Here is a 56551-nt window from a genome sequence, read left to right on the forward strand (position 1 = left end):
CAAACCCACCTTCTAATTTTGATAATAATGCTTTAGGGGTGTTTAGTGCTTATACTTCAAGCTCAAGGAAGGCATTAGTTAAATAATTACTAGATGGCAATTCAGGAATGCAATAAATAATCATAAAACATACCGGTAAATGAAAGTTTACCGGTATGTTTTATGATTATTTATTGATACCGAAAGCCTCCCATCCCGAGATAGCTGCGCGGTTACAAGTCATGGCTTGAGTTCCGTTTTCGCTCGATATATATTTTCCGTTATTGCCTCTGAATGAAACAGTTCCATCTGCATTCGCTACCCATTCAAATTTTTCCCAGTCACTCACAGCAGCACGGCTGCAGGTAATTGCCTGAGTCCCGTTTTCTGATGAAACATATTTGCCCTTGCTTCTCAATGCAATTTTACCATCTCCAGCATCCACCACTGTAAATGTCTCAACCGGTGAGGCTGCAGGGTGAGTACAAGTCATTGCTTGTGTGCCATTCTCACCGCTGACATAATTGCCATTAATTCCTTTAAGTGTTACCGTGCTTCCAATTGGAATAGGGGTGCCAGTGCCAGGATCACCTGCTCTGGAAACAACTACCTGGTTAATTGCCGTTAATAAAGAGTTGCCTCCTGTAGCATCCTGTGATAATTCCCAGAACATGATACCGCCAGCCTGATCAAAAGCAAGATTCGTTTTCTTTTTAATCGTAGGTATGCCGTTGTACCCTATTCCATTGAAAGAATCAGAATTGGCGCTTCCACCTCTTGATAATATAGTTTTATAGTCAACATATTCGCTTGCAGAACGACCATAAAATGGAACGCCTAAATTAGCTTTACTTGCCGGAAGCCCCTCTGCCTTTCCAATAGTTTAAAGATTGAACAGCTAAATCATAAGTTGAATGGTTAGCTCCGCCTTCATCATAAGCCATGATATTTAAAAAGTCTACTGCTGCAAATACAGCTGTCTGAACACCCGGGCCATTATAAGAAACTACGGCTGCAGTAAGCAGTTTTCCTTTGTTATGCATAGCGGTGCTTAGCTGCTGCATTAGGGCAGTGTAATTATTGCCAGAATTTCCAGCGTCAGGATATTCCCAGTCAATGTCAATCCCATCGAGATTATATTGATTAACAAGGTTGACTACATTGTTGGTGAAAGTGGTACGTCCAGATGCACTTGCAGCAAATGATTCAAATGCGCTGTCATCTCCATTATTCCATCCTCCAACTGATACTAGTACTTTCACATTCTTAGCGTGCGCGGCAGAAACCAGGCTTTGAAGTTTTGATGGGTTCTCCAATGGTTGAAAGCCACCAGAAGAAGTAGGAATGATGAAGGCATAGTTAACACATGTGTTAATTTGCTGAACTGTACCTGGCTAACTTCTCCTGCCCACGAAGGTAGATAGCCAATCACTTTAAAGTTAGCAGCAGAAATTGCACTGACACCTGTTTTGTTAGCATTCATTTCAATGTCAGGAATTGCTGAATCCGCTTCTTGTTTTTTACATGAGGCCATACATAAAAGTAATAATGCAGGCATGAGAATTAATTTTTGTTTTTTGTTTTTTGTTTTCATGATAGTTGGTTTTTGTTATGGATTTAACATAAAACTAATATCATAAATTGTATAAAACAAAATATAATTTAATTAAAATTAAATTATTAAAACAGTAAGATAATGTGATGATACGCTTGAAATACAAGTAATTTTTCTTTAATTATAGGTTTTTTTTTATATATAAAGACAGCTTTTTTATATAAAATGACTGAAAATACTGATTCGCAATAAAACCAATAAAATTGTAATTTATGAAATAAGAAAAAATATACATGGAGCTGATAAAATAGATACTTTTTATATGTAAAAAATCAATTGTACACAGATGAAACACAAACTTCTAGTATTAACAGCTACAGTTATGTCGCTGGCATCATGTAGTCCGAACACCAGAACATCAAATAATATTAACGTAAAGGATGATTCTGGAACGAAAAAAGCAACAGAACAAGTGTCCCCAAAAATGCTTTTTGCTTCATTAAGAATTAAAAGCAGTATAAAAGCCGGGGATTCTGTAAAACTGAAATTTACTGTTTACAACCCTACAGACAGCGTAAAACAGTTTTGCAAATGGCATACTCCTTTTGAGCCTTTAATGAGTAAATATCTTGAAATTAAAGATACACATGGCGAAGAAGCTGCTTACAGGGGGGCGATGGCTAAAAGAATGATGCCACCACCGGCAAGCAGTTATCAAAAGATAAATCCTGGTGACAGTCTTTCCATAGATGTAGATTTGTTAAAAGGATATGCTATTCAAAAACCTGCTCAGTATAGTATTAGTTATACAGGTCAGGGGGAATGAGTGGCCTGGTAGTTAAAGATAGTGTCGTTTTCGTTTACGCTAAACCATAATAAGATGAATTTAAATCACATTAACCTCAGTATACCAGATGTGCCTGCTGCCCGTGACTTCTTTGAAACCAATCTTAATTTTCAATGTACTGATCTGAAGCTGAATGACACCTTATCTGTATTAAAAGGTGAGAATGGTTTTATATTGGTATTAATGAATGAGCGTCTTAATCAGGATGGTAATCATGCTTATCCGGACAGCTTTCATATTGGATTTTATTTAAAAGATGAAGAAGAGGTTCTTTCCATGTTCGAAAAACTTAAAGCCGCGGGGGTATTGCTGGAACAAGAGCCACAAAAGATCAGAAAGGTATTTGGTTTCTATTTCAAACATCAGAATATTCTTATAGAGATTGTTTGCGAGCTTCATAATTCAGAATAATCTGGACTATTTCATTTGTTGTTTTTGGACTATAACAGGAGTCCTGAAATGTAATAGTTTAGCATATAAATAAATATGCTAATGAACACAAAACCAGCTTTAGAAGTATTTGGAGTCTATCTTCGGGTAGCAATTGGGTTTAGTTATCTTTGGGAAGTCGCAGACAGATTAGGTGTGTTCGGTGCTCACGGACAACCGCATGTAGGTTGGGGTGACTGGTCTCATTTTATGAAATATGCGCATGAAACCCTATCTTTTTTACCACCCGACTGGATTCCGGTACTCGCGTTTACCGCCACAGTTGGTGAAGGCCTTTTCGGTTTCATGTTGCTGTTCGGTATATTCACCAGGATAGGGGCTATTGGTAGTGGCATACTGGGTTTATGTTTTGCACTAGCAATGGCACTTTCTTTCGGCATTGAATCACCACTGGGTTATTCCGTTTTTACATTGAGTGCGGCAAGTTTTTTACTGGCAGTTCAGGAGCGTTATAGCTGGAGTATTGATGCATGGCGATTAAGGAAATAAATCATATCTTACCTTAATTAAATTGATAACATTATAATGCTAAGATATGTATAAGAAATTTCTTGTTTTAAGTTTAGGTGGTCTGTTAATTATTGGATCAGTAAATACATTGTCCGCTGCAGCATCTGCTATGCCAGTTCCTGTTCAGTATCAGCTTACCGCAAACGATTTAATAGGTCGCTGGGATATTACCATGGATGAAGACGGGAAGTCTGTCCCTTCCTGGTTAGAAGTTAAACTTTCAGGTTACAGCACCTTAACAGGATATTTTGTAGGTGGGTCCGGGAGTGCACGTCCCATTGCAAAAGTGAATTTCAATGACGGAAAATTTAGTTTTACTATTCCTCCGCAGTGGGAGAAAGGAACTCAGGATTTGGTTATCGAAGGTGAATTAAACGGAACAGAAATTCAGGGAACACTTTTGACCAGTGAAGGTAAAAAACATAGTTGGAAAGGAGTAAAGGCTCCTTCTCTAAAAAGAACTGCTGCTGTAGCATGGGGTAAACCGGTTGAATTGTTCAATGGAAAAGACTTACCGGATGGAAAGCGTTAGGCGAAAATCAATGGATAGTTAAAAATGGTGTTTTAACAAGCCCGCATTCGGGTGCCAATTTAATTTCTGATCAGAAATTTACGGACTTTAAACTCCATGTAGAATTTAAATATCAAAAAGGAAGTAATAGCGGTGTGTATTTGAGAGGGCGTTATGAAGTACAAATTGAAGACAGCCCTAAAGAAGCACATCCTTCAAGTGTTTTGTTTAGTGGGATCTATGGATTCCTGACCCCAAGTGAAATCGCTGCCTTAGGACCAGATCAATGGCAGGTTTATGATATTACCCTGATTGGCAGAATGGTTACCGTCGTTGCAAATGGTAAAACTGTCATCAGTAATCAGGAAATTCCGGGAATTACCGGAGGTGCATTGAATAGTAACGAGGCAGAAGCAGGCCCAATTTATTTCCAGGGAGATCATGGGCCAATTGAGTTTAGAAAAATTGTGATTACACCAATAAAATAAAGCTTTGAATAGCCGGATGGGGATTAGGTTATCCGGCTGGTTTTTTTAAGGATCTGTATATTAGCCTTACTATCCATTGCAAAATAATAAAAAATAAAATTATGCTTATGGTGTCCGCTAGTAGCAGGAAATAAGAATTAACGATGATTTCCATAATTGCTTTTCTATTTCTTTGAGAGGTAATCTAATTTTCTGCTAAGATAAAATTAATATATATTTAAACCATTTTTAATTGTTTCTTATAATCAGAAGGGTTAACCTTCATGATTTTCTTGAAGATCTTAGAAAAATGATGCCGATCAGAAAAACCGCATTCATAAGAAATTTCATCAAGTGATATATTGCTGTGGTGCATTAAATTGCAGGCAGCCTCGACTCTTAATTTCAGAATATATTGCTGTGTGGCTATTTTTGTACTCATTTTAAACAGCCTGGCAAAAGAATTTATCGCCATGTTAGCCGCATCAGCAAGTTGTTCGTTCGTTATTTTCTTCTTGAAGTTACCCTCAATAAATTTGATGATTTTGATTTTAAAATACGGTGATCAATATTACCAGCCTCCCAAATATCATCCGGCAGATCCAGTAAACAAACCGCAATGAGTTGTTTTACACGAAGACTCTCTTTCATACAGGTAACCGTATCGGTTATACAAGAAATCTTGATCTCATCTAATAACTGGTTTACAGCCTCATTAAGCTTGATTTCATAAATGTGATTGTTAATGAAATCCAAAGGATAGCCCAATGAGAAGTGTATGAAAAAATGATCTACTTTGCCTTTTGATTTTAAAGTTGTCAGGTCATCAGTTTCAATAAATTTTCTACCCAGGATTGATTCATCTTCATGCTTGAAATTTCGTCTTAGTTGTGATGAAAAAGAAGTGTTAGGAGGAATGATCAGAATATTTTCATTACTCAACGGAATTGTATTGTCCTTAAATTTAATTGTTGAGCCACCCAGTGAATTATGATAGAACCTCCAAAAAGGCACTTTAAGGTCGTCGCATTCCCATTCTCTAAAATCCAGTAGCGGCAGCACAATAATTTTATACTGAGTTCTTTGAAGTTCTGATGTACAGCTGACGGGTCTATTTTAATCTCTTCACTTAACTTCCTTGCCATACAATGTTTGTTTCGTACATAATTTTGAGCAAATCATACAACAGGATTGGAAATAAGTTTCCCAACTTTAGAAACCGAATATAAACAAAAATAAAATTTAACACCCTTAAGGAATTGTTTAGCTGTTTGATTCTGAAAAGTTTTTTCACAATTCTTTCAGGAAAAAAGATGGTTGCCAGTCCGTTATTAAGAGGTCGTCCTTGTAATTATCAAGATTAAATTTAGAGCGTATGAAACCACAATTACTTAAAATTTCAAAGAGTCCTGCTCAGTCCTTCAGTGTACGTCATGACTTGAAACCAAGTATGAATAATAAGTTTCATTATCATCCTGAAGCCGAACTGATACATGTTATCAAAGGAAAAGGCACCCAGTTTATTGGTGATAGTATCAGTGAATTTCAATCAGGAGATCTGATCCTTGTAGGTGCTAATCTGCCGCATTACTGGCGTTTTGATGAAGACTTTACTGCAACCAATCCAGACAACTATGCTGATGTTAAAGTAGTTCATTTCTCTGAGAAATTTTTGGGGGAATACTTTCTGAATATGCCTGAAAATAAGCTGATCAAAGATATTCTGGATAAAGCTAAACGTGGAATCAGGATAGCGGGGAAAAACAAAGATAACGTAGCCGAAATGCTGAGTTACATGCTTAAAACAGAAGGAACAGACAGAATCATTTACATGATACAGGCTTTATTGGAAATAGCCAAGTGCGATAAGCTGGAATTTTTGTCTTCCATTGGATATGCTCCTGAGATAGAGGAAATCAATAACGACCGGATCAAAGATATTTATGATTATACATTCGCTAATTTCAGGAACAGGATTGAGCTCAAAGAAATAGCAGATGTTGCAAGAATTAGCCCCAATTCTTTCTGTAGATATTTAAGTCATTCACTCAAAAAACATATTCTCAGTTTTTAACGGAAATTAAGGTAGGCCAGGCTTGTAAACTGTTAATTGATAACAGACTTAATATCAAGCAGATTTGTTATGAAAGCGGGTTTAATAATTTTACCAGTTTTCATAAATGCTTTAAAGGGATTACCGGGAAAAGCCCGTTAAGTTATCAGAGAGAATTTATGGCATCTTAGAACCTGTTTGACCAGGAAATCTGGTTCTTGTCAAACATAAACGGTTCTTGCCAAAAAAGCTGAATCATATGCTAAACAGGAGAGCGAAAATAAAACGTTTTATGACTTACTTGCTGTTACAATCAATAGTCAAACAATGAAGCGTTTTTTATTAAATCTGGCATTTTTCTTTTCTATGCTCCTGTTAACTGTTAGTGCAAAATCACAAACAGCAGGCGATGAAGACAAGGATATGTTCAATAAAGCTCAGGCAAGAGATCAGCAAGTGATTGACAAAGCCATAAATGGGTGGTGGAAAACCTCAATGATAACTCATGACCAGAGAATTCAATGGTGGCGGGATGCAAAATTCGGCATGTTTGTGCACTGGGGAGTTTATTCGCTCGCAGGTGGTGAATGGCAGGGAAAGCATGTTGAAGGTTATTCAGAACACTTAATGCGGAAAGAAAAGGTTTCAAAAGCAGCTTATCTGAAACTGGCCAAAGATTTTAATCCTGAATTATTTAATGCTGATCAATGGATCTCAGCCGCTAAGAGTGCGGGTATGAACTATTTCATTATCACTGCTAAACATCATGATGGTTTTGCCATGTACCCATCGGCCGTGTCTGATTTTAACATTGTAAAACAAACCCTTTTTCAAAGAGACCCTCTTGCTGAACTGGCTGTTGCAGCTAAGAAACAAGGGTTGAAATTTGGCTTTTATTATTCTCATGCTTTTGATTGGGAAGATCCAAATGCCCCTGGTAACGACTGGGAGTATCAGAATCCTGGAGGAGATCAACAAATTGGAGGTTCAAACTGGTACGACCAGCATCCTGACTGGCTGCGAAAAGCAATTAAATACGTAGATGAAAAGGCAATCCCCCAAATTCTGGAACTTATAAAAAGATACCATCCTGATATCTTATGGTTTGATACCCCTCATAAACTTCCTTTTTCAGAAAACCTGCGCATATTGGAGGCGATACGAAAAGCAGATCCTAATGTAGTAGTCAATGGCAGATTAGCCAGAAATGGCATGATGAACTTTGGAGATTATATCAATACAGGAGACAGGCCCGCCGAATTTGCACCTGTTTCAGGAGCCTGGGAAGCTATTCCTACCACAAATGAATCTTATGGTTATTCTAAAAATGATCACAGCCATAAGTCCGTAAGCTTTTTTATACAATTACTTGCAAAAGCAGTATCCCGCGGCGGAAACCTTTTATTAAATATAGGCCCTAAAGGCGATGGTACTTTTGATGCTAAAGACGAGGAAATCCTCACCGGTATTTCAATCTGGACAAAGAAAAACGGAGAAAGTATTTACCAGGCAGGGAAAACTCCTTTACCCCTACAGAGCTGGGGAGTAACTACGCTGGGTAAAGATAAAATCTATTTACATGTTTTTAACTGGCCATCAAACGGGCATTTATCTTTAGGAGGTATACGCAATAAAACAGGTGATCCTTATTTTCTTAACGATCCTTCAAAGAAAGCAATTACAAGAAAACAGCGAGGGTCAGAAATTGTATTTAGCCTGCCAGATAAAATGCCTGATTCACTGAATACAGTCATCGTTTTACCAGTCAAAGGAAAGCTGGAAATAGATTCAACGAGGCTGGTTGCTTCAGGAGGTGGGTTAATAACCAGGCTGCTTGCTTTTGATGCAGATTATAAAGACCCAAATCTGAAATTTGGAGATGGTAAAACAGATAAGTATTATATAACCGGCTGGAAATCATCAGCTCAGAAGATTGGCTGGAAATTCCGCACAACAAAATCCAATATCTTTAAGATCTTAATCAAAATACATCTCCACGGGATACAACGGTGGCCAGTATACTTTAAAGATTGAAAACAACCTGTTTACAAAAAACACCTCTTCTTCCAATGATCCGGTAACAGAAGAAATAGGGTTGGTGAAACTTGATTCCGGACTACACAACCTGACATTAACACCTTTAACAGTTCCAAAATCTGAACTGATGAAATTGCTCGAAGTTCAGTTGATACCTATGAATTAATCCTATTGCCTAACCGAATATAATTATGAAAAAAATCTGTTCTTTATTATTTATCCTTCTCGCATGCAGCCAGCTAGTTTCTGCTCAGGCTCAGCAAAACTCCAAAGAAGAAAGAATGAAATGGTGGCGCGAAGCCCGTTTTGGTATGTTTATTCACTGGGGCGTGTATGCGCAGTGGGCAGGAGTCTACCATGGACATGAACAAGGCAGAGGAGGAGCTGAATGGATCATGAACCGTTCTAAAATTCCAGTAGCTGAATATCAGGCGAAAGCCAAAGAATTAAATCCTCAAAGTTATGATCCTGATTTATGGGTGAAAATGGCTAAAGATGCAGGGATGAAATACATCGTGATCACAGCTAAGCACCATGATGGATTTGCACTTTTTAAATCTAAAGCCAGTAAATGGAACATTGCTGATGCAACTCCTTATGGGAAAGATTTATTAAAGCCACTGGCTGATGCCTGTAAGAAATATGGCGTAAAACTGGGTTTCTATTATTCTCATGCTCAGGATTGGAATAATCCGGGAGGTGCTGCGGCAAGAAAGCCAATGAGAGAAGGTTGGGCGAATCCAGATTCAACTAAAATTGATGCCTATACACTGGCTCATAACGGACACTGGGACCCTGCACAGGAAACAGCAACATTTGATCAGTATATCGATCAGGTTTCTGTGCCTCAGGTCAAAGAGCTATTAACCAATTATGGTGATATTGCTGTTTTATGGTGGGATACACCAACTAATATGACAGATCAGGCCGCTTCAAAATTACAGGCGTTATTAAAATTACAACCAGGTATTATTACGAATGATCGTTTAAAAAGACCTGATTTTCCTGGAGACACAAAAACACCGGAACAAAAAATACCAGATAGAAAAGAGCTGGATGGTAAAGACTGGGAAACCTGTATGACCATGAATGGAACCTGGGGTTACAGAACTAAAGACACCAATTGGAAAAGTACGGCCGTATTGATTAAAAATCTGGTTGACATTGCTTCAAAAGGAGGTAATTATCTGCTTAATGTCGGGCCAAAACCTGATGGTACTTTCCCTCAGGAGAGCATTCAGAGATTAGATGAAATCGGGAAATGGATGAAAGTGAATGGCGAAGCTATTTATGCTACAAAAGGGAATCCTCTGGAAGACGTAAACTGGGGCAGGATAACCGCTAAGGAGAATGGGAATGAAACTATTTTATATCTTACTGTTCTTAACTGGCCGGCAGATGGTAAAATAGAGGTTACGGGGCTGAATAATAAGATAAAATCGGCAACTTTATTAGCTGACGGAAGCACGCTGAAATTTGCAAATTCTGTGATTACCCTTCCTGCTTCTGCCCCGGATTCAATTGCATCGGTTATTAAAGTTAAAATTAAAGGTAAAATTGATTTGAAGGAGTATAAAGGTGAGCACATGAAATCCGGAGCATTGGATTAAAAAAAAGGATTTTGTAAAAGATCCGTTAACAGAATATAAAACATGAAAAAGGAATATCTGATAAGTACAATAATCATTCTGGTAACTACTCAGGTTTCCTTTTCTCAGTCCAAAAATATTTATCATAAAGGGTGGGTAGACTTTAATAAAAACGGAAAAATGGATGTCTTTGAAGATCCATCCAAACCCGTTGAGGTTAGAGTAAATGATTTGCTTGCCCTTATGACTCTGAATGAGAAAACTTGTCAGACAGCAACTTTATATGGTTATGGACGTGTTTTAAAAGATGAGATGCCTGCCGCCGGATGGAAAAACGAGATCTGGAAAGACGGTATTGCAAATATTGACGAGGAATTAAACGGTCTGGCTTATAATAAAAAAGCGCAGACCGAATATTCCTTTCCCTTTAGCAAACATGCAAATGCGATTAATACCGTACAAAAGTGGTTTGTTGAAGAAACCCGGCTGGGGATACCTGTAGATTTCACCAATGAAGCAATTCATGGACTTTGCCATGATCGGGCGACGCCGCTTCCCGCACCAATTAATATTGGCTGTACCTGGAATAAGAAATTAGTTTACCAGGCAGGAAGCATCGTTGGCAGGGAAGCCAGAGCATTAGGTTATACCAATGTCTATGCACCTATTTTAGATGTTGCGCGTGATCAGAGATGGGGTAGAGTAGTGGAGTGTTATGCCGAAGATCCTTTTTTGATTGCAGAATTGGGCAAACAGATGACCCTTGGCATACAGGATCACGGTGCTGCGGCCACATTGAAACACTATGCTGTTTACAGTGTTCCAAAAGGCGGCCGTGATGGTAATGCACGTACAGACCCGCATGTTGCACCGCGCGAATTGCATCAGTTATTCCTGTATCCTTTCAAAAGAGTGATCCAGGAAGCTCATCCTATGGGAATTATGAGCAGTTATAATGACTGGGATGGTGTACCAGTAACAGGCAGTTCTTATTTTCTGACAGACTTACTCAGAAAGCAATTCGGATTTAACGGATATGTCGTTTCTGACAGCGAAGCGGTTGAATTTATTTTCAGCAAACATCATGTGGCTGAAAATATGAAAGGAGCAGTAAAACAGGCGATTGAAGCAGGCTTAAATGTCTATACCAATTTCAATATGCCGGATAAGTATATCCTGCCATTACGTGAGCTTGTGAACGAAGGTACAGTCTCTATGGCAACATTAGACCAGCGCGTGGCTGATGTGCTGCGTGTGAAGTTTAAACTGGGCTTATTTGATGAACCTTATGTCAAAGACCCATTATTAGCTGACAGGATTGTACATACCAAAGCAGATGAAGAATTTGCAATGCAGCTTAACAGAGAATCTTTAGTATTGCTCAAGAACGGGAAAAACACTTTGCCATTAGCTATAAGTAAACTGAAAAATATATTGATCACCGGGCCACTGGCTACTGAAACAAATTATACAACCAGCAGGTACGGCCCATCTAATAACCCGGTTACCACGATACTGGAAGGTATTCAATCTTATGTATCAAATGATAAAGCTGGGGGTGCAGGTCATGGGATTAAGGTTAATTATGTCAAAGGATGCGATGTTATTGATGCCACGTGGCCTGAAAGCGAAATTATCCCAACACCCTTAACCAATGAAGAACAGCTGTCCATAGACCAGGCAGTTGCTGCTGCTAAAGATGCAGACGTAGTGATCGCTGTAGTTGGTGAAACCGATGCCCAGGTAGGAGAAAGTAAATCCAGAACCGGTCTTGGGCTGCCCGGCAGACAGCTTCAACTCCTTCAGGCGCTTTATGCTACCGGAAAACCAGTAGTCATGGTCATGGTCAATGGAAGACTTTAACCATCCATCAATTGGGAAAACAGGTACCTGTCTGCCATACTTCAGGCAGGGTTCCTTAGTCCATCTGCAGGTAAGGCCGTTGCAGAAACCTTATTCGGTGAATATAATCCGGGTGGAAAATTATCCATGACATTTCCGAAATCAATTGGTCAGATAGAGTTTAATTTTCCTTTTAAACCAGCTTCGCAAGCAGGACAGAGTAATAAAGAAGAGCCAAATGGTTATGGTAAGACTACCGTTTTAGGTGCATTGTATCCTTTTGGTTATGGATTAAGTTATACTACATTTCAATTCACAGATCTGGAAGTTTCCCCAGTTCAATCAGAAGCTCAGGGTAATATTAATGTCTCAGTTAAAGTCAAAAATACAGGAGATAGAAAAGGCGATCAGGTCGTACAGCTCTATCTGAAAGATGAATTAAGCAGTGTCACTACCTATGAATCTGTTTTAAGAGGATTTGAACGTGTTTCACTTCAACCAGGAGAAGAAAAGACAGTACAATTTTTTCTGCATCCTGGTGATCTGGCTTTGCTCGATAAGGATATGAAATGGGTTGTTGAACCCGGTAAGTTCCAGGTCATGATAGGGAATTCATCGGAAGATATTCGTTTAAAAAAGGAATTTACAATAACAGCTTCCACGTTTTAAAATAAACATGATCATGAATAAATAGAGAAAGAGGTTAAGAAGCGTCAGGGATTTATGTTGGAAGGGGGTTGGAAGGGCGATTACCCCTTCCAACCCCCTTCCAACATAAATCCCTGACGGATCACAAACAGTTGAACTTATCATGCAGGGTGTTTGTGCAATCTTAAAATTGCTCAACCAGATTAATACCCCGGATTCTGTTTAAACCCGGTATTGTTCAAACTCCTTGCAATCTCAATTTCCGCTTGTGGAACAGGCCAGATCGTATCTCTTGCCGGAAACGTTCTAAACGCATTATTCGGATCTTTAATCGTAGGTATTAATGTCCTGTCTGTTCGCCATCTTTTAAGATCATCAAAGAAACGTTGTCCTTCCAGCGCAAATTCAATACGTCGCTCATGGCGGATCTTAGTACGCATTTCAGGTGCCGAAAGCCCGGCAGGTATCCCAGGCATATTTACCGTCGCCCTGGTTCTTACCAGATTAATCGCATTATAAACACTCGGATCAGGCCCCGAAATTTCATTTTGAGCTTCTGCGTAGATTAACAAAACTTCTGCATAACGCATTAACACCCAATCCTGATCACTTTGTGTGGCATAATTAGTAGGAAAACGGGTTGGGTCAATACCTTTTCGTGGAAGAAAACCACTTGCTACAGCTGTAGCAGCAGGATCAAACGCTGTTGATGCCGTAGTTCCTCTCCAGTCTCCTGGCACAATTACAGTCATTTTCAATCTTGCATCCCTGTTCAAATATGGTTTTGCTACATTATACAGTGGAGATGTCTGAATAGATAAACCATCTGTACATTCATAATCATTCACCAGGTAATTGAGCACATTTACATTATTGAGAGATAAAAAAACAACCAATCCTGCGGGCTATAAAAAGCAGGAGGTGCGTAACGTGCCGAAAACATGATCTCAGGATTTGAGTTTTGCCCCGGCTTCAAAAATAAACTGCTATACGTAGCGGCTAAACTAAATTTGTTCTCTGTCATCACCAATTTCGCAGCATCAGCCGCTTCCTGAAAACGCCCGTTAGTCAGCAATACTTTTGCTTTGTACGCGAGTGCAGTTCCACGTACAGCATGACCAGTGTAACCAGTATTTGGTAATTTAGCCGCAGAGAAATCCAGATCCGCTAATATAGAATCCACCACTAATTTTTTTGGTGACCTTGGCAGTTTCGTACTTGCCTCGTCAAAACCAAGTGGTTTTAACGTCAGGACACAATCTCCGTATAACTGGGTCAGTAAGAAATAATGATAAGCTCTGATAAACTTAGCTTCAGCAACATATTGATTACGTACAGTCTCGCTTAAAGGGATCTCATTGATTTTCACCAAAAGTAAGTTTGCAAGCCGCAATAGCCTGGTAGCTAAAGTTATAAGCGTCAGACTGTATGCCGCCAATAGTAGGCTCAATATTACCAGTTGATATGGTCGCGAAATTACCTGCGGTAGATACCGTATAACCATTATCAGTTAAGGTTTCCCAGAACATATAACCGCCGCCCCAGCCACCACCGGCAGCACTTACCCCAGTTGCATTATTACCGCGGCATAAAAAGTTGTAACATGCTGCCAATGCCAGGTCGGCATCACTCTGTGTTTTCCAGAAAGTGCTCTGAGAAACCTGTGTCAGCGGGTTTTTATCCAGAAACGACTTTTTACAAGAAGTAAAAAGCAGTCCTGTGCTAACAATAATAATATAGGATATAAATTTTTTCATCATCAATTAATTAAAATGTAGCTCTTACTCCAAAATTGTAAATCTTGTTCTGAGGGTGGGTCAGGTAACGTATATTCGTGGCAACACGTTCAGGATCAAGCCCGGGGAATTTGGTAAATGTAAACAGGTTCTCACCTGCAAAATAGATTCTAAAAGCACTCATGTTTACATGTTTAGCCCATTTAGCCGGTAAATTATAACCTAACTGGATGTTTTTAATCCGCAGAAATGAAGCATCCTTTAAATAATAAGTAGACACCGTAGTCAGGTTCTGACTTACATTCCCTGTTCCTGTAAGATAAATAAGCGGCATGGTTGTACTTGGATTTTCTGGTGTCCATGCATCTGCCCAGTCTTTTGTAGGTACAGAACCCTGGTTAAACGGCTGGAAACCCCATCCATTTACATATTGTTTTTGTCCCTGAGACCCATAAAAAAACACAGTAAGATCGAAGTTTTTATAGTCCAGATTGATCGTCATTGAATAATCATACTTAGGGAAAATACCCGATACCACGGTGCGATCATTTTCATCAATCTTACCATCTCCATTCAAATCTTTATATTTAAATGTACCCGGAACCGGGTTGTAAGGCTGTTTAGGCGAAGCTGCTATTTCGCCGCAGACTGGAATATTTTATCAAATTCATACAGATAAAAACTGCCAAATGGTAAACCCACTTTTTCAATAGTAGTCGCATTGATTGTCGTTGCGCTATAATCAATCAATTTATTACGGTTTGCCTGTAGATTTGCGCTAACTGAATAACCCACCTGTCCGATTTTATTTCTGTACTGCACAGATAACTCGATTCCACGGTTTTGAATTGTCCCGTTATTAATAATAGGAGGTTTATAACCAATATAACCAGGAAGCGGTGCCTCTCCTAAAATATCGCTCGTAGTTTTTATTATAATAATCAGCAGACACATTCAGCTTATTATTAAAAAATGAAAGATCCATACCTAAATTTATAATTTTGGTCGTTTCCCATTTTATATTTGGATCTGTCAGGCTGGTTTTGCGGACACCATCCGTCAAATTACTGGTAAACGGATAAGAAAAACCAGTAGCATATACATCCTGATATGGATAATAACCAATATTCTGATTGCCCAGTTTCCCTATAGAAGCACGCAGTTTCATATCTGAAATTACAGGCAATAAACTTTTGAAGAAATTCTCCTGCGAAATCCGGTAACCAACAGACACCGAAGGAAAAAGACCCCATTTATTACGCTCATTAAAGCGGGATGAACCATCCGATCTTAAATTACCTTCTACCAGGTACTTACCCTTGTAGTCGTAATTTAACCTGCCGTAGAAGGAGTTAATTGCCCATTCCGATGCTTTCCCGCCATTTAACTGTGATCCGGTACCACCAGCATCAATTTCCTGTACAGAGTTGTTTGGAAAAACTACGCGGGAAGCCGAAAGCGATTGTATCTTATAATATTCTGCCTGTGTACCACCTAAAACCGTAAATGAGTGGTCACCTATCTTTTTGTTATAAGTCAGCTGACTATAACCAATAGGATAAATATAATTATCATCAGTTACCTGTAAGCCTTGCCCGCCAACATCCAATACTCTGAATGGTGCATCATTAGGACCAGCATTCCACAAATACTGATTGATAACCGGTTTATAATCATAAGTCTTTTTAAAATCGAAATTTGTACCCACACTTGTTTTCCATTGTAAACCTTCTATCAGTTTTACATCAACAAATAAGTTACCCTGCATGTAGTAATCATTTGTAGAAGCCAGTGCATTTTCAGCAACCGCAATTGGATTCTTGTTCGTGAGCTGGAAAGGATAGGCAACCGCAGTATACCTTCCGCTTCCATCAGGTAATACTGGTCCATACAGAGGAGACTGGGCAAGAGTGGCTATAAAAAGATCCTGACTACCTTGTCTTGGATAAGTTCTTTTCCCATAATTCATAGTAAAGCTTGCTCCAAAATTAATATTGCGGTTGATCTTACTATTGATATTAAATTGCAGGTTATACTTTTTATACTCAAAACCCTTCATAATATCCGGTTGGTTCACGATCCCTAATCCAACATTATAAGTCGTGTTTTCATTTCCACCACTCAAATTAAGATTATGCGTTTGTGCGTTGACCGTTCTTAAGACAGCATCAAGCCAGTTATAGTTAGGATAAAGGTTTTTATCGGTACTATTAGCATATGCATCAATTTGTGCCTGCGTAAACCTGTTAGTCAGGGGAGCGCCAGAGTTATTAGCTGCCTGGTTATACATTTGCATGTATTGTGCCGAATTGTAAACCAGATCTGGCAGGCTGCTTGCCTTGGTAATGCCCAGGTTGTAGCTATAAGAGATCTCCATTTTTCCTGCTTTCCCTTGTTTAGTCGTCACCAGAATAACCCCATTCGCTGCACGGGAACCATAAATCGACGCTGATGCTGCATCTTTTAAGACCGTCACACTTGCAATATTTTCGGGATTTAAAGCCGTTAAATTTCCAGGAATACCATCTACAATAACCAGTGGCTCTGTTCCAGCACCACTATACGTTCCTAATCCGCGTATTCTAAGTACATTGCCTTCATTACCAGCTTCGCCCGATGCCTGTGTTACTGATAAACCCGGGAGCTTACCCTGTAATAATTGCGTAGGATTGGTGGCGACCCTTTTATTCAGATCTGCACCGGTTACCGTCGCAATAGCTCCGGTCAGGTTCGCTTTCTTTTGAGTGCCGTAACCTACCACCACTACGGTTTCCAGATCATTTTGTTTACTGGATAAAGTCACGTTAATAACCTTACGGTTTCCGGTTATCTCTTCAGTAGTCAGAAAGCCAATAGAAGAGAACACGAGTACAGCGGTTTTATCCGGCACTTTAATCACATATTTACCGTTACCATCTGTTACGGTTCCTATCGAAGTGCCTTTAATTTTTATACCAGTTCCGGGTAAGGGCTGACCGGAACTTTCCCTCACCATGCCACTAATCGTGAGACCGCTTTGGGCTAAAACAGGATTGCTTAAAATTATAAGTAAGGTTAGCATTACAGCGTAATGAACCTGCTTCTTATATTTTTTTAACAAATCAGCTGCTGAATGAATAAAAAAACATTTTTTCATGTTTAAAGAAATATATTTGGTTTGGTTAGTTGATATCAGTTATTAAATAACCGTGTCCTACTATTATTTAATAATTAATTGAATACAAGGTGTTAAGAATTTGATTTGAATAATCAAGCGAATGAGTATTTTAATATATCATTTTGGCATTGATACCTGACTGTAAGCTTAAAACAGGCTTGTAGCTTTTACGCTAAATAGATAGAAAACGTGCTGAAAACTATCTTCCTGCCAATCCCCCATCGCATTCCTGTCTCAAAAAAATAACTAAAAGGTGATTTTGTACTATAAACTTTCACTTTGGTCGAAGAAATATTTTTGAGAAAAAATAATCGGACATATTTGTTTCAACAAAAGGGAATAAACGATTTGTCTCATCCATTAATTAACCAAAACATGAAAAAGAAAATTCAAAAAACTGATGGCATCAAGATTCAAAAACAAATAATTGGAAAGTTCAATGTTAATTCATTAGAGGTGAAGATGAACACGACTACTAGTTCTCCGGATACAATTACAAGTTCTTATATAGGTAATCAATTTTAATTATTATGAAAAACGATTTTTTTGACCTCGGAAACAGCGAATTCAATGTTTTTAATGACAATGAATTAAATATGATAATGGGTGGTGGCGGAGATACTAACGTATCCAGCTTTTTAGAAATAGAACATCTGTTTGCAGATAAAGAAGAAGAAAATTAGTCTTCTAATAAGCACAAAAAATAAGATTATTATCCTGCTGTCTCAACCAGGCGCAGTTCAAATATACTCAGTATTGCTTATCAATTAATTCCATATAATCATAAACAATTTAATTAAAACAAAATGAAAAAGGTAAATCTATCAGAAAAAGTACAACTAGACAAAGAAATCATTTCAAAATTGACTGAAGATCAATTAAGTGAGCTGGAAGGCGGAGCTCAACAAGCTCTTTCTTGTATCGGAGGAAATAACTCTTGTGCTAGTAAAGCTATTGAAACAGAATCAGAAGCATCGCTTTTAATCAATCCACTAACCATATAGGGTGTGTTGTTGCAAACAATCTCTGTAAGGTTAGAATGAAATTTAACACAATTATTAACCATTAAAACCAAACAAAATGAAAAAGGTAAATCTATCAGAAAAAGTACAGTTAGACAAAGAAATCATTTCAAAACTGACTGCAGAACAATTGAGCGAGCTTGAAGGTGGTGCTCAACAAGGTCTTTCTTGTATCACAGGAGATAACTCTTGTAAAAGCAAAGTTATTGAAGCAGAAGCAGACGCATCACTTTAATCAAAATCAATCCAAACCAAATTTTAACCATTAAAATCTAACAGAATGAAAAAGGTAAATCTATCAGAAAAAGTACAACTAGACAAAGAAATCATCTCAAAATTGACAGAAGATCAATTAAGCGAGCTTGAAGGTGGTGCTCAGCAAGGTCTTTCTTGTGTAACAGGAAATAACTCTTGTAAAACTAAGAGCATTGAAGCTGAAGAGTCAGAAGCAGCACTTTAATCAAAACCAATCATATAGGGTGTGTTGTTGCAAATTCACTCTATATGGTTAATTCAAATCAGTTCTTAACCATTAAAATTAAACAAAATGAAAAAGGTAAATCTATCAGAAAAAATACAGTTAGACAAAGAAATCATTTCAAAATTAGGTGAAGATCAATTGAAAGAACTGGAAGGTGGAGCTCAACGTGAAATTTCTTGTATCACAGGAAATAACTCTTGTGTAGCTCAGGAACCTGAACAGTCAGCGTAATCAATCATATCAGGGGGAATTCAGATGAATAACCCCTGATATAATTTAAAGGTTATTAGTTCCACTACTCAACCAATATTTAACACTTAGAGAAGATGAAAAAAGTAAAACTGCCAAACAAAATAAAATTAAATAAAGAGGTTATTTCGAAACTGAATGACAACCAGTTAAGAGAGCTGGAAGGTGGTAAAATGGGATATAGTTTATCTTGTTTAACATGCCAGAATTCCTGCAATTCAGTGAAATGTGAAACAGAAGAAGCACAATCCTGATCAACCAGATTAAACAGGCTGCATAACAGGGTATGGGATAAGACATACTGGTTATGATTTCTCTCAGCTATAAAATAAACAAGGGTTAATTATTTAAACATATCCTATGAAATACTTAACGGGTAAATATATAACGATCACGACGCTAATTTTTGTAAACCTATTGCTTTTGTCTTTTTGCCCTTGTTTTGCACAAAATACAATTAAAGGAAGGATTGTGGATGCAAACAAAATTCCTGTTCCTTTTGCAACTGTAAGTTTAAAAATAAAAGCTGCTGATACGCTCTCCAAAAAGAATGTGATCAGTACTAATACCGGTGAATTTTTAATTCAGAATATCCTAAATGGAGTAGTAGAAATCACTGTTTCAAGTGTAGGTTTTATTTCCTACACTCAGACTATCAATTTTGATCAGAGTCACCTGGCAAATCTTGCAGAAATTGTACTGCATGATGACAGTAAGACTTTAAGCGGAGTAACTATCTCTGCAAAAAAAAAAAAACCACTTATTCAGCAAAAAACAGATCGGATAATTATGAATGTACAGGGCAGCGTACTGGCAAGCGGTAACAATGCCTATGATATCTTAGCCATGGCACCCTCAGTTCAGTTAATGAACGGAAAGCTGACCATGGATGGAAAATCCAATGTATTGATTCTGCTTAATGGCAAACGCCTTCCGGGTGCTACACTAGAAAGTATCCTGGGTTCTTTATCAGGCGAGCAAATTGAGCGCATAGAATTTATAAGTAACCCTTCTTCAAAATATGATGCCAGCGCATCAGGCGGAGTCATTGAAATATATACCAAAAGGAGCTCGCAAATGGGCTGGGCAGCAAGTGCAGGGGGGAATTTTGCCCGGGGGTACAGATCCGGGGGGGGCGCAGGAGATGCAGATTTCAGACTAAATACTGAAAAATGGGATTTTGGTGTTTCAGCAAGTTACGCTCAGAAAGGGCATGTTGAACGCGGATACTCAAACAGAGAACTATACCAGGGGAAAACCCGAATTGGTGATTTTAGTCAGCAAATGGATCTGTCAACAGGCAGTATGATTGATAAAAGCTTAAACGGAAGTATCAGTTATCAATTAAATAAGAACAATACTTTCGGAGCAGATGTCAATCTGATCAAAGCCAGGCTAAACGGTTCAGGTGATTTAGACGTCATCATTAACGAAAATCAGAACCGTTTGACAACCAAAACATTTAACGATGTCCTGCTGCAGGTAGGATTCTCTAATTACAACCTTTTTTACAAAACCGTTCTTGACTCACTGGGGTCAAATTTTATGGCTACAACGAACTATGCACGCTATACAAGCGGACAGCAGCAGGAATTTAAACAGCGTACCATAGACGAGGGTACAGGCAACATTACCGATTCACATTTTAAAAACAACGCACCAGCCAAAAATACGATATCTATACCGGAACAGCTGATTATACAAAGAATTTTAAGAATTCTTCCAAACTGGAGGCCGGGCTTAAATACACTCTGACTGAAAATCATAGTAATCAATCTACAGAGGTATATCAGGATGGAGCCTGGGCAGCAAATAATAACGGACTAAAAGAACTGGGTTATTCAGAGAAAATCTATGCCGGCTATGTTAACTTTAATCAGAAAATAGGGAAGTTCTCTTTTCAGGCAGGACTTCGTGCTGAACAAAGCTCCTATAAAGTTACGGGTGGAATCGATTCAACCTATTTTAACCTTTTTCCAAACTTAAGAATAGACTATAAGGGCTCAAATGATTATAGTTCATCAATTGCTTATGCAAGGAACATTAACAGACCATCTTATGATAATCTGATACCATACGAACTATATATTGATAACTATACAGTAAGCAGGGGTAACGCATTTCTAAGACCAGAATACAAACAAACTTTCTCCTGGAACCAGTTGTAAAAAAATATAGTTTGCGTTTAGCTTATACCAGAACCTCAGATGCATTAGCAAGTGTTCTATTTTATGACGAAGCTACTTTCCGTTTTATTCAGACAGAAAGCAATTTTCTGACTCAGAATTTATTCAGTGCAGCACTGTCAAGACCTGTGAAAATTACATCCTGGTGGGATATGAATCTCAGGGCAACACTTTATATCAAAGACCTGAAATATCCATCAGCATTTGATGCTCACGAAGTGCTGACCAGGAGCAAAACTTATTATGCACTCAATACACTGAACACTTTTATTTTCAAAGATGGACTTTCTGCAGAAGTATCAGCCTACTACAATTCTCCCAGCATCAGCGGTATCTATAATTACGGTGGCTACTCTAATGTAAGTGCAGGTATTAAAAAGACTCTTTTTGCAGGTAAAGGATCAGTTAAACTTGATGTTTCAGATATCTTCTATCAAAAAACAATGTTTTTATGTCAACCACTATTATCCCGGTTGTGACCAGTGGAATAAGCAGAGGCGATACCAGAAGAGTCAGGCTCAGTTTCAGATATAGTTTCGGAGGCAACGATAGTAAGAAAAAGAAAAGCCAGATACGCAAGGAAATACAAATGAAATTAACAGATTAAAGCTTTAAGGATATGGAACTATTGAAAAAATATGATCGTCAGTCAACTCAGGAAGATACAGAGACGCTGCTGGCCAGTATTGTAACCCGTGTAAATTCATTGACAGCTAAAGTACTGCATAATTTTGGTCTGGTAACAGGCCGGGGAGGGGCAATACTATTGAATTGTCACTATGCAAAATTAACGGGGGGAATGATGAGTTTTACGAATTTGCAGGAAAGCTACTGATGGAATCAATGGAAGCGCTGAATCCAAGTAAATATAAGGCTATACTCTCTAACTATTATGGTGATTTAGCTGAGTTCGGGACACTAATCTGTCATCTTGAAGAGCATGGGCATCTCAACGGGGATACAGGTTTTTCATTTGATGAATTTGATGCTTTGCTGATTGACAGAGTTGAAACCAATATTGAAAAGAGAAATTTTGGGGCTGGTACCGGTGCACTGGGTGTCAGTTCATACCTGCTCAGAAGACTCGATAACTCTCCTGAAATCCATCGCTGTACCCTTGCTTTATTTGAAGCTATTTATTCATCCCGTGAAGGAGATAAGGAAAATGGGTATTACTGGACCACAAATTATTTTGAAGAGCCCAGGATCTATACAGGTCTGGCCCATGGAAACGCAATGATTATAAACTTTCTTTGTTCAATTCACCAAAAAGGAATCGAAAAAGAAAGATGTGAAGAATTAATGCATTATGCCATACGTTTCCTGTTGCTTAATCAGATTGATCCTGACAAATACGGATCAAACTTCCCGCTTTGGATTGGCAGAAACGAAGAAACAAAAAATCACTGTGTTGTTTATGGCGATATTGGTACTGTTTACGCAATTATAAAAGCTGCTCAGATTCTTAATGATTCAAATTATCTGATAGCTGGAATTGACCTGGCTTATGATACGATCAAAAGACACCGCATGGAAGGGACAACACTGCTGATGATGCTTCTGCAAATACGGTGTGTGAGTTCTCCTTATCTTTTGTATAACCGGATCTATGAACTGACCGGGATTGATACATTTAAAGAAGCTTCCTATTACTGGCTGAGCCAGATTAGTCAAATGAACAAGGCAGACAATGAATATTTAGGATTTGATTCGCATTTCTTTAATAAATATCCTGAAGGGCAACTGGGTTTTGGTTATGGCCTGGCTGGAATAGGCCTGGTATTAATGCAATATCTAACCGATGGAGAGCTGTCAATTAATGAGTTTACATGGATACCTTAGTTAAAAGAGATGATGCTAACCTGCATAATTATAGAAGACGAGCCATTGGCGCAAGAGCTTCTTCAGGACTATATAAACAGAAGAGGTGATTTATCGCTTTTAGGTAAATTTAATAATGTTAATGACTTTATTAAATTTAAAGAAAATAAGATAGATTTAATGTTTATGGACATTAAGATCAGAGGTAATGTGAAAGAAGATGTAGAAAGTCTTTTTTCACAAGATAGTAGCATCGTGCTTGTAACGGCTTATACCATAGATCAGTTAAGTGATTATAACTTGAGCCAGATAAGTAATGTGCTTTACAAACCAGTATCTTATGAGAAGTTTAACCGTTGTATAGACGGGATTTATTATCAACGAACAAACGGATAATTAATAATTAGAGATATGCAGAAAGCAAAAATTACTCCTTTCGATTTTTATCTATTGAGAATGCCGGCATTATCAATAGATAACCTGCTTGCTTTGAATAAAATAAATGACCCGGAAAGCCTCCTGCAGGCAATTTTCAATATATATCAGTCAGATGATCTTCAGGAGTCTATTTATCTGGCTAGTCCCGAACTTCATGCTGAATTAATCAAGTGGCTGGAAAATCCTGTATTAGTGAAAAATGAAAAGCTGACGCAGACGCTGTACAAATATCTGCTGCGGATGAGCTCCAGATGTACTCCCTATGGTCTGTTTGCGGGCTTTGACATGGGGCTGATCACTGAAGATAAAACCAGCTGGGAATTGAAAAATGATACGGTGAAACACAGCCGCCTGGATATGAACTATGTTGCAGAAATAACTTCATCATTAATCCAGCAGCAGGAACTCAAAACTAAATTGACTTTCTATCCGAATAACAGTCTTTATAAAACAAATAACACTTACCGCTATTATGAATATAAGTTAAGGAATAAAAAAAGAGAATTTTTTTTAGTCTCGATCAAATCTTCGAAATATGTAGATATGATCTTAGGTACAGCAGAAAACGGAGCGACGTATAAAGATCTGCTGAATTCACTCCTGACCTTATCCCTTACTGAAGAACAGTCCACAGAGTTTTTGGATGAAATTATTAATAGTCAGATGATTACATCAGAACTTGAGCCAACAATAACGGGCAAAGAATTCTTTGATGTGCTGTTAGATAAGTTACAAAGCCTGGATAGTACCCATTCAAAACTTCCGGGGCTGCTTAAAATCAGCGCTATACTGAAGAAAAAGAAAAATCTGATCAGCTCCTGTAAAGAAATTGAATTAATCCTTCAGGAAGACTTTCCATCTGCAAAAAGTAAAGATCTGGTGCAGACTGACCTGGAAATTAAAATGAAGAAAAATTCCCTGAACAAACAAAGTATAGGAATTCTTTCTAAAGAATTGAATGAGTTAAGCGGATTGTATAAAAGTGGTATTCCAGCTGATGTGAAGACATTTAAACAGAAGTTTATTGAGCGTTACGAAGAACAGGAAATTCCTTTACTTGAAGCACTTGATACAGAAGCAGGGATTGGGTATGCTAAATTTAGCGGTGCACATGCAAATTACACCCCTTTGATTGACGGATTGGTTTTACCTGGTAAAAAAGGAGCGAACAAAGTAAGCTGGACTCCTTACAGACAGTTGGTTTTTAAAAAGTTTGTTGAAAGCCAGCAGACAGGAGCGACTCACGTGAGTATTAGTGCAGCAGAGCTGGAAGAATTAGGGCCGGCCGGCAATAATCTGCCGAAAACTTTATTTATTTAGTATTGGAAGTTTTATTGCTGACAGCAGTGATGAAGTAGACCGGGGGAATTTCAAATTTAATATGACCGTATTTAGCGGGCCTTCTGCAACTCCGCTGCTTGGAAGATTTGCCCCCTCTCTTGCTGTTCTCGATCAGAAACTAAAAGAATGTGCCGGGGTAGAGCAAGAGCAGGCTGGTGATGCTATTATCGCCGAAGTAGTCCATCTTCCTGAAGCGCGGATAGGGAACATTTTGCAACGTCCGCAGATCAGGCCGTTTGAGATTCCTTTTTTGGGAAATTCTTCAGCTGGTAAAGACCATCAGATTCCGGTAACAGATTTAATGGTAGCTGTCAGGAATGATAAAATTGTTCTTCGTTCAAAAAGACTGAATAAAATCATCATCCCAAGATTGAGTTCTGCGCATAATTTTGCAAATGGAATCTCTGTCTATAAATTTCTGTGTGATTTACAAAGTCAGGAGAGTTCATTCTCTATAGTCTGGGATTGGGATTGGGATTTTTTTCAGCAGTTCAGCAGGCGTTTTTGCCAAGGGTTGAGTATAAACATATCATTCTGTCAAGAGCCAGATGGCAGCTGAAATCCTCTATATACAATGATATTAAGGATTTGAAGTCTGCAGAAGAGATCGCTGATTTCAAAAAAAAGATATAATCTTCCTGTTAAAGTCGTTCTTGCTGAAGGGGATAACGAGCTGCTCCTGGATTTTGACAGTATCCTGGTTATGCCGATACTGCTTGCTCACCTCAAAAAAAAGGATGCTGTTTTATTTGAATTTTTGCATACCCCAAACAGTCAGCTGGCAACTGATGATGCAGGTGCTAATTATTTAAACGAAGTGATCCTGCCGTTTTACACTCAAAGTGAGCAGCGCAATCCACAACGTTTAGTCTCAAAAAAGAAAAGCGTAATCACCCGTTCTTTTCCCCTTGGCAGTGAGTGGACATATGTTAAAATATATTGTGGTTCAAAATGGGCAGATACCGTCATGACAGACTATTTACTTCCTTTTTGATCAGTGGTCTGGAAGAAGATGGTATTATCACAAAATGGTTTTTCATTCGCTTCAATGATCCCCAGGGGCACTTAAGAGTAAGATTCCTGCATCAGAAAAATGCGGCTGTTACTGCCGAAATTATTAACCGCATTCAGCAGGCCATAAGTGCATTATATGATGAAAGGATAGTTTGTAAGCTGCAGTATGATACTTATGAAAGAGAAATAGAACGTTATGGTGAAAAAACAATGGAGCTCAGTGAATCTATCTTTTATCATGACAGTAAAGCAGTCAGTAATTTTATAAACATGATCGAAGGAGTAGAGGGGGAGCAGTACAGGTGGTTGTTTGCCATGAGAGGTGTAGATCTTTTGATGGCTGATTTTGGAATAACCATTGAGCAAAGACAAAAATTGACAGAACAGATGTTTACATCATTCTTTGCTGAATTTGAGGGGAATAAAAGCTTAAACACCCAGTTAAATGATAAATTCAGAGCAGCCACTACAGAGAATTGAATTTATTTATGGACCCCGTAAATGATAGTGAAGAGATAGAAGATGCAGTTCAATTGTTCAGCGACCGTTCACTCCTCAATAAAAATGCATTGGATGAGTTCCGTCAATCAGTTGGCGAAAACTCACCTGAAACTGATTTTGATGCAGTTTTCAGAAATATTATGCCAAGTTATATACACATGTTCCTGAACAGGATATTTATAGCAAATCAAAGAATTCATGAATTGGTTGTTTATCATCACATGGCCAAATACTATGCTTCACTGATTGCACGCAGAAAACATTCACCAATTAAATCTATCGTATCATGATCGCTGACCGCCCCCATTTTTCCGCAGAAATAAACGAAATCATAGGCAACCCGCCACATTGGGTTAACCGTGTAGGAGGAAGTTTCCTTTTATTAATTATTATCGGGTTTGTGATCAGCTCAGCTCTGATTGTGATTCCAAAGCAGCATATTTTGCCCGTCGTTTTATATGGCCAGCTAGCCGGAAATGAGGCTGGTGTGGTTAAACGCACACCCGGATTTTTAGTAAAAGGGGTTTTGGATGCTGGTCAGCTCGAAGGTTTAAAAAAAACCGCTGTTGTGCAGGTGGAGATTCCACTGGATAACAGTTCACAGGATAAAATAAGTTTAAAAGGGAGGTTGTTGGATATTATTCCTCCCATAAAGAACGGCAAAATCGCTTATACTGTGAAGCTGGATCAGGAGTCTACGGATTTGTTAACTGGTAAATTACCGGAAATAGAATCAATCGGCGGAACCCTTATTTTTGAAAGTGAAAAGAAAACACTGCTCAAATCGTTAATGGATTAGTCCGGATTGAGGCCAAATTGTTTTAGCAAGGCGTCTTTATAAAGTTTGCCAATAGGGATTTTTTCCTTTAAAGTATAGAGGTCAATCTCGTTTCCATTGAATGATTTGATTTCATCTTTTTTTTGATGATGAATGATTTTTGTATCCTGATAAATTTGTCTTCAGGAAGCTGTCAATCAATCCGCTTCATCGTAAGGTGTGTGACGATTGTGCGGTCTTTGAGAACCAGTTTTACATAATCTTTCATCCCTTCCACATAGCAGATTTCATCAAACATTACCCGGTGCAATTTGTGACCGTCTTTTACAAAAAAAAGATGCTGGTTTTTTGGTGCATCAGAAACCTTCCCTTTCTGATAAATTATTTTGGATGCCTTATTAATGGCTCGCAAAAATCGTTCAAAAGGGAAAGGTTTAACAATATAATCAAGTGCATCCAGATCAAACCCGTCAACCGCATAATTCGGATATGCAGAGATAAAAATTACATAAGGTGGATTTTGTAAGGATCTGATAAAGTCAATCCCATTTACTTCTGGCATATGTATGTCAGAAAACAGCAGATCCACACTGTCATTCTGCATATGTTCTAAAGCATCAAAAACATGTTTGCAGCTTGCAATCAGTTCCAGGTTTGGTATTTTACTGATATAATCCTCAATGGTTTCCCTTGCCAGAGGCTCATCGTCGTCTATGATCAGACATTTAATATTCATTTTTAAATAAGAGGTTAGGTGTGGATACAATATATGACATTCCTGTAAGAATATCAATATCATTAATTCAATGTCAATTGAAGATTGATGCTGTAAATCCCATTTTCTGCCCTGTTAGTCAGTTTATATTTATTGATATAATGAATATTCAGGCGTTTTTTAACATTGGCTACACCAACACCGCCAAACTCTTCCGGAGGATAAGCATTACCAACACTATTGTTCACTTCAAAGTGCAGGATGTTATCTATAACTTCTAATGAGATTTCTATCCAGGACGATTCAATGGTTGCGTCAATCCCATGTTTAAAAGCATTTTCAATGAATGGAAAAAGAATTAAGGGCACAACTGTCATCCGGCCAAAATCTTCATTCAACTTAGTTTTGATACTTACATCATCGCCATATCTGATGCGTTCCAATGCCAGATAATCATTAATAAACTCAACTTCTCTTGATAATAATATATCTTGTCAACATTTGATTCATACAAGGTGTACCTCATTAAATCTGCAAAATGTAAAACCATAGGACCGGTTTTAGGATCCTGCTTATTCACCATTCTGTAAATGTTATTTAATGTATTGAATAAGAAATGGGGATTTATCTGTGCTTTCAGGAAATTAATTTCGAGGTTTAGATTATCTCTCTCCAGAATGATCCGTTTATTACTCTGATCAACAATTAACTTGATCAGTTTTAGTGCCAGCGGAGGAGTAACCAGATATAGAAAATCAAGAAGATAGAATGAAACTGCCCACCAGGTGAAAATGCCTGTGATCTTATGATCCAGAGCCACCATAATATAGGTGTGCAGTCGTTTACTTTGTTCGAAATTTGCATTAATGATTAAACAAAGAAGATATGTTAAGCTTGCATACAGCAAATAAGCCATTATTGCTGCAATAAATGTCAGAAGAACCTTGCCTTTAAATAATAATCTGGGGAGTATATAATAAGAGGCCGGCATAGAAAATGATCATGATGCTGGTCAGATCTTTGGTCACAAAGAGCCAGCCCAGTTGCTGGTCATATCTGTTATATCCATTGAAGTACAGGATGGATAGAAAAGTCCACATCAGTAAATGAAGCAGAATCCTTGTCTGAGGTGAATAGGGTTTATTCCAATCTATTTTTGAGATCCATGTGGTGTAATTATTTAGCCTCATTGTAGCGTTAATTGCTTTTGGTCATGAAAAGTAATGGGTTTGTCGAATTTAATTCTGCACTTCTAAAGTACTCCTTTTATTTGTAATACAAACGATGTTTCAGATCGTCTGAATATAATAATCATTACACCTTTAACTCTAACAATAATGATAAACCAAGTAAAAGCGCTGCGTTTTCCTCATTACAAACAACATGACATGATGGATTGCGGGCCCACGTGTTTAAAGATAATCAGCAAGTTTTACGGGAAATTTTTTGATCTGGAGAAAATCAGGAAATTAAGCGAGATAGGGAAAACGGCGTATCATTGTTAGGGATAAGCAGGGCTGCAGAGAATTTGGGGTTGCATACCGTTGGAGGGAATATGACCTACGAAAAACTGCAGGGCAGACCTGTTTTGCCTTGTATTATTCACTGGCGGAAAAATCATTTTGTCGTTTTATATAAAATGCAAAAAAAAAAAAAGGTCTACGTATCCGATCCTGGGACCGGTTTGCAATCCTACTCCAAAGATGAATTTTTGAATAACTGGGCTTATACAAAGATACAGAACGAACCTGCCGGGATTGTCTTACTGCTTAAACCAACCACTACTTTTTATGATCTGGAAGAAGATAAAAAGATTGTAGTCGATGGAATAGGGTATCTCGTTAAACACCTGATGCAGTATAAATCACTGATCAGACAATTGTTTGCTGGGCTCTTAGCCGGTGCGTTGATTCAGCTTATTTTGCCATTCATGACGAAAGCTTTGGTAGACATGGGGGTTAAAGGCCAGAATATGAACATCATTTACGCTTCCTGCTCGGACAATTGTTTATTGTACTGGGGCAAACCTCTGTTGAATTTATCAGAGGGTGGATTGTGTTACATATTACCTCCAGGGTCAATGTCGAAGTCTTATCTGCTTTTTTACATAAACTGTTTCGCTTGCCCCTGACCTTTTTTGACAGTAAGTTAAACGGAGATATTTTACAGCGTATAGAAGATCATAAAAGAATAGAAAATCTGTTAAGCGGTGCTTCCTTGAATACGCTTTTTTTCTATTGTTACATTTATTGTATTTAGTTTCGTGCTATTTGCTTATAATACAGTTTATTTGTGTGTGTTTATTAGTGGAAGCCTGATGTATTTCGGATGGCTTTCACTTTTTCTGGCCAGGAGAGAGAAACTTGATTTTAAACGGTTTGACATCACCTCTCAAAACAGATCCAAAACAATGGAGTTACTGAACGGGATTTGTGAAATTAAAATCAACAATTGCGGAACTCAAAAGATATGGGAATGGGAGGAATTGCAGCGAGATTGATTTTCAGATTTAATATTCAGACTTTATCATTAAGCCAGTATCAGCAGATAGGATCGGCTTTTATTAACCAGGCTAAAAATATATTTATCCTATTTCTTGCCGCCAGATTAGTTATCAAAAATGAGATGACCCTTGGTGATATGATGGCCATACAGTTTATAGTTGGCCAAATGAACAATCCTATAGCGCAGCTGGCATCATTTATACAGACTTATCAGGAAGCAAAAATAAGTATGGAACGATTGGGGCAGATCCAGGCTTTGGAAGAAGAAGAGGATATGGAGTACAGCTATATCAATTCATTACCCGAAGACCGGAGTTTAGTATTTAAGGATGTAAGTTTTGTCTATCCGGGTGCCGGTAATAAAGTAACTATTGACAAGTTGAATCTGACGATTGAGTCTGGTAAAACAACGGCAATTGTAGGTGCAAGTGGAAGCGGAAAGACTACGTTGTTGAAATTAATGCTGAGAATTTGCAAACCAACCGATGGAGAGATTATGATGGAAAGTAATTCCTTTGAAAATATGAGTCCCGATTACTGGAGACAGCATTGTGGAGTTGTGCTGCAGGATGGTTTTATATTTTCTGATACCATAGCAAATAATATCGCCCTTAATAAAGAGAACTTAAGTTTGGAGAGCCTGCAAAGAGCTATACATATAGCTAACCTTCAGCAATATATATCGAGCCAGCCGTTAGGGTTTCAAACAAAAATAGGAGAGGACGGAAAAGGAATCAGCGGAGGGCAAAAACAAAGGATATTAATTGCCCGTATGGTTTACAAAAATCCAGAGTATATTTTTCTTGATGAGGCCACAAGTGCTTTGGATGCATCTAATGAAAAAATCATTATTGAGCGGTTAAACGCCTTTTTACAAGGGAAAACAGTTGTAATAGTTGCACACCGTCTGAGCACGGTGAAGAATGCCGACAATATTATTGTACTGGATAATGGTGGTGTGGCAGAACAAGGAAACACATGCCTCTCTGGTTGCAAAAAAGAGGGTACTACTACAAATTAATTAAGAATCAATTAGAACTAGGAAATTAATTATCATGGAAAAATTAAATGATTTTATCGATTTTTTGCAAAACGCTATTCCTGCTGACAATAAAGACAAAAAAAAAAAACAACCGAATATAACGGTGTCTTTAGTTTTTTATTAGGTAAACAGGATAAGGAGAACACGATTACCGGGCCACAGATTCATCAGTGTATTGATATTTATTTAGATGCTGTTATTGCCTGCAGAAAAAATGATTTTAAAGAAACGGACAGACTGCTGGAAATAGCTGATGGGTTATTGAGTACTTTACCCGAAAGTCATGTCCTGCCCAGAATGTATAAACTATCTGCGTGGGGAAATTACTATTATAAAATAAAACGCTGGGAAGAAGCGATAGCTTTTATGAAAGAAGGACTATTGTTAAGTGCCGAACTGGAACGTAACGGATATCCGATCTTGATTTTCAGGAGAATAGAGCAGATTCAAAACATATCACGTATCTATCAAAAAATGGGGAATTTTGAAATGGCGAATAGTCTGATTAAGAATATTATCATTTTTATCTATTCAGGGCATGCAGAAGGACTCCTGATAGATGACTGGAATCATGACCTTATTACTTCTGTTACTCTGGTTCAGGAAGATACACTGGATTCTGTATTTAACCAGCTGGCATCATTAAATACCGTGCTAATGTATAACCAGGAATACGATAATCAGTATTTTAACGCGCACATCTTTAAATCTCTGCTGGCAGATATGCCAGCTGAACATTATAACCGGACTATTATTCATAACTGGATGTACGTTAAGGCATCTTTCTATAATGATACCGAAGAAGTCTATTTTGAGAATTTAAAATATTTCTTTGGGGATACTGAAATATCTGCTTCCTATGACGGTTTCAAGGCAAATCTTCTGGAGGAGATTGTTTGTTATCTTTATCAGGAAGATAAAGAGCATTCCTCGCTGGCTATAACACAAATTCAAAAATATGCAGAAACACATCTGAAAGATTATTTAGGAAAACCTTATAGAGTTGCTCCGGGAAAAGGTGTGTTCTTGAAAGTCGCTGTTTAGCGACTTTCAAGAATACAAATGTGAATTGGTGAAACCTGATTTATTTATGGGCTTGTTATCGTGTGCTTTGCTGTCTTGTTATAAAAATAGATTGAAGTTGCTATAATCGCTGAAATTGCACCGCCAAATAGCAGCATACCCAGCTGATTCAATAAATAATGCCTGTTAAGGAGCATGGAGAGGTGAAGACCGGAACTAAAACCAGCAGATTCAAAAACGAAAAGCAAGAAGTTTAAAACAATGATCAATAAATAGACCGGCCAGTTAAACAGCACAGCCAGTTTAAATATTTCGTTTCTAAGTAGTGGCGTATTGATGCTGTTGAGATACCAGATACAGCAGATCGTAATGATTACCCAGGATAGGATACTCAGCATGGTATAGATCACAGATATTACACTTCCCATGTCAGAAAATCCGGTGTTGGAGGCGATGATCACGTTTATTGCACACTTACAGATCGTATCAAATGTTAGTACAATCAGAGCTGTTTTAATAACAGAAATCTTTTTAATGTTTTTTTGCTGTACAAATTTAGACCGGTACTGCAAGAGTAAAACGAAGATCAACAGAATAGCAATCAGATAGAGATCATACCATTCCGTTTGCCGGGCAGCTCCCATAGTTAAAGAAGCCAGGTATACAACCAGTGAAAACCCACCGCAAATCCATGCAACTATTTCAGCAGCCTTTTTTTTGGTAAAAAACACAATAATGGAAAGAAGTAAACCTAAAACCAGTGTGCCGGCGCCGCCTATAGCCAGCGCCATTAATACTATATAATCTCCCGATACATACATGTTTTGATCAATTAATTTATGAGCTCCAATTTATTGATTAAATCCGGGATAACTGCCTGTTTTTTTTTTTCTTAGCCTGTTTGAAAAGCACCTGAAAACGGGCTGAAAATACCTGTCTTAACTCGTTGACAGTCAGTATTGTGCTTTACTCTTGTTCAGATGTGATTCAGACCTCTTTCAGAGACCATTCAGAAGACCTTCAGTCAGCTTCGAATAAGAGGGGAATAAAATGTGTAGTTTGTGTAAATTAGTTATCAACAAAGTACTAACACTACTACTGTTTGGTTACTATTTGTTGTATATTGAAATATAATCAAAATAATCAGATATCATCATGGCAAGAGTAGCAGATAACAGCATATTGGCCGGAGTAAGCGGCAGTTTTGGTAACGTGGTCGTATATACACGGATGGGCAAAACTTATATCAAGCAAAAACCCGTAACTGGCACGAAGAAAAAAAAGCCACGTACTATTCCTCAGCAGGCGCAGATGGGTAAAATGAAAGTTCTGAGCACATTTCAGAATATAACTTCTGATTTTCTTAAAATCGGCTTTAAGCAAAAAGGAGCTGCGCGTAATATGACTGCTAACAATGCTGCAAAGTCTGGTCAATCTATTGCATGGTGTTAAAGGAGAGTTTCCTGCACAGGAAATCAACTGGGATACAGTTTTAGTTTCAGACGGAGATTTGACTATACCAGAAAATGTAAAAGTAACCGTAGCTGATCATGCCTTTCATTTCAGCTGGGACGAAGCTCAATCCATTACGATTGATTCTCCAAATGACAGAACCATGATTCTATTATATAATAAAGCTGACAGAAGGTTTCAGGCTTGTTATAGTGGTGCACGCAGAAGTGAATTAAAAGATGTTTTTATGCTGCGTCCTACACGCCTCAGAAACAAAACCTATGAAGTATTTATTGCTTTCAAAGATGTGCTGAGCGATGCTGTTTCCAAAAGCATCTATTGCGGACCCCATACTTTCTAAGGTTAATTCTTATAAAATAGGATAAGAGCTGCATCAGATCCATTTCACAAAGTTTAACAAAGTGTAACCTTGCTTAACACTACTATTACTGACCTTTAGTATATAAACTAATTGATGTATGATGAAAAGAACAATTTTAAGTATGGCTTTGATAGCCCTGGGATCGATAACAGCATATGGACAAGGAATGCTGAATAGAGGAGTATCATCGTCGGCAGCAACAACATCTGCTGCTGATAAGAATCTTGCTACTTCTACAGGATATCACATTCTTGACCTTCGGAAAATGGATCTGGACAAAGGAACTAATCTTACGAAATTAAAAATACAGCCTGTTCCGGAGGATCGCAACTTTAGAAACGAACTGGCCGCAGATGAAACTCTGCAAGAGTTTATTTTTATCAATAAGGAGCCGGGTGGACAAAAATTAGTCGTTCTTTTACCCAAGTTATGGGTTTTGGCTACTGCTCGTTCCTCAGTACCTTCTACAGGTGCTTCAGGAACTCCTGCTACTATTTTAAGAGCACCCGCTACAACAAAGGTTTATGATGGAAATACTCCTGTAGAAAGTATTCCGGCTACAAAAATCGAAGAATAGACTATAAATTACGGGAAGGTAATCCTTCGATTATTTTCCCGTAATTTAACGGGTATTGGCTGATGTGTATAACCTCAGTTATCCACCATTGAAATTGCGTCCTTTTTTAGCCCTCTTTCCAAAAAATGATGAGGTGAATTCAAAAACTCCATTTTTTAAAAGTTATTAACAAGGCCTCAGGCTCCTCAAAAATATACCTTAACTGGTTGATACCTATTAGTTTTTTGCCATCCATTTCTATGGCTTGCTCACCTCGTAAAGTTGTTAACATGCCTTTAGTTAACAACACCTGTTGGTAACCTATACTTATCCACATTATGGCCAAAAAAAAAGAGCTAAATAATTGCTTTTTAGTCGCTTACTGCTGGGTATAAGTTTATGTTTTTTTGTTGGTAATTTTCTGGATCTTCGCAATCCCAAAAAGGAAGGAAGCTTTTTTCAGGGCCAGTAACATTACCAATAACAACAAAAAAACTATGCAGAATACTTGTACAACAGTGTGGAATAACTCGCTTCAAACGATTAAGGCTAACATCCCGAATCAAAGTTATAAGACTTGGTTCGAACCGATCTCAGCACTAAAATTAGAAGGTAATGTCTTAACTGTACAAGTGCCAAGTTTATTCTTCTATGAGTGGTTAGAAGAACATTACGTAGGTCTTTTACGTAAAACAGTAAAACAGGAATTAGGAGACGAAGGTCGTTTGGAATACAACATTGTTGTAGATAATAAACCTTCAAAAAGCAATACTCCTTATATTGCTGCCAGCAGCCCGAACAATACCAATACGATCGCATCCAAATCTCAATCGATGCCAACACCAGCACCGATCAGCAAGGACCTTAGAAATCCATTCGTGATCCCTGGTTTGAAAAAATTAAACGTTGATCCGCAGTTAAACTCCAACTATACTTTAGAGAATTACATTGAAGGTGATTGCAATCGTTTAGCGCGCTCTGCGGGCTTCGCAGTTGCAGCAAAACCTGGTGCAACATCATTCAATCCATTAATGATTTATGCGCGGTAGGATTGGGTAAAACGCATCTGGCTCAGGCAATCGGAAACGAAATCAAACGTACTTACCCTGATAAACTTGTCATCTTTGTATCCTGCGAAAAATTCTGTCAGCAGTTTGTTGAATCGTTGAAAAATAATACAATCAATGACTTCGTCAACTTCTACCAGGCAATGGATGTAATTATCATGGATGATATTCACAACTTCGCCGGAAAAGAGAAAACACAGGATATCTTCTTCCATATCTTTAATCATTTACACCAATCCGGTAAACAAATTATCATTACCTCTGATAAAGCACCAAAAGACTTATCAGGTTTAGAAGAGCGTTTGCTGAGCCGTTTCAAATGGGGCTTATCAGCAGATTTGCAGATTCCTGATTTAGAAACAAGGATTGCTATTCTGAGAAAAAAAATGGCTTCTGACGGAATCGATTTGCCAGCTGAAGTAGTAGAATACGTTGCACATAACATCGATAACAATGTCCGCGAGCTGGAAGGAGCTATGGTTTCTCTATTAGCACAGGCAACTTTAAATAGAAAAGAGATCGACCTGGCATTAGCTAAATCGATGTTAAAGAACTTTATCAAAAACACATCCAAAGAAATTTCAATGGAATACATCCAGAAATTAGTTTGTGAATATTTTGAAGTTCCGGTTGACCTTGTAAAGTCACCAACACGTAAACGTGAAGTAGTACAAGCCAGACAAATCTCGATGTACCTGTCTAAAAGCCTGACTAAATCTTCATTGAAGAGTATCGGTGCATTTTATGGTGGCAGAGATCACTCTACAGTAATCTATGCTTGTCAAACAGTAGAAGACCTGATTGACAGCGACAAAAAATTCAAAGGATATGTAACCGATATCCAGAAGAAATTAAAGATGAGTTAATTCAAACCAACAAAGCTTTACAATGAATTTAAATGCCAACACGATAATAATCTCGTTGATTGTTATACTTGCGATCCCTTACCTGGTAAGTGTGATTAGAAAAGTACAGAGCCACAGTATTCCTTTCATCAAGGCGCTTAATCCTTTCTATACCAAAGAAATGAACGAAGCGGCTCAATTGAAAGCTAGTTTATCTCCAATCATGAAGGAGATTGAAACTCAGGATGTGGCTAAGTTTATTCAGTACTGGACTGCTAAATTTGAAAATGGTAGTTTCTCAGTGCAGGATGTAATTGCCCTGAACGCTAAAATTGAAGAAGGCAGATTGGATCAGGTTAACGGTATCCTGTCCTTACATCCCGAAGCTAAACGTCAGTTTCAGGAGATCAATGAAAAATTGAAAAACGATGCTGCTCTGGTTGAGCAGGAAGCAGAGACCGAAGTTTTAGCATAAAAATATATACCGTCTCAATTTAGATGGGCAGGCGAAACCACAAAGCTGAATCATGTACATGATTCAGCTTTGTCATTTAGTTTAGCCGCGATACTTTTGATAGAAATATCAAGGTTTTCAGCAGAATCAAAGAGTGCATCCTCAAACTCAATAAGTTTCATTTCTATCTTCACTCACCTTGATCACCATAACTATTCCTAATATGTTACTCAGATACTTTCGTATCTCATGGGAATTAATGAACGAAATTTCACTGCTTAATTTGTTGAACATCAGTTCATCATATTTCTTCTTGATTTTTAGTGACCTGTATAAGAAAATAAAGGTTAAAATAATCATACCGGCAACTACTACAAACAGAAACATGTAATTTTGCCGGACTTCAAGGTTTTCCTGAGCCACTACATATTTTTTCTTAATCTCATCATACTTTAAAAGATTCAGAATGCTCCCTGTTTTTATCATCTTTAAAGTATTTAATGAGGACTGTTCAGTGGCTTTCTTATAATATTGAGCCGATAACTCAAACTGTTTTTCCTTCAGATGAGCATTGCCAAGCAAACTGAATAATTTAGACCTCAAATGACCAAGATTCTTCAGGTCGTTGGAATATAATAATTTGAAAATTACCTCCTTAGCCTTTGCCGTTTGATTAAATATCAAATAGGCTTCAGCTAAATGAAGATAAGTATATAGTTTGTCAGTATCTCCCGGGTTATCAGCTAGTATTTTGATCTCGTTAATCGCCTCTTTATCATTTTTTTGTAATAAAAGGATCATGTACTTCATCCGGTGATCAACCAGCTGATCAGGGGATGAAGTACCGGTTACTTTAGCTGCATAATGCTGTAAAGAATCCAGATTTTTTAAATGAAAATAAGCAATGGCTTTATTTTCATACAGTATATTCGGAATTTGCCTCTTTTCTTGCTGAATGGCCAGTTTATAAGCCATATCCAAAGCATTTATTGCTTCTTCAAATAAATTGCTTTTAATATAGAGATCTGCAATGTTAGTATAGTTTAATACCAGTTTATTAATATCATGCGCCTGTTGCAAGTGCTTCTGTATAACCAAATAGCTTTCCATTGCCCGCATGTAATTCTCCAGATCGGTATCAATAAAAGCTAAAGTATTGAGTAATCTGAGGAATTTTGGGTTTTTCCTGTGGAGTTTCATCTAGTGCCCTGAGGATATAGTATCTCGCTTTTTCGGGTTTCAATAGTCGCTTTGCATATAAGGCTTCTATTTCATAAGTGAATGCATTTTTATCAGGAAGATTGCTTTTTAAAATTTCAGATAATAATATTTCTCTATTATTCGTCAGACTTTCTTCGTTTGCTAGTTTGATATAAGCTGTAATCAGCTTTTCTACCAGCGTATCTGCTGTAAATGAAGGAGAATTAATAGCTGTTTTTTTTATTTTATCCTGGAGACCGTTGCCAGCGTATAGGGATAAAGAGAAAAGAGATAATACGAAGATTGAAATGACAGTCGTTTTGATGATTGTCTTCATTTATGCTGATTTAAATTGCTTTATAAGTGCCTGATTTAAAAATAGTGAAGCAGAAGCAATCTTTATCCAAAATTTTGATTTTAATATAAAAAAAAAAATAATGAAATCGTAGTATAAACGTGTATCCATGCATTATTTTTTTTGTCAAAAATGGGGAAGTGGTAACATGACTCGCGATAAAATATGGATAGTCTGAGGAATAGTATAAATGAATAAACTAAAAGATGCTCTCAGATTTGGTTTAAGAGTTTTGTTTTAAACTTAAACACTATATAGGTAGTCTTTCCCTATAAGAATGGTGGACTTGTTTTAAAGATTTTAGCACTTTGCAGAGATCTTTCCTGCTCAGGTATGAATTACTATATCGAATATTACACATTGATCAGTTATTGTTATAAATATCTGGTTAATTATATTAGTTTTCTATAAGGTGTAATGGTTTTGAATATTGCTTTATATTTATCATATGAATTGATTTTTAGCTAATTCACTGTAAATGAGCTGTATGTGGAGATAATTTTGTGTGATCGATAAATATATTGTTTAACTAAAAGCTACAAAATTTTATAATGAATTTAAAATGCTAAACTTGGACCCAGTTTGATTTTGTCAGCTGAATTTAAGCAAACTCTTATCTTTTGATATGGGGATAGGGCTAAATTGTTTAATCATTGGCTAATAAAACAAATTAATGTGCCCGGTTATTCCCTAATTTTATTTTGTATAAATCTGGATGGCATACAATTTTATCATTCTGATACGGACAAAACCTATTCCTAACCAAAAATAGACTACAATGAAGAAACCTTTTCTTTTTGCAACCGTTTTCGTATTATTCATTTATCAGACTTTCGCACAGCAAAACAATCATAAATTGATCTATGATAAACCTGCCGGACAGTTTGAAGAGGCATTGCCGTTAGGAAATGGCAGGCTGGGAGTAATGGTTTATGGAGGGGTAAATACAGAACGGTTTTCTTTGAATGAAGCAACATTGTGGGCTGGAGGGCCGGTAAACCCAGATATGAATCCTCAGGCAAAGACCTATCTGGAGCCAGTGCGTAAAGCATTATTCGCTGAGAATTACAAAAAAGCAGATTCACTGGTGCATTTTATGCAAGGGAAATTTTCTGAATCTTATGCGCCTTTTTAGGGAATTTATTTTTTGACTTTAAACATCAGGGAGAAGCTGGTAATTATAAGCGGGAACTTGATATCCAAAATGCAATATCCAAAACAAGCTATATCATTAATGGGACAACTTATACCCGTGAAACTTTTATTTCGCATCCTGACCAGTTAGTCGTAATCAGGTTTACGGCCACGGGAAAAGATAAGCTGGATTTTACCTGTCGTTTAAATAGCCTATTGCAGCATAATGTTTCCTCTTCTGGGAAGAGTTTGCTGATGACAGGACATTCGCCGGTACATGTTTCTCCGCTTAATCACGGTAACGAGGTGATTTGGGATGATGCGGATGCCATGCGTTACGTTGCGCAGGTTAAAGTGCTTAAAACGGATGGGAAACTGAAGATAAGTGACAGCAGTTTAACCGTTTCGGGTGCAAAGGAAGCAGTAATCTTGCTTTCTATGGCTACCAGTTTTAACGGGTTTGATGTAAATCCTGGTAAAAATGGAAAAGACGAATTGAAAAAATAGCTTTAGCTTATTTACAAAAGGCCAGATCCTATCCCGTGCTCCTGAAAAATCATACCACTGATTTCAGAAATTATTATGACCGTGTGCAAATCAGCCTGGGTGACGAAGATAAGGCGGAGATGAAGACTATGGATAGATTAAATGCTTTTTCAGCTGGCAAAAGTGATAATGCACTCGTGGCCTTATATTATCAATATAGCAGGTATCTGTTGATCAGTTCTTCCAGAGCAGGCGGGCAGTCAACCAATTTGCAGGGAATCTGGAATGAAAAAAAAATACAACCACCATGGAGCAGTAATTATACAACTAATATTAATGCAGAAATGAACTACTGGGGGGTGGAGACTGCAAATTTATCGGAAATGCATCAGCCGCTGCTTGATTTTATAGGTCGTTTAGCTAAAACAGGAGCTGTGACGGCTAGAAATTATTATGGAGCAGGTGGCTGGGTTTTACACCACAACAGTGATATATGGGCAATGACTAACCCGGTAGGTGATTTTGGGAAAGGAAATCCTTCATGGGCAAACTGGCCAATGGGAGGTAATTGGATGGCAACCCATCTTTGGGAACATTATGCTTTTACACAAGATAAAGAATATCTGAAAGAACAGGCATATCCGTTAATGAAAGGTGCAGTGCAATTTTGTCTGGATTTTCTGGTAGCAGATAAAAAAGGTAATTTAATTACAGCGCCTTCTACTTCACCAGAAAATTATTATGTAACTCCAGGTGGATATACAGGTGCATTATTATATGGGGGTACGGCCGATTTAGCTATTATCAGGGAGTTGTTTAGTGATTATGTGAAAGCCAGCGAGGTTTTAAATGCAGATCCCGATATGCGTAATAAGGTCAAAAATGCCTTGAAAAAGATGTTACCTTATCAGATTGGAAAAGAAGGGAATTTACAGGAGTGGTATCATGACTGGAAAGATCAGGATCCTAAGCACAGGCATTTGTCACATCTTTTTGGTGCATATCCAGGTTCCTCTATTACTTCTGCACAGAACCCTAAGCTTGCAGATGCAGTGCGTAAAACTTTAACTGTACGTACCAATGATGGTACCGGCTGGGCCATTACCTGGAGGATTAATTTATGGGCAAGGATGCAGAATGGGGAAAGAGCATATGATGCACTTAAAAAACTTTTGCGATTTGTCGGTAATGGAGCGGAGGTTAAGATGAATGGTGGTGGAACTTATGCAAACCTGTTTTGTGCCCATCCGCCTTTTCAGATAGATGGCAATTTTGGTGGAGGAGCAGGTATTGCAGAAATGTTATTGCAAAGCCACCAGGGATATATTGAACTGTTGCCTGCTCTTCCGGTAGAATGGAAAGAAGGAAAGGTAAAAGGGCTGGTTGCCAGAGGTGGATATGTGATCAATATGGAGTGGAAAGGCGGAAAATTGATTTCGGCAATACTAAAAGCTAAAAATACGGGGACCTGTACAGTTAAGTACGAAAATAAAACTATTGATGTTTCTGCGGAGCAGGGGTAGAGTATGATCTAAATCGATTAATGTAATAAACCTGATCTCAAGAGCAGATTTGTTTATCTTATTATTTCTTGTTTTTAAGTTCACCGGCTGGTGACAAATTCTAATGCGTTCACCTAAGGCAATCGTCAATTGGTGTAATAATAACCGTAATTAATTTTTTATGATTTAACTTTAAGGAATCTCTTGGTTATCAGGGTTAATTATGCTTTGCTGGAAAGTTATAAAAAATAATAATATTCCTATAAGTAGTTGATCCTGTATGTACTGATGGGTGTAAAGCTTAGATATAATTTTCGAGCAAAGATTTGTTTTAAAGCTTTTTTTAATAGGTGAAGATTTCCTGGGCGTATTAATTTAATATGAATTATTGATGATATTTTATGTTTTTAATAGTATCGGGGAATTGCTGGATGTCAAAAAAATTAAGCACATAACTATAATTAAGAGCTATTATAACTAGTATATTTGTTTGTCTGTTGTTTCTGTTGATATAATTTGTAATAATAATAAATAGTTATTGAATTAATAATATATAATATATATTGCTTTACTTTATAAAAATATTAATATAATAAATTATTCAATAATATGATCAGATTAAAAGGGAGTGATCTAAAACATATCTGGAAATCTTTTACATTATCAGAGGGAGAAGATGATTTTTATACTATATATTCACATTATCACCATTATCTTAGTTTTATAGGATATAAGAGATATTTTTCTGAGGATACAGTGAAGGATGCCATTAATGATGTCTTCTTATATCTATGGGAAAACAGGTCCGCTCTTCAGAACGTCAATAATTACCATAATTATATTATTACTTGTTTTTTGAGAAAATTATATCGTAAAAATATAATTGGACCGGAAGAAATAGAAGAATTGCTTGATGTACCCGTTACATTGTTATCTCCCTCTGTAGAAGATCAATATATTCAGCAGGGAATGAATGGTACGGTAATTCAGATTGTTAAAAATCATATTAATCAGCTTGCTGCCAAGCAGCGGAACATGGTTTACCAGAAATTTTACCTTGGTTTATCTTATCAGGAAATAGCCATTACGAACAAGGTTTCCATTAACACTGTTTACAATACGATTTACAAAGCTATTGATAAATTGAAATCAACGATTACAAAAGAGCAGGAGACCTATCTTTTGATCGCAATCGGAACAATGATTTTATTTTTATTATTTTTTCAAATACAGTAGTGAAAAAATAAAGTTTTCCGCTCTATTAAGAAAAATTATTAAGCAGATGCCGGAAAAATATTTGAATGAACTGTTGAAAAATGAAACATTCATTAATTACTGTTTAAAGAGAAATGAACAGGATGTCAGTGACTGGGAAACCAGGATAGAAGAAAACCCTGAAACAAAGACTAAACTCGAAGAATTGAAGGTTATAGTTCTTTCAATGGGTCATCATGCAGGGCAAAAAGCAATAGAGCAGAATTATCTGAAATTGCGGGCACTGATCAATCAGGGTTACGCCATGAAAAAAAAAGATATATACTTTTCTTTTTTTCATGGATAAGTTCGGCAGCAGCAATTATCATTCTGCCTGTCATATTTCTTTTTTATGGATTGACAGATGAATCTCTTCAACATAGCATAAGCGCGGTTCGTTTCTTAGATATCTACTCCGTTAAACATAATGAACTCCATAAACCGGCAGGCTACCCGGAAAATTCTTTAATATATTCAGCTAAGTATCGTCCCGGCGACTATGCGTCTATGAACCAGATCCAGACAATCATGTAAAAAAAGAAAACATATAAATTAACACATCTCATCTTTAAACTTACCTACCTATGTTAAAAGAACTAGAAAAGCTGGCTGCCTTTATAGGCAATACGCCTCTTATTGAATTAAAAAATAACAATGCCAATCTCTTTGCGAAGTTAGAATATAATAACTTCTCCGGCAGTTCGAAGGACAGAGCTGCATTCAGTATTATCTATAATGGTATCAAATCGGGGAAAATTTCGGAAAATACCACAATCATTGCATCCAGTTCCGGCAATCTTGCTATATCTGTAGCATCAATCTGCAAAAGGCTGAAATTAAGATTTGTCCCTGTAATAGATCCGAATATTAATTCATCTTATGAAACACTATTAAACCTCATGTCTCACCGGGTGGTAAAAGTCACCGAAAGAGATCATACAGGAGGTTACCTGTTAACCAGAATCAATGTAGTCAACCAATTACATGCAGATACACCCGATTCTTTTATTGCAGATCAATATGGTGATCCTAATAATTATAAAGGCTATTATGGTTTGGGAGAAGAAATTGTTTCCTCTTTTGAGCATTTGGACTACATTTTTGTTGCTGTAAGTTCAAGCGGCGCGATCACTGGTATTTCAGATTTCATCAAAAGAAAAAGACCGGAAGTGAAAATTGTGGGCGTTGATGTAGAAGGCTCGGTCATCTTTAGTGATAAGCCTGTTAAACGCTATATTTCAGGAATAGGTGCAAGTCAGGTACCTCCAATCATGGAGAATGCAATCATTGACGATGTCGTTATTGTTTCTCAACTGAGTATTATCAGAGGCTGTACTGAATTGTTGGATGAGCAGGCAATTTTTGCCGGAGCCTCATCCGGAGCCGTTTATCTGGCTGCTAAAAAAAACTATTTCAGATTTAATGATATCGAAGAATCAAAGGCAACCTCTCTGTTAATTTTTCCGGATAAAGGTCATACCTATTTAGATACAATTTATAACCAGGAATGGGGCAGCCAATTGGCCGCCAAATTAAATGAAGAAATTCTTTCCACTAATTTTTAAGCCGTAAAATAAATAGAAATCATGTTATATCTGAATGCAAATAATATTAAAGAGATTGGTTTTAATTGGGAACAATTAACAGCAGTAATTAAGGATGCAGTCATACAGCTTCACGCAAATGATTATTCACAGCCAATTAAACCGTATTTAAGATTCGGAGATCCTAAAAATAGGATTATCGCTATGCCGGCCTATATCGGGGGAGAAAACCCATGGGCTGGTATCAAGTGGATTGCCAGTTTTCCTGATAATATTTATAAGGATAAACTAAGGGCAAATTCTGTGACTATTCTGAATGAACATGATTCGGGAATACCACGCTGTATTATCAATACAGCCACGGTAAGCGCAATCAGAACGGCGGCTGTATCTGGTTTAGTTGTGAAAGAATTTATAAAAGGATGGAACAGTGACCGCAAACTAATTATTGGAATTAACGGTTTTGGCCCTATAGGTCAAATGCACCTCAGAATGATTACTTCAATTTTGGGCAATCAAATTGATAAAGTTCTGATCCATGACCTCAATCCAATTGATAGAAACACTATCCTGAGTGAAGTTCAGGATAAGGTATTTGTTGCAGCTGACTGGGAAGAAAGTTATCAGGATGCAGACATATTTATTACCTGTACCGTTTCTGATGCACCGTATATCAATATTTCTCCTAAAAAAGGTTCTCTACAGTTGAATGTTTCCCTGAGAGATTATACGGTGGACATGAAAGATTTCATGGATATTATCATCGTTGATAACTGGGAAGAAGTTTGCAGACAGAATACGGATATCGAAAACATGCATAAAGAAAAAGGGCTCCTGGAAAGTGATACACTGACCATAGCCGAAATAATCAATAAAGGTATTTTGGAAAAAAGAGCGGCCACAGCTGTAGTGATGTTCAACCCAATGGGGATGGCCATTTTTGATATTGCAGTAGGAGGGTATTATTACCGCGAAGCAATACATCAGAATATGGGCTTTCCACTACCTGATTAATAGTGGTATGAATTTATCCGCGATACGCAAAGCATCGTGGATAAATTTGAAACTATTTAAATAATGTCTCTCATCTATTTACTTCCTAAAAAAAATAATGCCATTTAAGTTCTATGGCAGCATGCTGTAAACAGATGCTGCAAGATGGGACTGGTATGTCCATTATTTATTGCTAAAGTCTTCACAAATCCTTGACTTCGCATCCTAAAATTACTCATGAATTATGCTAATTAATAAATCTCCGCTTCACCCAGCACAAAAAGATGTTTATCTGGATCAATTGATAAACGTAAGTAATCCTTATTATAATATCGGAGGGTATACCAGGATCATAGGACCACTGATCAAAACAACATTTATTGCTGCGGTCAATTCAGTACCCGAAGTATTTGATGCCTACCGGATGAGGTTTGATATTGATGAACATACACCTCAGATCTATTTTGATGACTCCTACCAGCAGCTGGAAATCAAAGAACTTGATTACAGCATGCATCAGGATGGGGAAGAATTATTACAGGTTTGGATGAAAGAACAGTTCAGCAAACCATTTGAAATTAAAAAAGATAATGTCCTTTTTGAGCATTACCTGGTTAAACTAAAAGACGAAGAACATTTATATTTCTTTAGATATCACCATTTGATATCTGATGGATTCGGTCTGTCTTCACAAAACCGTTATATCGCTAAAAAATATAGTGTGTTAATCAATAATGAAGATGCAGACTTCTCTTACCTTTCTTACAAAGATGAAGCTGTAAAAGCCGATGCTTATTACCATTCTGATGAATATGCGGAAGAAGGTAAATACTGGAAAGATAAGATTGAGAAAAAACCACAACAATTATTACAAAGGAGATTTTTAGACAGCGGTCAGGAGCAAAGGAGATGCGAAACTGTATTGGTAAACCTGTCACCAGAAGATGTCACCCTCCTTGAAGACTTGCAGAAAAAAACAAAATCAAGTATCCAGCAACTGACCATTGCTGCCCTGATGATTTATTTTGGTAAAACTTCTGATAAGCAGGACTTCATTTTTGGTACTCCTTTACATAAAAGAAAAAATAAAAAAGTTCGTGACATTGTTGGGATGTTTACTGGTATTCTCCCTTTTAAAGGCGTGTACCAGCCAGACCTTTCTGTAGATGAACTGATTAAACATATTACGACCTCTCAGCGTGAAGATTACCGTTATAGTAATTATCAGATAGGAGATTTAAGCCGTTATTTCAAAATTAATGCAGCAGAAGAATATCTGCTGGAAATAGTGATCAATTACGCGATTATAGATTTCTCGCTTGATTTTGGAGAAGGTATGCAAGCCGGATTTTATGAACTTCCGAGCGGTTACGGCCGTTATCCGATCGAAATCTGGTGGAAAGACTATGGAAAACAACAACCCTTACAGTTAAGTATTGATTACCAGCTCCAGTTTTTCTCTGCCGAGGAAATGGAGCTGGTTGCGCAAAGGCTGTTGTTTATCCTGAAACAGTTTAGTACGCAGCTGGATAGCAAATCAAGCGAAATAGAAATCATCCCTCCATCAGAATTACTGCTATTGGAGCGTTTCAATGACGTCAGTGTTGCTTATCCGGACAACAAAAATCTGGTTGAAATTTTTAATGAACATGTGATTGCTACACCCGCAGCAATTGCGCTTCAATTAGAAGATCAGCAATATAGTTATGAAGAATTAAATATTAAGGGCAAATCAACTGGCACATGAGCTTCAGGCAAAGGGAGTAAAACGAGATACTTTAGTTCCGGTTTGTTTTGACCGTTCACTGGACATGGTTGTAGCTATTCTGGGGATTATGAAGGCAGGTGGTGCTTATGTGCCAATTGATCCGGGATATCCGGAAGACCGGATCAGCTATATGCTGGAAGATACAGGAGCTAAAATAGTGGTCACGAATCATGCACTAGCAGAAAAATTTGATCCTGCTATTGACCTGATTCGGCTGGATACGGATGCTAAAGCTATAACAGAACAACCTGTCGTTAACCCGGCAAATAAGATACAGGCAGGTGATATGTCTTATGTGATTTACACCTCAGGTTCTACTGGTAAACCTAAAGGAGTAATGGTAGAGCATGGTGGGATGCTGAATCACCTTTACTCAAAAGTCAATGATCTGGAACTCGATAGTAGTTCTATTGTTGCTTTTACAGCTTCCTATACTTTTGACATCTCTGTATGGCAATTGTTCTCTGCAATGTTATGTGGTGGAACGACCATTATTTATACCTCAGCACTTATTTTGCAGCCTGCAGAATTGATCCGTGCAATTGATAAAGATAAAGTTACGATCTGGGAAGTGGTACCTTCCTACCTTGCTGCGGTATTGCAGGAACAATTTGTTGCGTCATTAACAGCGCTGAAATATCTGCTGGTTACAGGTGAAGCGGTAAGCCAGCCGGTATTGGCGTTGTGGTTTGAACATGCTTTTTATGGCAGAATTCCGGTAGTGAATGCTTACGGGCCAACAGAAGCATCAGATGATATTTGTCATTATATCATGCACGATACTCCGGGAAGTATAAATGTACCGCTGGGTTCACCGATACAAAACACACAATTATATGTCGTAAATAATGACATGCAGTTATGCCCGGTTGGTGTAGCAGGGGAGATCGGTGTTTCTGGTATTTGTGTATCAAGAGGTTATTTGAACCGTCCTGATCTGACAGCAGAGAAATTTATAAAACATCCTTTTGATCCCGCTTCTGAGTACCGTATGTACCGTACTGGTGATCTTGGCCGATGGTTGCCGGATGGTAATATTGAATATCTTGGCCGTATTGATGATCAGGTTAAAATCAGGGGTTTCCGTATTGAGCTGGGTGAAATAGAGGCTGCGTTGCAACAATGTGAAGAGATTAGTCAGGCTGTAGTTCTGGTGAAAACAGATGATAACGGGAATAAACGTTTAGTGGGTTATGTCGTAGCGAACAGTGATTTTGATAAAGAACGTGTGGTGTTACGCTTGAAAGAAAAGCTGCCTGAATATATGATTCCAACTTTCTTTATAGAGCTGGAAAGTCTGCCATTGACAGATAATGGTAAGGTTGATAAGAAAGCATTACCAGACCCTGATGCAGCTGCCTTGTTAACAACGGCTTATGTAGCGCCAAGAAATGAAACAGAGCAGGAGCTAGCAAATATCTGGCAGGAATTGCTGGGTGTACAGCGTGTGGGTATATATGACAACTTCTTTGAACTGGGGGGGGGGGATTCAATTACGACTATACAGGTATCAAGTCGTGCAAGAAGAGCTGGGATCAGCTTGCAGCCACGGGATTTGTTCGTGAACTATACAATTTCATCACTGTCAGCCTTGCTGGCCATGCAGGTTGTTTCAACTACACAGGCCGCACAGGGATTTTTAACTGTTAACAGCGGTTTGTTGCCGGTACAACAGCATTTCTTTGAAGCAGATACCAAAGATTTTTCACATTATAATCAGCATCTTTTATTAAAGGTAAAAAAAGAGGTTAGCCATGAAAAACTAGCAGCTGCTATTAGCGAACTGGTGAAATATCATGATGCGCTGCGTTTCTCTTATCCTAAAAAAGGGGAACAGGTTTACAGCAATTATGAAGGTTTGCTTGAAACAGCAGATTTTTCAGGATCAGATGAAGAGCTGGAAGCAATTACTGCTGATTATCAGCAGGGTTTAAACCTGGAACAGGGAATTCTAATGCGTTGTATTCTTACAGACGCCTGAAAAAGAATCGCACCACCGCTTATTGTTAGTTATCCATCACCTTGCGGTTGATGGCGTGTCGTGGCGTATCCTGCTTGATGACCTTTCTCTGCTTTTAGAGCAGCAGGAAACCAAAACTCTTCAGGAAATTACGGGAGATAAAACAAGTGCTTATTATCAGTGGTACAATACACTGGCAGCTTATGGTCAGGAACCGCGTCTGTTAAACCAGTTGCCATACTGGGAAAATGCAGTACAACAGTATGTACCTTTACGTACCAATAAAGAGAATTGGGCAATTGCCAGCACGGCTGATACCGGTACCTTTAAAGTAAGCCTGAATAAAAAACATACTAAACAATTACTACAGGAAGTTTCTCAGGCTTATTATACCGAGATCAATGATATCTTACTCAGTGCGCTTGCTGTTACAATTGCAAATTGGAACGATAATCAGACAGTTTCAATTGGTCTGGAAGGTCATGGCCGTGAAGATATTTCAGAACAAATAGATACCAGTCATACTACAGGCTGGTTTACGAGTTTATACCCGGTTTTACTGGAAGTTAAAAAAGGTACAGATACAGGATCTATCCTGAAAAATATAAAAGAGCAATTGAGGCAGGTTCCTCAAAGAGGAATTGGTTTTGGGGTATTGAAATATCTCAATCAAGCAGATTCTTTGCAGACCCGTGACCCATGGGATATTGTATTTAACTATTTGGGTAAACTGGATAATAGTGTCAATGACGATGCGGTAATTAATCCGTTATGGGAAACATTTGCACTTGCTGTTTCCGCTGATTATCCTTTAAGAGAGCAAATAGCTGTTAATGCTATGATCAGACAAGGTGTACTGGAAATCCAATGGGATTATAGTACGCTTCATTTTAATAAAAAAAGCGTAAAAGAGCTTGCAATGGCTTTTGTTTCCGCTCTGGAAGAAATTATTGTACACTGTGTTGCGCAGATAGCACCATCACACACCCCGGCAGACTTGAACTGGGAGAGGTGATTACAGTAGCTGAACTGGATGAGTTCCTGGCGCAAACTGTTAATGGTTCTCCACGAAAAGATCAGATTGAAGGTCTGGCCAGGTTGAGCGGATTACAGGAAGGTATGTTGTTTCATGGTCTTTATGACGGTCAGGCAGGTACTTATATCCAGCAGTTTTATTGTACGCTGGAGAATCTTGATGAAAACAAATTCGTTAAGAGCTGGCAGAATCTGATCAGCCAGCACAGTATTTTGCGCAGCGGGTTTTACCATGATGTATTCAGCATACCTGTTCAGTGTATTTACAAAGAAGCAGAAATGCCGGTGACGCGATTAGATTACGGTCATTTAAGCAGTACTGAGCAAGAAAATGCAATTCGTGATTTTGAAGCATCAGATCGATTACGAGGTTTTGATTTTACAGTCTTACCATTAATGCGTCTTTGTCTGATCCGGTTGCGTGATGATTATTATCATATGATCTGGAGTTATATCATCATATTTTTTTTGGATGGCTGGTCACTTCCAATTATCCTGGAAGAATTATTACGTGCTTATGAATCTCAGGTAACAGAAACAGCTTTAACTGTTTTACCACATGCGCGTTACGACGACTATATCCGGTACATTTACCGCAAGGATAAAGATCTGGCCAGCAGCTACTGGCGTAAATATATGGAAGGCGTTAGCGAAGGGACTTTACTAAGTTTCATCAGCGTGGCAGCAGACCGCAATAAGGGAAAAGGTGTTTACAAGAAGGAGAAGTTACAGCTGGATAGTGCTTTTACAGCAGCTCTGATGCAATTTACACATCGCAATCATATCACACTGAATACTTTAATGCAGGGTGTATGGGCGTATCTTTTACACCGTTATACTGGTAAATCCGAGGTCACTTATGGTGTAATCGTATCAGGCAGACCAGAAGATCTGCCTGGTGTAGAGAGAGGAGTAGGGATGTACATCAATACGCTTCCATTACATACCGCAGTTGATGAAGATCAATCTTTAACCGGCTGGTTACAGGCATTGCAAATGAATCAGCTCGAAAGCAGAGAACATCAGTATACTACCCTGAATGAAATACAGCGTTTATCAGAAATCTCAGGTGATATATTTGATAGTTTACTGGTTTTTGAAAACTACCCTGTAAGTAAAGTACTGAACGAACAGCCATGGGCTTTACGTTTGGAAAATATTGGATTACATGAACACACAAATTACCCATTCAACATAGTTATACTCGCTACAGATACCATTCAGATTGATTTTGGCTATAATTCAAGTTTATTGGCACCTGAATATGCTGCGTCTATATCGGCGCATTTTGAACAGGTATTGCAGCAGTTCATTGCTATTGGACAAGGCTTATTATCAGCTGTAGAAATACTATCAGATAGTGAACGTAGTTTGTTACTCGATGTATTCAATGATAATTCAGATCAATATCTGCAACCACCATTGACTATTATAGATGCTTTTAACGAACAGGTTATCCTTACTCCTTACTACAGAAAACACGGCAGTTGTCTATGGATCGGCTTCATTGACTTACCGCGAATTGGACAAGCGTTCTGAAGAGCTTGCGTATGTTTTGATTAACAAGGGATTACTGCCTGGCGCATTGGTTCCTGTAGCGGCAAAACGAAGCATGAATATGATGGTTGGTATTCTGGCTATTTTGAAAGCAGGAGCAGCTTACGTGCCTATAGACCCTGATTATCCACAAGAAAGGATTTTATTCATGCTGGAAGATACAGCAGGTAAAATAGCCATCACTGATAGTGAATGGCTTTCCCTGTTTACCCGTTTAGCTCCTGATCTGGAATTTGTTTGTCTGGATAAACTAGAGCTAAATGCTGTAGCAAACACAGTTCAGGTAGATACAATTACTGCTGATAGTCCTGCTTATGTGATTTATACTTCAGGTTCTACAGGTCAGCCAAAAGGGGTACTGGTTACGCAGCGTAACGTAGTTAGCCTAGTGAAAGACATTAGTTATGTTGAATTAAACGAGCATGATGTCTTGTTGTCCACAGGTTCTCCTTCTTTTGATGCGACTACTTTCGAATACTGGGGTATGCTGCTGAATGGAGGGAAACTGATTCTCTGCCCTGATGACAGTTTGCTGGACAGCAGTCTGTTAAAAGAACAGATCCGTCTGCACAAAGTGACCAAAATGTGGTTTACTTCGAGCTGGTTTAATCAGTTGATCGATACCGATATCAGTGTGTTTGAAGGGCTTTCTGTTGTACTGGCAGGGGGAGAGAAATTATCAGATGAACACGTATTTAAAATCAGGAAAACATATCCTGAACTAACCGTGGTCAATGGTTATGGCCCAACAGAAAACACGACTTTCTCATTGACATTTACTATTGACGATAGGGGGAGTATCCCAATTGGAAAACCACTGGATAGCCGTTCTGCCTATATATTAGATCCACAATTGAGGTTGTTACCTGCTGGTGTACCCGGTGAAATATATCTGGGTGGAGCAGGTTTGTCTCTGGTTATCTGAACCGTCCTGATCTTACCGCAGAAAGATTTATAGTTCATCCTTTTAACAAAGGAGAGAAAATATATAAAACCGGAGATGTTGGCCGCTGGCTTCCGGATGGCAATATTGAATACCAGGGACGTATAGATGATCAGGTGAAAATCCGTGGTTATCGTATCGAACTGGGAGAAATAGAAAATGTCTTACAGCAATGTGAACTGGTTAATCAGGCAGTTGTACTGGTTAAAGAAGAAAATGGAACTAAACGTCTGGTTGGCTATATCGTTCCGGAAGGTGAGTTTGACAGAGATCAAATTGTTGTGTTTCTGAAAAGCCGTTTACCAGAATATATGATCCCTGCTATTTGGGTAGAGCTGGATAAATTACCGTTGACTAATAATGGTAAAGTAGACAAGAAAGCTTTACCAGATGCAGATACTGGTTCTCTGTTTACAGGAAACTACGAAGCTCCGCGTAGTGTGATGGAGCAGGATCTTGTTAGTATCTGGCAGGATTTATTGCGTATTCCAAGAGTTGGTATCCACGATAAACTTTTTGAATTAGGAGGTGATTCTATTATTACGATACAGGTAGTCAGCCGTGCTAAACGGATGGGTTATAACCTGCATCCACGTGATCTGTTTGTTTGTCAGACTATTGCGGTTTTAGCTGCTCAGCTTGTCAGAAGCGAAGCTGAGGCTGGTTCAGTCACAGAACAGGGAATTTTAAATGGAAATAGTGGTTTACTTCCTATTCAGCAATGGTTTTTTGAAATTGCCGATCAGACGGAATCTCATTTCAATCAGCATGTTTTACTGACTATAGATAAAGGTATAGGTCAGGATACGATAGAAGAGGCTGTCCGTGCATTGGTTCAATACCATGATGCACTTCGTTTTACTTACAGTTCTAATGGAGGTGAGCTGGTACAGGAGTATGGCACCTATGGGGGGCAGCTTGGCGTAGCAGATTTAAAGGTCGTTATGCCAGATAAATTACAGGAAGCCATTTTGCTGACTGACTGCCGAACAATATCAGCGCAGTCTGGATATTGAAAAAGGAATATTACTACGTGCAGTACTAATTCTTACACCAGAAGAAATAGAACAACACCGTTTGCTGATTATCGTACATCACCTTGCAGTTGATGGCGTTTCGTGGCGTGTATTGGTCGAAGATCTGCAATTGCTGCTTGAACATAGTATTGATCAATCGGTAGAAAATACTGGGAAGTCATTAGATGCTTCTGATCTATCAATAGAAAACAGAGACAAATCAGTAGAAGAAGTATTAGGCAAGAAAAGCAGTTCTGTCCGTCAATGGTATGACGCACTAACAGTTTACTCAAAGAACAGCGATTTAACAACGCAATTAAGCTACTGGGAAAAAACCGTACAGCAGGCTGGCGGGTTAAAGACGGATTTTGATTATCCGGGTACAGTTACTTATGGTGATACCACAAATCAGGTATTGAAATTAAACAGTACACAAACACGTCGTCTTTTACAAGAGGTACCAAAAGCTTATCATACAGAAATCAATGATATTTTACTGTCTGCATTAGCGATGACTTTGGCAGTTTGGAATGGCAATCAAACCGTTACTGTTAAAATGGAAGGCCATGGTCGCGAAGACATTGCAACAGAGATTGACACGAGTCGTACTATTGGCTGGTTTACAAGTTTATACCCGGTATCTCTTGAAATATCACCAGACCTGCTTGCGGGTGATGTGGTGAAAAGTGTGAAAGAACAATTACGCCAGATTCCGGGCAAAGGTCTTGGATATGGTATCCTTAAATATATCAGTAAAGAACCATCATTACAGCATCCTAATGGCGATATCGTATTCAACTATTTAGGCCAGATGAATAATATGATGGGCGATTATGGGATTTTAGGGACAGCGGAAGAAGAAGCAGGAACCTCAGTTGGTCAGGCTTTCCAGATGCCTGATAAACTATATATCAATAGTATGATCAAAAATGATGAACTGGAAATCGACTGGAGATACAGTCATCATCATCATTTTCATCATCAGCCAGTATCCGGCATTTATCAGCGGCTTTTATCGCTAATCTGGAAACTCTGATTGATCATTGCGCTTCCCGTACAGAAACTGCTTTCACGCCTTCAGACTATGGTCTTGGAAATGTGATCAGTTACACTGAGCTGGATGCATTCTTAGCTGGCGGAGATGGAAACCGCAGAAAACAAGTGGAAAGCATTTATCCGCTTAGCGGATTACAGGCAGGTATGCTTTTCCATGGATTAGCAGATACCCAAACTGGTTCATACGTGGAACAGCTTACTGCTGATATCACTGCGCTGGACGAGCAATTGTTTGCTCAGAGCTGGGAATACCTGTTGAAACAGCATACGGTCTTACGCAGTGCTTTTTATTATGATGTTTTCAATATCCCTGTACAATGTGTACTGAAAGATGTTAAGCTGCCAATTGAGATTCAGGATTACCGTGACCTTAGTAAAAAGGCGCAGCAGAAAGCAATCCAGAAGTATAACTAAAGACCGTGTGCGTGGTTTTGATTTTGCAGAAGCACCGTTGATGCGGATTTGTCTGTTCCGTTTAGCAGATAATGAGTACAGGTTATTGTGGAGTTTCCATCACATCTTGTTGGATGGCTGGTCATTACCAGTATTGATAGAAGAGCTTTTACAGACTTATGAGTCGCTGATCAATGCTCAGCCGGTTTTACTTGCAGAAGAAGACCGTTACGAAAATTATATCCGTTATATCAACCGACGCAATAAACAAGAAGAAAAAGAATACTGGTTTAATTACCTCAATCCACTGACCGAAAGCAGCAAGCTGCCATTTATCAGGACAACTGCGGAACAAACAAAAGGTAACGGACAATTTGAAATAGAGACTATACAACTTGGCAAAGCGGTTACTGCAAGTCTTACCGCTTATACCCAGCGTAACCGGATTACCCTGAATACGCTGGTACAGGGTGTTTGGGCATATTTATTACATCACTATACCGGCCGTACCGATGTAGTTTATGGGGTAACTGTGTCTGGTCGTCCCGAAGATCTGGCTGGGGTAGAACGTGCGGTAGGTATGTATATTAATACACTTCCGCTTTTCACGCAGATTAACCCTGCTCAGGAAGTATCCGTATGGTTGCAGCAATTACAGGCTGATCAGTTACGCAGCCGTGAATTCCAGTACTCAGCTTTGAATGAAATTCAACGTCAGAGTCCGGTTTCAGGCGAACTATTTGATAGTATCCTGGTCTTTGAAAACTATCCGGTAGATGAAGTATTACTGGCTCAGTCGTGGAAATTACAATTATCCGGAGCAGATGTAAAAGAGCAGACCAACTATCCGCTCAGTATTACCGTAATGGCAGGAGAGGAGATTAATATTCGTTTTGAATATAATACAGAGTTATTAAGCGCTGCTGATGTAAGCAGGATGGCCGGGCACTTTGAAACAGCTCTATTCCACATCATTACACAAAAAGCACCGAAACTTGAAAATATAGATATCCTGACCGCTGAAGAAAAACAGTGGTTGTTAGAAGACCTGAATGCGCATCAATTCACTTATCCTGAGGATCAGACCATAATTAGTCTTTTTG

The 56551-nt window shown here is 38.2% G+C and carries 70 protein-coding genes and 5 pseudogenes (2 of these 75 cut by a window edge); 57 read left to right on the forward strand and 18 right to left on the reverse strand.

Going from position 1 to position 56551, the window contains the following annotated elements:
* Positions 1–86 carry the 3' end of a hypothetical protein gene (locus tag ACWYN3_RS03085; protein ID WP_456219816.1) on the forward strand. 121 nt of this gene lie to the left of the window's left edge, so only the last 86 of its 207 coding nucleotides appear in the window; the start codon falls outside the window, past its left edge; its stop codon occupies positions 84–86.
* An 80-nt stretch (positions 87–166) separates the two neighbouring features.
* Here ACWYN3_RS03085 and ACWYN3_RS03090 read toward each other — a convergent pair whose 3' ends face one another.
* The 3 genes from ACWYN3_RS03090 to ACWYN3_RS03100 form a co-directional block, all read right to left on the reverse strand.
* A complete protein-coding gene (locus ACWYN3_RS03090) occupies positions 167–652 on the reverse strand; it encodes a hypothetical protein (protein WP_456219817.1) in 486 nt (161 codons plus the stop codon).
* 175 nt (positions 653–827) lie between these two features.
* Positions 828–1295 (reverse strand): glycosyl hydrolase family 18 protein, encoded by a 468-nt coding sequence (locus ACWYN3_RS03095; protein WP_456219818.1) that lies wholly within the window; start codon positions 1293–1295, stop codon positions 828–830.
* Positions 1238–1573 (reverse strand): hypothetical protein, encoded by a 336-nt coding sequence (locus ACWYN3_RS03100; protein WP_456219819.1) that lies wholly within the window; start codon positions 1571–1573, stop codon positions 1238–1240. Before ACWYN3_RS03100 ends, ACWYN3_RS03095 begins: the two co-directional genes overlap by 58 nt.
* A 307-nt stretch (positions 1574–1880) precedes the next feature.
* Between ACWYN3_RS03100 and ACWYN3_RS03105 the strand changes: the two genes are divergently transcribed.
* The 5 genes from ACWYN3_RS03105 to ACWYN3_RS03125 all read left to right on the forward strand — a co-directional run bounded on the left by ACWYN3_RS03105 (position 1881) and on the right by ACWYN3_RS03125 (position 4340).
* Positions 1881–2360: a protease gene (locus ACWYN3_RS03105; RefSeq protein WP_456219820.1), complete on the forward strand. Its 480-nt coding sequence runs from the start codon at positions 1881–1883 to the stop codon at positions 2358–2360.
* A 54-nt stretch (positions 2361–2414) separates the two neighbouring features.
* Positions 2415–2792, forward strand: a complete 378-nt coding sequence (locus ACWYN3_RS03110) for a VOC family protein (protein ID WP_456219821.1) — start codon at positions 2415–2417, stop codon at positions 2790–2792.
* An 81-nt stretch (positions 2793–2873) separates the two neighbouring features.
* Complete coding sequence (locus ACWYN3_RS03115) at positions 2874–3320, forward strand: MauE/DoxX family redox-associated membrane protein (RefSeq protein ID WP_456219822.1); 447 nt, start codon at positions 2874–2876, stop codon at positions 3318–3320.
* Between the two features lie 46 nt (positions 3321–3366).
* Positions 3367–3873, forward strand: a complete 507-nt coding sequence (locus ACWYN3_RS03120; protein ID WP_456219823.1) for a hypothetical protein — start codon at positions 3367–3369, stop codon at positions 3871–3873.
* A gap of 14 nt (positions 3874–3887) precedes the next feature.
* Positions 3888–4340, forward strand: coding sequence for a 3-keto-disaccharide hydrolase (locus ACWYN3_RS03125; protein WP_456222862.1), 453 nt, complete (start codon positions 3888–3890; stop codon positions 4338–4340).
* A gap of 217 nt (positions 4341–4557) precedes the next feature.
* On the opposite strand, the gene ACWYN3_RS03130 is transcribed toward ACWYN3_RS03125, so the two are convergent.
* Positions 4558–4869, reverse strand: coding sequence for a helix-turn-helix domain-containing protein (locus ACWYN3_RS03130; protein ID WP_456222863.1), 312 nt, complete (start codon positions 4867–4869; stop codon positions 4558–4560).
* On the reverse strand, positions 4824–5381 hold the full coding sequence (locus tag ACWYN3_RS03135) for a hypothetical protein (RefSeq protein ID WP_456219824.1): 558 nt from the start codon (positions 5379–5381) through the stop codon (positions 4824–4826). The genes ACWYN3_RS03130 and ACWYN3_RS03135 overlap by 46 nt, the downstream gene beginning before the upstream one ends.
* Before the next feature lie 313 nt (positions 5382–5694).
* Between ACWYN3_RS03135 and ACWYN3_RS03140 the strand changes: the two genes are divergently transcribed.
* From ACWYN3_RS03140 to ACWYN3_RS03165, 6 genes and pseudogenes are all read left to right on the forward strand, one after another.
* A complete protein-coding gene (locus tag ACWYN3_RS03140; protein WP_456219825.1) occupies positions 5695–6393 on the forward strand; it encodes a cupin domain-containing protein in 699 nt (232 codons plus the stop codon).
* A 5-nt stretch (positions 6394–6398) separates the two neighbouring features.
* A complete protein-coding gene (locus ACWYN3_RS03145; protein ID WP_456222864.1) occupies positions 6399–6563 on the forward strand; it encodes a helix-turn-helix domain-containing protein in 165 nt (54 codons plus the stop codon).
* 136 nt (positions 6564–6699) lie between these two features.
* Positions 6700–8406, forward strand: coding sequence for an alpha-L-fucosidase (locus tag ACWYN3_RS03150; RefSeq protein ID WP_456219826.1), 1707 nt, complete (start codon positions 6700–6702; stop codon positions 8404–8406).
* Between the two features lie 194 nt (positions 8407–8600).
* Positions 8601–10019, forward strand: a complete 1419-nt coding sequence (locus ACWYN3_RS03155) for an alpha-L-fucosidase (RefSeq protein ID WP_456219827.1) — start codon at positions 8601–8603, stop codon at positions 10017–10019.
* A 291-nt stretch (positions 10020–10310) separates the two neighbouring features.
* Positions 10311–12080: pseudogene (locus ACWYN3_RS03160) on the forward strand (glycoside hydrolase family 3 protein); the annotation flags it as partial.
* 30 nt (positions 12081–12110) lie between these two features.
* A complete protein-coding gene (locus ACWYN3_RS03165; protein WP_456222865.1) occupies positions 12111–12509 on the forward strand; it encodes a fibronectin type III-like domain-contianing protein in 399 nt (132 codons plus the stop codon).
* A 182-nt stretch (positions 12510–12691) separates the two neighbouring features.
* Here the strand turns inward: ACWYN3_RS03165 and ACWYN3_RS03170 are convergent, their stop codons facing one another.
* From ACWYN3_RS03170 to ACWYN3_RS03195, 6 genes are read right to left on the reverse strand one after another with little or no spacing between them, the layout of a single operon-like run.
* Positions 12692–13384, reverse strand: a complete 693-nt coding sequence (locus ACWYN3_RS03170) for a RagB/SusD family nutrient uptake outer membrane protein (RefSeq protein WP_456219828.1) — start codon at positions 13382–13384, stop codon at positions 12692–12694.
* On the reverse strand, positions 13354–13857 hold the full coding sequence (locus ACWYN3_RS03175) for a RagB/SusD family nutrient uptake outer membrane protein (protein WP_456219829.1): 504 nt from the start codon (positions 13855–13857) through the stop codon (positions 13354–13356). Before ACWYN3_RS03175 ends, ACWYN3_RS03170 begins: the two co-directional genes overlap by 31 nt.
* Entirely contained in the window at positions 13844–14248 is a 405-nt protein-coding gene (locus tag ACWYN3_RS03180; RefSeq protein ID WP_456219830.1) for a hypothetical protein, read from the reverse strand. The genes ACWYN3_RS03175 and ACWYN3_RS03180 overlap by 14 nt, the downstream gene beginning before the upstream one ends.
* A 7-nt stretch (positions 14249–14255) precedes the next feature.
* Positions 14256–14801: a hypothetical protein gene (locus tag ACWYN3_RS03185; RefSeq protein ID WP_456219831.1), complete on the reverse strand. Its 546-nt coding sequence runs from the start codon at positions 14799–14801 to the stop codon at positions 14256–14258.
* Between the two features lie 56 nt (positions 14802–14857).
* Entirely contained in the window at positions 14858–15046 is a 189-nt protein-coding gene (locus tag ACWYN3_RS03190; RefSeq protein WP_456219832.1) for a hypothetical protein, read from the reverse strand.
* A gap of 52 nt (positions 15047–15098) precedes the next feature.
* A complete protein-coding gene (locus ACWYN3_RS03195) occupies positions 15099–17285 on the reverse strand; it encodes a SusC/RagA family TonB-linked outer membrane protein (RefSeq protein ID WP_456219833.1) in 2187 nt (728 codons plus the stop codon).
* 444 nt (positions 17286–17729) lie between these two features.
* Between ACWYN3_RS03195 and ACWYN3_RS03200 the strand changes: the two genes are divergently transcribed.
* From ACWYN3_RS03200 to ACWYN3_RS03295, 20 genes are all read left to right on the forward strand, one after another.
* On the forward strand, positions 17730–17906 hold the full coding sequence (locus tag ACWYN3_RS03200) for a hypothetical protein (RefSeq protein WP_456219834.1): 177 nt from the start codon (positions 17730–17732) through the stop codon (positions 17904–17906).
* A 5-nt stretch (positions 17907–17911) separates the two neighbouring features.
* Entirely contained in the window at positions 17912–18064 is a 153-nt protein-coding gene (locus ACWYN3_RS03205; RefSeq protein ID WP_456219835.1) for a hypothetical protein, read from the forward strand.
* A gap of 123 nt (positions 18065–18187) precedes the next feature.
* On the forward strand, positions 18188–18385 hold the full coding sequence (locus ACWYN3_RS03210; RefSeq protein ID WP_456219836.1) for a class I lanthipeptide: 198 nt from the start codon (positions 18188–18190) through the stop codon (positions 18383–18385).
* Positions 18386–18461: 76 nt separating this feature from the next.
* Positions 18462–18638, forward strand: coding sequence for a class I lanthipeptide (locus ACWYN3_RS03215; protein ID WP_456219837.1), 177 nt, complete (start codon positions 18462–18464; stop codon positions 18636–18638).
* A gap of 45 nt (positions 18639–18683) precedes the next feature.
* Positions 18684–18863: a class I lanthipeptide gene (locus tag ACWYN3_RS03220; protein WP_456219838.1), complete on the forward strand. Its 180-nt coding sequence runs from the start codon at positions 18684–18686 to the stop codon at positions 18861–18863.
* Positions 18864–18950: 87 nt separating this feature from the next.
* Complete coding sequence (locus ACWYN3_RS03225; protein ID WP_456219839.1) at positions 18951–19115, forward strand: class I lanthipeptide; 165 nt, start codon at positions 18951–18953, stop codon at positions 19113–19115.
* 95 nt (positions 19116–19210) lie between these two features.
* Complete coding sequence (locus ACWYN3_RS03230) at positions 19211–19387, forward strand: class I lanthipeptide (protein ID WP_456219840.1); 177 nt, start codon at positions 19211–19213, stop codon at positions 19385–19387.
* 106 nt (positions 19388–19493) lie between these two features.
* The gene (locus tag ACWYN3_RS03235; RefSeq protein WP_456219841.1) at positions 19494–20888 is read left to right on the forward strand and encodes a carboxypeptidase regulatory-like domain-containing protein; all 1395 of its coding nucleotides are present in this window, start codon (positions 19494–19496) and stop codon (positions 20886–20888) included.
* On the forward strand, positions 20810–21301 hold the full coding sequence (locus tag ACWYN3_RS03240; protein ID WP_456222866.1) for an outer membrane beta-barrel protein: 492 nt from the start codon (positions 20810–20812) through the stop codon (positions 21299–21301). The genes ACWYN3_RS03235 and ACWYN3_RS03240 overlap by 79 nt, the downstream gene beginning before the upstream one ends.
* 11 nt (positions 21302–21312) lie before the next feature.
* The gene (locus ACWYN3_RS03245; RefSeq protein WP_456219842.1) at positions 21313–21798 is read left to right on the forward strand and encodes an outer membrane beta-barrel protein; all 486 of its coding nucleotides are present in this window, start codon (positions 21313–21315) and stop codon (positions 21796–21798) included.
* Between the two features lie 140 nt (positions 21799–21938).
* Entirely contained in the window at positions 21939–22154 is a 216-nt protein-coding gene (locus tag ACWYN3_RS03250; protein ID WP_456219843.1) for a hypothetical protein, read from the forward strand.
* Positions 22154–23161 carry a lanthionine synthetase LanC family protein gene (locus ACWYN3_RS03255; protein ID WP_456219844.1) on the forward strand — a complete coding sequence of 336 codons (1008 nt, stop codon included), beginning with the start codon at positions 22154–22156 and terminating at the stop codon, positions 23159–23161. The genes ACWYN3_RS03250 and ACWYN3_RS03255 overlap by 1 nt, the downstream gene beginning before the upstream one ends.
* Positions 23162–23170: 9 nt before the next feature.
* On the forward strand, positions 23171–23536 hold the full coding sequence (locus ACWYN3_RS03260) for a LytR/AlgR family response regulator transcription factor (protein WP_456219845.1): 366 nt from the start codon (positions 23171–23173) through the stop codon (positions 23534–23536).
* Positions 23537–23551: 15 nt separating this feature from the next.
* Positions 23552–24898 carry a lantibiotic dehydratase gene (locus ACWYN3_RS03265; RefSeq protein WP_456219846.1) on the forward strand — a complete coding sequence of 449 codons (1347 nt, stop codon included), beginning with the start codon at positions 23552–23554 and terminating at the stop codon, positions 24896–24898.
* A 13-nt stretch (positions 24899–24911) separates the two neighbouring features.
* Positions 24912–25478, forward strand: coding sequence for a lantibiotic dehydratase (locus ACWYN3_RS03270; protein ID WP_456222867.1), 567 nt, complete (start codon positions 24912–24914; stop codon positions 25476–25478).
* Positions 25424–25552, forward strand: a complete 129-nt coding sequence (locus ACWYN3_RS03275; RefSeq protein ID WP_456219847.1) for a hypothetical protein — start codon at positions 25424–25426, stop codon at positions 25550–25552. The genes ACWYN3_RS03270 and ACWYN3_RS03275 overlap by 55 nt, the downstream gene beginning before the upstream one ends.
* A 70-nt stretch (positions 25553–25622) precedes the next feature.
* On the forward strand, positions 25623–25913 hold the full coding sequence (locus ACWYN3_RS03280; RefSeq protein ID WP_456219848.1) for a hypothetical protein: 291 nt from the start codon (positions 25623–25625) through the stop codon (positions 25911–25913).
* The gene (locus ACWYN3_RS03285) at positions 25871–26413 is read left to right on the forward strand and encodes a thiopeptide-type bacteriocin biosynthesis protein (protein ID WP_456219849.1); all 543 of its coding nucleotides are present in this window, start codon (positions 25871–25873) and stop codon (positions 26411–26413) included. Before ACWYN3_RS03280 ends, ACWYN3_RS03285 begins: the two co-directional genes overlap by 43 nt.
* The gene (locus ACWYN3_RS03290; protein ID WP_456219850.1) at positions 26410–26724 is read left to right on the forward strand and encodes a lantibiotic dehydratase C-terminal domain-containing protein; all 315 of its coding nucleotides are present in this window, start codon (positions 26410–26412) and stop codon (positions 26722–26724) included. The genes ACWYN3_RS03285 and ACWYN3_RS03290 overlap by 4 nt, the downstream gene beginning before the upstream one ends.
* Complete coding sequence (locus ACWYN3_RS03295; RefSeq protein ID WP_456219851.1) at positions 26721–27233, forward strand: hypothetical protein; 513 nt, start codon at positions 26721–26723, stop codon at positions 27231–27233. The genes ACWYN3_RS03290 and ACWYN3_RS03295 overlap by 4 nt, the downstream gene beginning before the upstream one ends.
* Before the next feature lie 172 nt (positions 27234–27405).
* Here the strand turns inward: ACWYN3_RS03295 and ACWYN3_RS03300 are convergent, their stop codons facing one another.
* The 4 genes from ACWYN3_RS03300 to ACWYN3_RS03315 all read right to left on the reverse strand — a co-directional run bounded on the left by ACWYN3_RS03300 (position 27406) and on the right by ACWYN3_RS03315 (position 29117).
* Entirely contained in the window at positions 27406–27948 is a 543-nt protein-coding gene (locus ACWYN3_RS03300) for a LytR/AlgR family response regulator transcription factor (RefSeq protein ID WP_456219852.1), read from the reverse strand.
* A 62-nt stretch (positions 27949–28010) separates the two neighbouring features.
* A complete protein-coding gene (locus tag ACWYN3_RS03305; protein ID WP_456219853.1) occupies positions 28011–28370 on the reverse strand; it encodes a hypothetical protein in 360 nt (119 codons plus the stop codon).
* Positions 28340–28843, reverse strand: coding sequence for a histidine kinase (locus ACWYN3_RS03310; RefSeq protein WP_456219854.1), 504 nt, complete (start codon positions 28841–28843; stop codon positions 28340–28342). The genes ACWYN3_RS03305 and ACWYN3_RS03310 overlap by 31 nt, the downstream gene beginning before the upstream one ends.
* Positions 28844–28877: 34 nt before the next feature.
* Positions 28878–29117 (reverse strand): hypothetical protein, encoded by a 240-nt coding sequence (locus ACWYN3_RS03315; RefSeq protein ID WP_456219855.1) that lies wholly within the window; start codon positions 29115–29117, stop codon positions 28878–28880.
* Between the two features lie 201 nt (positions 29118–29318).
* On the opposite strand from ACWYN3_RS03315, the pseudogene ACWYN3_RS03320 reads away from it, so the two are divergent.
* The 5 genes and pseudogenes from ACWYN3_RS03320 (at position 29319) to ACWYN3_RS03340 (ending at position 32517) form a co-directional block, all read left to right on the forward strand.
* Positions 29319–30058 (forward strand): annotated as a pseudogene (locus ACWYN3_RS03320) (cysteine peptidase family C39 domain-containing protein).
* Positions 29968–30186 (forward strand): ABC transporter transmembrane domain-containing protein, encoded by a 219-nt coding sequence (locus tag ACWYN3_RS03325; protein ID WP_456222868.1) that lies wholly within the window; start codon positions 29968–29970, stop codon positions 30184–30186. Before ACWYN3_RS03320 ends, ACWYN3_RS03325 begins: the two are co-directional and overlap by 91 nt.
* Positions 30187–30190: 4 nt before the next feature.
* Entirely contained in the window at positions 30191–30427 is a 237-nt protein-coding gene (locus ACWYN3_RS03330) for a hypothetical protein (RefSeq protein WP_456219856.1), read from the forward strand.
* Positions 30403–31452: a peptidase domain-containing ABC transporter gene (locus ACWYN3_RS03335; RefSeq protein ID WP_456219857.1), complete on the forward strand. Its 1050-nt coding sequence runs from the start codon at positions 30403–30405 to the stop codon at positions 31450–31452. The genes ACWYN3_RS03330 and ACWYN3_RS03335 overlap by 25 nt, the downstream gene beginning before the upstream one ends.
* A 282-nt stretch (positions 31453–31734) precedes the next feature.
* Positions 31735–32517: a hypothetical protein gene (locus ACWYN3_RS03340; protein WP_456219858.1), complete on the forward strand. Its 783-nt coding sequence runs from the start codon at positions 31735–31737 to the stop codon at positions 32515–32517.
* Between the two features lie 44 nt (positions 32518–32561).
* Here the strand turns inward: ACWYN3_RS03340 and ACWYN3_RS03345 are convergent, their stop codons facing one another.
* Positions 32562–33317 (reverse strand): hypothetical protein, encoded by a 756-nt coding sequence (locus ACWYN3_RS03345; protein WP_456219859.1) that lies wholly within the window; start codon positions 33315–33317, stop codon positions 32562–32564.
* A gap of 334 nt (positions 33318–33651) precedes the next feature.
* Here ACWYN3_RS03345 and ACWYN3_RS03350 point away from each other — a divergent pair, with 334 nt between their 5' ends.
* The 5 genes and pseudogenes from ACWYN3_RS03350 (at position 33652) to ACWYN3_RS03370 (ending at position 37273) form a co-directional block, all read left to right on the forward strand.
* A complete protein-coding gene (locus ACWYN3_RS03350; protein ID WP_456219860.1) occupies positions 33652–33948 on the forward strand; it encodes a DUF6266 family protein in 297 nt (98 codons plus the stop codon).
* Positions 33911–34309 carry a DUF6266 family protein gene (locus ACWYN3_RS03355; RefSeq protein ID WP_456219861.1) on the forward strand — a complete coding sequence of 133 codons (399 nt, stop codon included), beginning with the start codon at positions 33911–33913 and terminating at the stop codon, positions 34307–34309. Before ACWYN3_RS03350 ends, ACWYN3_RS03355 begins: the two co-directional genes overlap by 38 nt.
* A 118-nt stretch (positions 34310–34427) precedes the next feature.
* The gene (locus ACWYN3_RS03360; protein ID WP_456219862.1) at positions 34428–34907 is read left to right on the forward strand and encodes a hypothetical protein; all 480 of its coding nucleotides are present in this window, start codon (positions 34428–34430) and stop codon (positions 34905–34907) included.
* A gap of 476 nt (positions 34908–35383) precedes the next feature.
* A pseudogene (gene dnaA / locus ACWYN3_RS03365) lies at positions 35384–36819 on the forward strand (chromosomal replication initiator protein DnaA).
* Between the two features lie 55 nt (positions 36820–36874).
* A complete protein-coding gene (locus ACWYN3_RS03370) occupies positions 36875–37273 on the forward strand; it encodes a hypothetical protein (RefSeq protein WP_456219863.1) in 399 nt (132 codons plus the stop codon).
* A 147-nt stretch (positions 37274–37420) separates the two neighbouring features.
* Here ACWYN3_RS03370 and ACWYN3_RS03375 read toward each other — a convergent pair whose 3' ends face one another.
* Together ACWYN3_RS03375 and ACWYN3_RS03380 are read right to left on the reverse strand one after the other, a co-directional pair.
* Positions 37421–38371 (reverse strand): tetratricopeptide repeat protein, encoded by a 951-nt coding sequence (locus ACWYN3_RS03375; protein ID WP_456219864.1) that lies wholly within the window; start codon positions 38369–38371, stop codon positions 37421–37423.
* A gap of 19 nt (positions 38372–38390) precedes the next feature.
* On the reverse strand, positions 38391–38789 hold the full coding sequence (locus ACWYN3_RS03380) for a hypothetical protein (protein WP_456219865.1): 399 nt from the start codon (positions 38787–38789) through the stop codon (positions 38391–38393).
* A 796-nt stretch (positions 38790–39585) separates the two neighbouring features.
* On the opposite strand from ACWYN3_RS03380, the gene ACWYN3_RS03385 reads away from it, so the two are divergent.
* From ACWYN3_RS03385 to ACWYN3_RS03455, 15 genes and pseudogenes are all read left to right on the forward strand, one after another.
* Positions 39586–39942, forward strand: coding sequence for a glycoside hydrolase N-terminal domain-containing protein (locus ACWYN3_RS03385; protein WP_456219866.1), 357 nt, complete (start codon positions 39586–39588; stop codon positions 39940–39942).
* On the forward strand, positions 39924–40448 hold the full coding sequence (locus ACWYN3_RS03390; protein ID WP_456222869.1) for a glycoside hydrolase N-terminal domain-containing protein: 525 nt from the start codon (positions 39924–39926) through the stop codon (positions 40446–40448). The genes ACWYN3_RS03385 and ACWYN3_RS03390 overlap by 19 nt, the downstream gene beginning before the upstream one ends.
* Before the next feature lie 35 nt (positions 40449–40483).
* Positions 40484–41950: a glycosyl hydrolase family 95 catalytic domain-containing protein gene (locus ACWYN3_RS03395; RefSeq protein WP_456219867.1), complete on the forward strand. Its 1467-nt coding sequence runs from the start codon at positions 40484–40486 to the stop codon at positions 41948–41950.
* 588 nt (positions 41951–42538) lie between these two features.
* Positions 42539–43165 carry an RNA polymerase sigma factor gene (locus ACWYN3_RS03400; RefSeq protein WP_456219868.1) on the forward strand — a complete coding sequence of 209 codons (627 nt, stop codon included), beginning with the start codon at positions 42539–42541 and terminating at the stop codon, positions 43163–43165.
* Positions 43166–43211: 46 nt separating this feature from the next.
* On the forward strand, positions 43212–43490 hold the full coding sequence (locus tag ACWYN3_RS03405) for a hypothetical protein (RefSeq protein ID WP_456219869.1): 279 nt from the start codon (positions 43212–43214) through the stop codon (positions 43488–43490).
* A gap of 277 nt (positions 43491–43767) precedes the next feature.
* The gene (locus ACWYN3_RS03410) at positions 43768–44748 is read left to right on the forward strand and encodes a pyridoxal-phosphate dependent enzyme (RefSeq protein WP_456219870.1); all 981 of its coding nucleotides are present in this window, start codon (positions 43768–43770) and stop codon (positions 44746–44748) included.
* A gap of 21 nt (positions 44749–44769) precedes the next feature.
* Positions 44770–45741 (forward strand): hypothetical protein, encoded by a 972-nt coding sequence (locus ACWYN3_RS03415; protein ID WP_456219871.1) that lies wholly within the window; start codon positions 44770–44772, stop codon positions 45739–45741.
* Between the two features lie 223 nt (positions 45742–45964).
* Positions 45965–47467: a condensation domain-containing protein gene (locus tag ACWYN3_RS03420; RefSeq protein ID WP_456219872.1), complete on the forward strand. Its 1503-nt coding sequence runs from the start codon at positions 45965–45967 to the stop codon at positions 47465–47467.
* A complete protein-coding gene (locus ACWYN3_RS03425) occupies positions 47457–49469 on the forward strand; it encodes a non-ribosomal peptide synthetase (protein WP_456222870.1) in 2013 nt (670 codons plus the stop codon). Before ACWYN3_RS03420 ends, ACWYN3_RS03425 begins: the two co-directional genes overlap by 11 nt.
* A gap of 13 nt (positions 49470–49482) precedes the next feature.
* Positions 49483–50463, forward strand: a pseudogene (locus tag ACWYN3_RS03430) (condensation domain-containing protein); the annotation flags it as partial.
* Positions 50460–52022: a condensation domain-containing protein gene (locus ACWYN3_RS03435; protein WP_456219873.1), complete on the forward strand. Its 1563-nt coding sequence runs from the start codon at positions 50460–50462 to the stop codon at positions 52020–52022. The pseudogene ACWYN3_RS03430 and the gene ACWYN3_RS03435, both read left to right, overlap by 4 nt.
* Positions 51991–52965 carry an AMP-binding protein gene (locus ACWYN3_RS03440; RefSeq protein WP_456219874.1) on the forward strand — a complete coding sequence of 325 codons (975 nt, stop codon included), beginning with the start codon at positions 51991–51993 and terminating at the stop codon, positions 52963–52965. The genes ACWYN3_RS03435 and ACWYN3_RS03440 overlap by 32 nt, the downstream gene beginning before the upstream one ends.
* 134 nt (positions 52966–53099) lie before the next feature.
* On the forward strand, positions 53100–53999 hold the full coding sequence (locus ACWYN3_RS03445; RefSeq protein WP_456219875.1) for a condensation domain-containing protein: 900 nt from the start codon (positions 53100–53102) through the stop codon (positions 53997–53999).
* 28 nt (positions 54000–54027) lie between these two features.
* Positions 54028–55035 (forward strand): condensation domain-containing protein, encoded by a 1008-nt coding sequence (locus ACWYN3_RS03450; RefSeq protein ID WP_456222871.1) that lies wholly within the window; start codon positions 54028–54030, stop codon positions 55033–55035.
* Positions 55036–55199: 164 nt separating this feature from the next.
* Positions 55200–56551: pseudogene (locus ACWYN3_RS03455) on the forward strand (non-ribosomal peptide synthetase) (its annotated part continues 1691 nt past the right edge of the window); the annotation flags it as partial.

This window comes from Pedobacter sp. NJ-S-72, from assembly GCF_053890575.1.

Coding starts and splice junctions, on each gene's coding strand:
- ACWYN3_RS03090 (WP_456219817.1), bottom strand. CDS start 652: ATGTTCTGGGAATTATCACAGGATGCTACAGGAGGCAACTCTTTATTA.
- ACWYN3_RS03100 (WP_456219819.1), bottom strand. CDS start 1,573: ATGAAAACAAAAAACAAAAAACAAAAATTAATTCTCATGCCTGCATTA.
- ACWYN3_RS03105 (WP_456219820.1), top strand. CDS start 1,881: ATGAAACACAAACTTCTAGTATTAACAGCTACAGTTATGTCGCTGGCA.
- ACWYN3_RS03110 (WP_456219821.1), top strand. CDS start 2,415: ATGAATTTAAATCACATTAACCTCAGTATACCAGATGTGCCTGCTGCC.
- ACWYN3_RS03115 (WP_456219822.1), top strand. CDS start 2,874: ATGAACACAAAACCAGCTTTAGAAGTATTTGGAGTCTATCTTCGGGTA.
- ACWYN3_RS03120 (WP_456219823.1), top strand. CDS start 3,367: ATGTATAAGAAATTTCTTGTTTTAAGTTTAGGTGGTCTGTTAATTATT.
- ACWYN3_RS03140 (WP_456219825.1), top strand. CDS start 5,695: ATGAAACCACAATTACTTAAAATTTCAAAGAGTCCTGCTCAGTCCTTC.
- ACWYN3_RS03150 (WP_456219826.1), top strand. CDS start 6,700: ATGAAGCGTTTTTTATTAAATCTGGCATTTTTCTTTTCTATGCTCCTG.
- ACWYN3_RS03155 (WP_456219827.1), top strand. CDS start 8,601: ATGAAAAAAATCTGTTCTTTATTATTTATCCTTCTCGCATGCAGCCAG.
- ACWYN3_RS03180 (WP_456219830.1), bottom strand. CDS start 14,248: ATGATGAAAAAATTTATATCCTATATTATTATTGTTAGCACAGGACTG.
- ACWYN3_RS03195 (WP_456219833.1), bottom strand. CDS start 17,285: ATGCTAACCTTACTTATAATTTTAAGCAATCCTGTTTTAGCCCAAAGC.
- ACWYN3_RS03205 (WP_456219835.1), top strand. CDS start 17,912: ATGAAAAACGATTTTTTTGACCTCGGAAACAGCGAATTCAATGTTTTT.
- ACWYN3_RS03210 (WP_456219836.1), top strand. CDS start 18,188: ATGAAAAAGGTAAATCTATCAGAAAAAGTACAACTAGACAAAGAAATC.
- ACWYN3_RS03215 (WP_456219837.1), top strand. CDS start 18,462: ATGAAAAAGGTAAATCTATCAGAAAAAGTACAGTTAGACAAAGAAATC.
- ACWYN3_RS03220 (WP_456219838.1), top strand. CDS start 18,684: ATGAAAAAGGTAAATCTATCAGAAAAAGTACAACTAGACAAAGAAATC.
- ACWYN3_RS03225 (WP_456219839.1), top strand. CDS start 18,951: ATGAAAAAGGTAAATCTATCAGAAAAAATACAGTTAGACAAAGAAATC.
- ACWYN3_RS03230 (WP_456219840.1), top strand. CDS start 19,211: ATGAAAAAAGTAAAACTGCCAAACAAAATAAAATTAAATAAAGAGGTT.
- ACWYN3_RS03235 (WP_456219841.1), top strand. CDS start 19,494: ATGAAATACTTAACGGGTAAATATATAACGATCACGACGCTAATTTTT.
- ACWYN3_RS03250 (WP_456219843.1), top strand. CDS start 21,939: ATGGAACTATTGAAAAAATATGATCGTCAGTCAACTCAGGAAGATACA.
- ACWYN3_RS03255 (WP_456219844.1), top strand. CDS start 22,154: ATGGAATCAATGGAAGCGCTGAATCCAAGTAAATATAAGGCTATACTC.
- ACWYN3_RS03260 (WP_456219845.1), top strand. CDS start 23,171: ATGATGCTAACCTGCATAATTATAGAAGACGAGCCATTGGCGCAAGAG.
- ACWYN3_RS03265 (WP_456219846.1), top strand. CDS start 23,552: ATGCAGAAAGCAAAAATTACTCCTTTCGATTTTTATCTATTGAGAATG.
- ACWYN3_RS03280 (WP_456219848.1), top strand. CDS start 25,623: ATGCCGATACTGCTTGCTCACCTCAAAAAAAAGGATGCTGTTTTATTT.
- ACWYN3_RS03285 (WP_456219849.1), top strand. CDS start 25,871: ATGGGCAGATACCGTCATGACAGACTATTTACTTCCTTTTTGATCAGT.
- ACWYN3_RS03295 (WP_456219851.1), top strand. CDS start 26,721: ATGATCGCTGACCGCCCCCATTTTTCCGCAGAAATAAACGAAATCATA.
- ACWYN3_RS03300 (WP_456219852.1), bottom strand. CDS start 27,948: ATGAATATTAAATGTCTGATCATAGACGACGATGAGCCTCTGGCAAGG.
- ACWYN3_RS03310 (WP_456219854.1), bottom strand. CDS start 28,843: ATGGCTTATTTGCTGTATGCAAGCTTAACATATCTTCTTTGTTTAATC.
- ACWYN3_RS03315 (WP_456219855.1), bottom strand. CDS start 29,117: ATGAGGCTAAATAATTACACCACATGGATCTCAAAAATAGATTGGAAT.
- ACWYN3_RS03335 (WP_456219857.1), top strand. CDS start 30,403: ATGGGAGGAATTGCAGCGAGATTGATTTTCAGATTTAATATTCAGACT.
- ACWYN3_RS03345 (WP_456219859.1), bottom strand. CDS start 33,317: ATGTATGTATCGGGAGATTATATAGTATTAATGGCGCTGGCTATAGGC.
- ACWYN3_RS03350 (WP_456219860.1), top strand. CDS start 33,652: ATGGCAAGAGTAGCAGATAACAGCATATTGGCCGGAGTAAGCGGCAGT.
- ACWYN3_RS03355 (WP_456219861.1), top strand. CDS start 33,911: ATGCTGCAAAGTCTGGTCAATCTATTGCATGGTGTTAAAGGAGAGTTT.
- ACWYN3_RS03360 (WP_456219862.1), top strand. CDS start 34,428: ATGATGAAAAGAACAATTTTAAGTATGGCTTTGATAGCCCTGGGATCG.
- ACWYN3_RS03375 (WP_456219864.1), bottom strand. CDS start 38,371: ATGCGGGCAATGGAAAGCTATTTGGTTATACAGAAGCACTTGCAACAG.
- ACWYN3_RS03380 (WP_456219865.1), bottom strand. CDS start 38,789: ATGAAGACAATCATCAAAACGACTGTCATTTCAATCTTCGTATTATCT.
- ACWYN3_RS03385 (WP_456219866.1), top strand. CDS start 39,586: ATGAAGAAACCTTTTCTTTTTGCAACCGTTTTCGTATTATTCATTTAT.
- ACWYN3_RS03400 (WP_456219868.1), top strand. CDS start 42,539: ATGATCAGATTAAAAGGGAGTGATCTAAAACATATCTGGAAATCTTTT.
- ACWYN3_RS03405 (WP_456219869.1), top strand. CDS start 43,212: ATGCCGGAAAAATATTTGAATGAACTGTTGAAAAATGAAACATTCATT.
- ACWYN3_RS03410 (WP_456219870.1), top strand. CDS start 43,768: ATGTTAAAAGAACTAGAAAAGCTGGCTGCCTTTATAGGCAATACGCCT.
- ACWYN3_RS03415 (WP_456219871.1), top strand. CDS start 44,770: ATGTTATATCTGAATGCAAATAATATTAAAGAGATTGGTTTTAATTGG.
- ACWYN3_RS03420 (WP_456219872.1), top strand. CDS start 45,965: ATGCTAATTAATAAATCTCCGCTTCACCCAGCACAAAAAGATGTTTAT.